The sequence below is a fragment of the Micromonospora sp. CPCC 205539 genome, from assembly GCF_036906815.1.
Classification (GTDB): domain Bacteria; phylum Actinomycetota; class Actinomycetes; order Mycobacteriales; family Micromonosporaceae; genus Micromonospora.
Window position 1 is genome coordinate 1 of the sequence record NZ_JBAKHW010000040.1, and the last position, 55946, is coordinate 55946.

At 72.3% G+C, this 55946-nt stretch carries 57 protein-coding genes and 2 pseudogenes (1 of these 59 running past the window's edge); 33 read left to right on the forward strand and 26 right to left on the reverse strand.

Annotation, left to right across the window (positions count from 1 at the left end; genetic code table 11):
• Positions 1-777: 777 nt before the first annotated feature.
• A complete protein-coding gene (locus tag V6V47_RS26865; RefSeq protein WP_334631157.1) occupies positions 778-1089 on the reverse strand; it encodes a MazG-like family protein in 312 nt (103 codons plus the stop codon).
• Positions 1090-1302: 213 nt separating this feature from the next.
• Here V6V47_RS26865 and V6V47_RS26870 point away from each other — a divergent pair, with 213 nt between their 5' ends.
• Together V6V47_RS26870 and V6V47_RS26875 are read left to right on the forward strand one after the other, a co-directional pair.
• Positions 1303-2673, forward strand: coding sequence for an alpha/beta hydrolase family protein (locus tag V6V47_RS26870; RefSeq protein WP_334631158.1), 1371 nt, complete (start codon positions 1303-1305; stop codon positions 2671-2673).
• A gap of 86 nt (positions 2674-2759) precedes the next feature.
• Positions 2760-4388 carry an alkaline phosphatase D family protein gene (locus V6V47_RS26875; RefSeq protein WP_334631159.1) on the forward strand — a complete coding sequence of 543 codons (1629 nt, stop codon included), beginning with the start codon at positions 2760-2762 and terminating at the stop codon, positions 4386-4388.
• 66 nt (positions 4389-4454) lie between these two features.
• Here V6V47_RS26875 and V6V47_RS26880 read toward each other — a convergent pair whose 3' ends face one another.
• The 5 genes from V6V47_RS26880 to V6V47_RS26900 form a co-directional block, all read right to left on the reverse strand.
• Positions 4455-5168: a hypothetical protein gene (locus V6V47_RS26880; RefSeq protein ID WP_334631160.1), complete on the reverse strand. Its 714-nt coding sequence runs from the start codon at positions 5166-5168 to the stop codon at positions 4455-4457.
• A 500-nt stretch (positions 5169-5668) separates the two neighbouring features.
• The gene (locus V6V47_RS26885; protein ID WP_334631161.1) at positions 5669-6763 is read right to left on the reverse strand and encodes a DUF3626 domain-containing protein; all 1095 of its coding nucleotides are present in this window, start codon (positions 6761-6763) and stop codon (positions 5669-5671) included.
• Positions 6760-7194 (reverse strand): VOC family protein, encoded by a 435-nt coding sequence (locus V6V47_RS26890; protein ID WP_334631162.1) that lies wholly within the window; start codon positions 7192-7194, stop codon positions 6760-6762. Before V6V47_RS26890 ends, V6V47_RS26885 begins: the two co-directional genes overlap by 4 nt.
• A 45-nt stretch (positions 7195-7239) precedes the next feature.
• On the reverse strand, positions 7240-7869 hold the full coding sequence (locus V6V47_RS26895; protein ID WP_334631163.1) for an MBL fold metallo-hydrolase: 630 nt from the start codon (positions 7867-7869) through the stop codon (positions 7240-7242).
• Positions 7866-8954 (reverse strand): S-(hydroxymethyl)mycothiol dehydrogenase, encoded by a 1089-nt coding sequence (locus V6V47_RS26900; RefSeq protein ID WP_334631164.1) that lies wholly within the window; start codon positions 8952-8954, stop codon positions 7866-7868. The genes V6V47_RS26895 and V6V47_RS26900 overlap by 4 nt, the downstream gene beginning before the upstream one ends.
• Before the next feature lie 141 nt (positions 8955-9095).
• On the opposite strand from V6V47_RS26900, the gene V6V47_RS26905 reads away from it, so the two are divergent.
• Positions 9096-9515: a hypothetical protein gene (locus V6V47_RS26905; RefSeq protein ID WP_334631165.1), complete on the forward strand. Its 420-nt coding sequence runs from the start codon at positions 9096-9098 to the stop codon at positions 9513-9515.
• Between the two features lie 56 nt (positions 9516-9571).
• Complete coding sequence (locus tag V6V47_RS26910; protein ID WP_334631166.1) at positions 9572-10759, forward strand: low temperature requirement protein A; 1188 nt, start codon at positions 9572-9574, stop codon at positions 10757-10759.
• A 36-nt stretch (positions 10760-10795) separates the two neighbouring features.
• Here V6V47_RS26910 and V6V47_RS26915 read toward each other — a convergent pair whose 3' ends face one another.
• Positions 10796-11728, reverse strand: coding sequence for an SDR family NAD(P)-dependent oxidoreductase (locus V6V47_RS26915; RefSeq protein ID WP_334631167.1), 933 nt, complete (start codon positions 11726-11728; stop codon positions 10796-10798).
• 63 nt (positions 11729-11791) lie between these two features.
• Positions 11792-13291, reverse strand: coding sequence for a flavin-containing monooxygenase (locus tag V6V47_RS26920; RefSeq protein WP_334631168.1), 1500 nt, complete (start codon positions 13289-13291; stop codon positions 11792-11794).
• Positions 13292-13402: 111 nt separating this feature from the next.
• On the opposite strand from V6V47_RS26920, the gene V6V47_RS26925 reads away from it, so the two are divergent.
• Positions 13403-14068: a TetR/AcrR family transcriptional regulator gene (locus tag V6V47_RS26925; RefSeq protein WP_334631169.1), complete on the forward strand. Its 666-nt coding sequence runs from the start codon at positions 13403-13405 to the stop codon at positions 14066-14068.
• A 1-nt stretch (position 14069) separates the two neighbouring features.
• Here the strand turns inward: V6V47_RS26925 and V6V47_RS26930 are convergent, their stop codons facing one another.
• Positions 14070-14528 (reverse strand): hypothetical protein, encoded by a 459-nt coding sequence (locus tag V6V47_RS26930; protein WP_334631170.1) that lies wholly within the window; start codon positions 14526-14528, stop codon positions 14070-14072.
• Positions 14528-15007: a hypothetical protein gene (locus V6V47_RS26935; RefSeq protein ID WP_334631171.1), complete on the reverse strand. Its 480-nt coding sequence runs from the start codon at positions 15005-15007 to the stop codon at positions 14528-14530. Before V6V47_RS26935 ends, V6V47_RS26930 begins: the two co-directional genes overlap by 1 nt.
• 44 nt (positions 15008-15051) lie before the next feature.
• Between V6V47_RS26935 and V6V47_RS26940 the strand changes: the two genes are divergently transcribed.
• Genes V6V47_RS26940 through V6V47_RS26950 form a run of 3 tightly spaced genes read left to right on the forward strand, consistent with a single transcriptional unit; the run spans position 15052 to position 18116 of the window.
• On the forward strand, positions 15052-16029 hold the full coding sequence (locus tag V6V47_RS26940) for a helix-turn-helix transcriptional regulator (RefSeq protein WP_334631172.1): 978 nt from the start codon (positions 15052-15054) through the stop codon (positions 16027-16029).
• A gap of 45 nt (positions 16030-16074) precedes the next feature.
• Positions 16075-16698 (forward strand): ABC transporter ATP-binding protein, encoded by a 624-nt coding sequence (locus V6V47_RS26945; RefSeq protein ID WP_334631173.1) that lies wholly within the window; start codon positions 16075-16077, stop codon positions 16696-16698.
• Complete coding sequence (locus V6V47_RS26950; protein WP_334631174.1) at positions 16695-18116, forward strand: DUF6297 family protein; 1422 nt, start codon at positions 16695-16697, stop codon at positions 18114-18116. Before V6V47_RS26945 ends, V6V47_RS26950 begins: the two co-directional genes overlap by 4 nt.
• A 12-nt stretch (positions 18117-18128) precedes the next feature.
• Here V6V47_RS26950 and pdxR read toward each other — a convergent pair whose 3' ends face one another.
• Positions 18129-19613 (reverse strand): MocR-like pyridoxine biosynthesis transcription factor PdxR, encoded by a 1485-nt coding sequence (pdxR, locus tag V6V47_RS26955; RefSeq protein WP_334631175.1) that lies wholly within the window; start codon positions 19611-19613, stop codon positions 18129-18131.
• A 60-nt stretch (positions 19614-19673) separates the two neighbouring features.
• On the opposite strand from pdxR, the gene V6V47_RS26960 reads away from it, so the two are divergent.
• A complete protein-coding gene (locus V6V47_RS26960) occupies positions 19674-20288 on the forward strand; it encodes a LysE family translocator (RefSeq protein WP_334631176.1) in 615 nt (204 codons plus the stop codon).
• 5 nt (positions 20289-20293) lie between these two features.
• Here the strand turns inward: V6V47_RS26960 and V6V47_RS26965 are convergent, their stop codons facing one another.
• Entirely contained in the window at positions 20294-20896 is a 603-nt protein-coding gene (locus tag V6V47_RS26965) for an MBL fold metallo-hydrolase (protein ID WP_334631177.1), read from the reverse strand.
• 71 nt (positions 20897-20967) lie between these two features.
• Positions 20968-21576, reverse strand: a complete 609-nt coding sequence (locus V6V47_RS26970) for a hypothetical protein (protein ID WP_334631178.1) — start codon at positions 21574-21576, stop codon at positions 20968-20970.
• A gap of 179 nt (positions 21577-21755) precedes the next feature.
• On the opposite strand from V6V47_RS26970, the gene V6V47_RS26975 reads away from it, so the two are divergent.
• From V6V47_RS26975 to V6V47_RS26985, 3 genes are all read left to right on the forward strand, one after another.
• Positions 21756-22817 (forward strand): hypothetical protein, encoded by a 1062-nt coding sequence (locus V6V47_RS26975; RefSeq protein WP_334631179.1) that lies wholly within the window; start codon positions 21756-21758, stop codon positions 22815-22817.
• Positions 22818-22903: 86 nt separating this feature from the next.
• The gene (locus tag V6V47_RS26980; RefSeq protein WP_334631180.1) at positions 22904-23806 is read left to right on the forward strand and encodes a pentapeptide repeat-containing protein; all 903 of its coding nucleotides are present in this window, start codon (positions 22904-22906) and stop codon (positions 23804-23806) included.
• Between the two features lie 71 nt (positions 23807-23877).
• Entirely contained in the window at positions 23878-24114 is a 237-nt protein-coding gene (locus tag V6V47_RS26985; RefSeq protein ID WP_334631181.1) for a preprotein translocase YidC, read from the forward strand.
• 41 nt (positions 24115-24155) lie between these two features.
• Here V6V47_RS26985 and rnhA read toward each other — a convergent pair whose 3' ends face one another.
• Positions 24156-24632 (reverse strand): ribonuclease HI, encoded by a 477-nt coding sequence (gene rnhA / locus V6V47_RS26990; protein ID WP_334631182.1) that lies wholly within the window; start codon positions 24630-24632, stop codon positions 24156-24158.
• Positions 24633-24714: 82 nt separating this feature from the next.
• On the opposite strand from rnhA, the gene V6V47_RS26995 reads away from it, so the two are divergent.
• A complete protein-coding gene (locus V6V47_RS26995) occupies positions 24715-25443 on the forward strand; it encodes a tyrosine-protein phosphatase (RefSeq protein WP_334631183.1) in 729 nt (242 codons plus the stop codon).
• Between the two features lie 180 nt (positions 25444-25623).
• Here the strand turns inward: V6V47_RS26995 and V6V47_RS27000 are convergent, their stop codons facing one another.
• Positions 25624-26904, reverse strand: a complete 1281-nt coding sequence (locus V6V47_RS27000; protein ID WP_334631184.1) for a lycopene cyclase family protein — start codon at positions 26902-26904, stop codon at positions 25624-25626.
• Positions 26905-26929: 25 nt separating this feature from the next.
• On the reverse strand, positions 26930-28279 hold the full coding sequence (locus tag V6V47_RS27005; protein ID WP_334631185.1) for an MFS transporter: 1350 nt from the start codon (positions 28277-28279) through the stop codon (positions 26930-26932).
• A gap of 134 nt (positions 28280-28413) precedes the next feature.
• Here V6V47_RS27005 and V6V47_RS27010 point away from each other — a divergent pair, with 134 nt between their 5' ends.
• From V6V47_RS27010 to V6V47_RS27040, 7 genes are all read left to right on the forward strand, one after another.
• Complete coding sequence (locus tag V6V47_RS27010) at positions 28414-29235, forward strand: ArsR/SmtB family transcription factor (protein WP_334631186.1); 822 nt, start codon at positions 28414-28416, stop codon at positions 29233-29235.
• A 299-nt stretch (positions 29236-29534) separates the two neighbouring features.
• The gene (locus V6V47_RS27015; RefSeq protein ID WP_334631187.1) at positions 29535-30020 is read left to right on the forward strand and encodes a hypothetical protein; all 486 of its coding nucleotides are present in this window, start codon (positions 29535-29537) and stop codon (positions 30018-30020) included.
• A 90-nt stretch (positions 30021-30110) separates the two neighbouring features.
• Positions 30111-30722 (forward strand): class F sortase, encoded by a 612-nt coding sequence (locus tag V6V47_RS27020; RefSeq protein ID WP_334631188.1) that lies wholly within the window; start codon positions 30111-30113, stop codon positions 30720-30722.
• A 112-nt stretch (positions 30723-30834) separates the two neighbouring features.
• Positions 30835-31941 (forward strand): magnesium and cobalt transport protein CorA, encoded by a 1107-nt coding sequence (locus V6V47_RS27025; protein WP_334631189.1) that lies wholly within the window; start codon positions 30835-30837, stop codon positions 31939-31941.
• A gap of 146 nt (positions 31942-32087) precedes the next feature.
• Complete coding sequence (locus tag V6V47_RS27030; RefSeq protein WP_334631214.1) at positions 32088-32855, forward strand: SGNH/GDSL hydrolase family protein; 768 nt, start codon at positions 32088-32090, stop codon at positions 32853-32855.
• Between the two features lie 52 nt (positions 32856-32907).
• The gene (locus tag V6V47_RS27035) at positions 32908-33327 is read left to right on the forward strand and encodes a YchJ family protein (protein ID WP_334631190.1); all 420 of its coding nucleotides are present in this window, start codon (positions 32908-32910) and stop codon (positions 33325-33327) included.
• Positions 33328-33379: 52 nt separating this feature from the next.
• Positions 33380-33766, forward strand: a complete 387-nt coding sequence (locus tag V6V47_RS27040; protein WP_334631191.1) for a VOC family protein — start codon at positions 33380-33382, stop codon at positions 33764-33766.
• Positions 33767-33790: 24 nt separating this feature from the next.
• On the opposite strand, the pseudogene V6V47_RS27045 reads toward V6V47_RS27040, so the two are convergent.
• The 3 genes and pseudogenes from V6V47_RS27045 to V6V47_RS27055 form a co-directional block, all read right to left on the reverse strand.
• A pseudogene (locus V6V47_RS27045) lies at positions 33791-34998 on the reverse strand (MFS transporter).
• 69 nt (positions 34999-35067) lie between these two features.
• On the reverse strand, positions 35068-35871 hold the full coding sequence (locus V6V47_RS27050) for a metallophosphoesterase (protein WP_334631192.1): 804 nt from the start codon (positions 35869-35871) through the stop codon (positions 35068-35070).
• Positions 35872-36508: 637 nt separating this feature from the next.
• A pseudogene (locus V6V47_RS27055) lies at positions 36509-37154 on the reverse strand (mechanosensitive ion channel family protein); the annotation flags it as partial.
• 206 nt (positions 37155-37360) lie between these two features.
• Here V6V47_RS27055 and V6V47_RS27060 point away from each other — a divergent pair.
• The 5 genes from V6V47_RS27060 (at position 37361) to V6V47_RS27080 (ending at position 41983) form a co-directional block, all read left to right on the forward strand.
• On the forward strand, positions 37361-37783 hold the full coding sequence (locus tag V6V47_RS27060) for a YbaB/EbfC family nucleoid-associated protein (RefSeq protein WP_334631193.1): 423 nt from the start codon (positions 37361-37363) through the stop codon (positions 37781-37783).
• Positions 37784-37930: 147 nt separating this feature from the next.
• Positions 37931-39061, forward strand: a complete 1131-nt coding sequence (locus tag V6V47_RS27065; RefSeq protein WP_334631194.1) for a peptidoglycan recognition protein family protein — start codon at positions 37931-37933, stop codon at positions 39059-39061.
• 134 nt (positions 39062-39195) lie between these two features.
• Positions 39196-39609, forward strand: coding sequence for a VOC family protein (locus V6V47_RS27070; protein WP_334631195.1), 414 nt, complete (start codon positions 39196-39198; stop codon positions 39607-39609).
• Between the two features lie 60 nt (positions 39610-39669).
• Positions 39670-41244 carry an FMN-binding glutamate synthase family protein gene (locus V6V47_RS27075; RefSeq protein ID WP_334631196.1) on the forward strand — a complete coding sequence of 525 codons (1575 nt, stop codon included), beginning with the start codon at positions 39670-39672 and terminating at the stop codon, positions 41242-41244.
• A 157-nt stretch (positions 41245-41401) separates the two neighbouring features.
• Positions 41402-41983, forward strand: coding sequence for a GNAT family N-acetyltransferase (locus V6V47_RS27080; protein WP_334631197.1), 582 nt, complete (start codon positions 41402-41404; stop codon positions 41981-41983).
• On the opposite strand, the gene V6V47_RS27085 is transcribed toward V6V47_RS27080, so the two are convergent.
• A complete protein-coding gene (locus tag V6V47_RS27085; protein ID WP_334631198.1) occupies positions 41878-42852 on the reverse strand; it encodes a helix-turn-helix transcriptional regulator in 975 nt (324 codons plus the stop codon). The genes V6V47_RS27080 and V6V47_RS27085 overlap by 106 nt on opposite strands.
• Positions 42853-42946: 94 nt before the next feature.
• On the opposite strand from V6V47_RS27085, the gene V6V47_RS27090 reads away from it, so the two are divergent.
• From V6V47_RS27090 to V6V47_RS27100, 3 genes are all read left to right on the forward strand, one after another.
• A complete protein-coding gene (locus tag V6V47_RS27090; protein WP_334631215.1) occupies positions 42947-43384 on the forward strand; it encodes a VOC family protein in 438 nt (145 codons plus the stop codon).
• A gap of 57 nt (positions 43385-43441) precedes the next feature.
• The gene (dinB, locus tag V6V47_RS27095) at positions 43442-44629 is read left to right on the forward strand and encodes a DNA polymerase IV (RefSeq protein ID WP_334631199.1); all 1188 of its coding nucleotides are present in this window, start codon (positions 43442-43444) and stop codon (positions 44627-44629) included.
• A gap of 137 nt (positions 44630-44766) precedes the next feature.
• The gene (locus tag V6V47_RS27100; RefSeq protein WP_334631200.1) at positions 44767-45111 is read left to right on the forward strand and encodes a hypothetical protein; all 345 of its coding nucleotides are present in this window, start codon (positions 44767-44769) and stop codon (positions 45109-45111) included.
• Between the two features lie 43 nt (positions 45112-45154).
• Here V6V47_RS27100 and V6V47_RS27105 read toward each other — a convergent pair whose 3' ends face one another.
• Entirely contained in the window at positions 45155-45808 is a 654-nt protein-coding gene (locus tag V6V47_RS27105) for a ThuA domain-containing protein (protein ID WP_334631201.1), read from the reverse strand.
• A gap of 64 nt (positions 45809-45872) precedes the next feature.
• Between V6V47_RS27105 and V6V47_RS27110 the strand changes: the two genes are divergently transcribed.
• Both V6V47_RS27110 and V6V47_RS27115 read left to right on the forward strand, forming a co-directional pair.
• Positions 45873-46208 carry an ArsR/SmtB family transcription factor gene (locus tag V6V47_RS27110; protein WP_334631202.1) on the forward strand — a complete coding sequence of 112 codons (336 nt, stop codon included), beginning with the start codon at positions 45873-45875 and terminating at the stop codon, positions 46206-46208.
• Positions 46205-46897 (forward strand): nitroreductase family protein, encoded by a 693-nt coding sequence (locus V6V47_RS27115; RefSeq protein ID WP_334631203.1) that lies wholly within the window; start codon positions 46205-46207, stop codon positions 46895-46897. Before V6V47_RS27110 ends, V6V47_RS27115 begins: the two co-directional genes overlap by 4 nt.
• A 157-nt stretch (positions 46898-47054) precedes the next feature.
• Here V6V47_RS27115 and V6V47_RS27120 read toward each other — a convergent pair whose 3' ends face one another.
• Positions 47055-48485: a nitrilase-related carbon-nitrogen hydrolase gene (locus V6V47_RS27120; protein WP_334631204.1), complete on the reverse strand. Its 1431-nt coding sequence runs from the start codon at positions 48483-48485 to the stop codon at positions 47055-47057.
• A 109-nt stretch (positions 48486-48594) separates the two neighbouring features.
• Between V6V47_RS27120 and V6V47_RS27125 the strand changes: the two genes are divergently transcribed.
• Positions 48595-49719, forward strand: coding sequence for a sensor histidine kinase (locus tag V6V47_RS27125; RefSeq protein WP_334631205.1), 1125 nt, complete (start codon positions 48595-48597; stop codon positions 49717-49719).
• Positions 49719-50372 carry a response regulator transcription factor gene (locus V6V47_RS27130; RefSeq protein ID WP_334631206.1) on the forward strand — a complete coding sequence of 218 codons (654 nt, stop codon included), beginning with the start codon at positions 49719-49721 and terminating at the stop codon, positions 50370-50372. Before V6V47_RS27125 ends, V6V47_RS27130 begins: the two co-directional genes overlap by 1 nt.
• Before the next feature lie 79 nt (positions 50373-50451).
• Here V6V47_RS27130 and htpG read toward each other — a convergent pair whose 3' ends face one another.
• Positions 50452-52368 (reverse strand): molecular chaperone HtpG, encoded by a 1917-nt coding sequence (gene htpG / locus V6V47_RS27135; protein WP_334631207.1) that lies wholly within the window; start codon positions 52366-52368, stop codon positions 50452-50454.
• A gap of 162 nt (positions 52369-52530) precedes the next feature.
• Here htpG and V6V47_RS27140 point away from each other — a divergent pair, with 162 nt between their 5' ends.
• The gene (locus V6V47_RS27140) at positions 52531-53229 is read left to right on the forward strand and encodes an SDR family oxidoreductase (RefSeq protein ID WP_334631208.1); all 699 of its coding nucleotides are present in this window, start codon (positions 52531-52533) and stop codon (positions 53227-53229) included.
• Between the two features lie 61 nt (positions 53230-53290).
• Here the strand turns inward: V6V47_RS27140 and V6V47_RS27145 are convergent, their stop codons facing one another.
• From V6V47_RS27145 to V6V47_RS27155, 3 genes are all read right to left on the reverse strand, one after another.
• Positions 53291-53797 carry a hypothetical protein gene (locus tag V6V47_RS27145; protein WP_334631209.1) on the reverse strand — a complete coding sequence of 169 codons (507 nt, stop codon included), beginning with the start codon at positions 53795-53797 and terminating at the stop codon, positions 53291-53293.
• A gap of 139 nt (positions 53798-53936) precedes the next feature.
• Positions 53937-55694, reverse strand: coding sequence for a M28 family peptidase (locus V6V47_RS27150; RefSeq protein ID WP_334631210.1), 1758 nt, complete (start codon positions 55692-55694; stop codon positions 53937-53939).
• Between the two features lie 87 nt (positions 55695-55781).
• A protein-coding gene (locus V6V47_RS27155) for a hypothetical protein (RefSeq protein WP_334631211.1) crosses the window boundary here: on the reverse strand, positions 55782-55946 show its 3' end. The gene runs 603 nt beyond the window's last position; only the last 165 of its 768 coding nucleotides appear in the window; its start codon lies off the right edge, out of view — the gene reads right to left on this strand; it ends in the stop codon at positions 55782-55784.

Genomic DNA, 55946 nt, shown 5'->3' on the forward strand with positions numbered 1-55946 from the left:
TGATCGTGTTCATGGGGGAAGCTCCTTCGGGGGTAAGGACACCCGGGTGTGCGGGTGTGAGCACCTCGTCCGGCGCTGCAACAAGCGGGGGGAAAGTCTTCACGGCGGCCGACGGGCGGGGCCTCGTGGCGCCGGGTCCAGGTGTAACGACCGCCAGCCGGCCAACATTCCGGCCCCGGGCTCCGCGATCGGGGCCCCTCAGGCCAAGGCCAGTGTGCGGGGGCGGGCCGGCCCTGCGGGCTCTGCCATCCGGCCCTTCGCGGGGCGGTCCTGCGATCGTCAGGGTATGTAACGACCCCGGCCCGGCCACGATTCCGCCCCACGAGTGCACCCGGTCACATGACGAACCCACCCATACCGGATACTCGGCACACGATCGCCCGACCGGCATGGGTCAAACCCGCCACCATGGGCATGATCGACTCGGGATCGGTGATGTCGGGGTATCGGGGACGGGCGGATACCGCGACATCACCGATACCGAGTCGATCACGGGGGGACACCGGCCCGATGCGCCGCTCACGCGAGGGACACCGGTCCGAGGCGTCGCTCACGCGAGGGACACCGACCCGAGGCGCCGCTCACGGCGTAGGCGGTCACGCAAGGTCGTGCTCGATCCAGGTTCCAGTGGCATCGCCACGGCAGTGAGGCCACTACATCCAGGATCGAGCGCGATCGTGGACGCGACCCGGCCAAGATCTGCACAACTTCAGGGATAGTGCTGCCTCGGGAGCGTCGGAGGCAGCAACATCCCCGAAGTTGCGCGGATCTCCGCGCTCACCCAGCGAGGCGGGAGCGGACCTTCGCGGCGCAGTCGTCCAGCACCGACTGCGCGTCCAGTCCCAGGCTCTCGATTGCCACCAGCGCCGTGAAGGCGACGTCGGCCAACTCCGCCGCCACGTCCGCACGGGTGTGGGTGACGCCCTTGCGCGGGTTCTGCCCGAGCAGACCGATCCAGGCGGCCGACGCCTCCCCCGCCTCCTCGGTCAGCTTGAGGATGCGACAGGTCAACTCCGTCTGCCCGCTGCCGTTCGCCGCGTCCAGCCAGCCGCGCGACGCGCGGGCCGCTTCCCAGATCGACTCGTCCACGGCGACCAGTCAACCTGAGCGGCCCGGTCGATCGTCCGCCGGGTGGCAGCGGCACGGGTGGTCTGACCGGCCGGACAGTCGAAGCTGACCAGCAGGTCAGCTCGGCCATTGACACTGGTCGACGGCGGTCCTAGGTTCAGGACGCTACCGGCCGGTAGACAACCGTCCCGCCTGGTCGCCCCCCGGGCGACATCCGTCCGATGGGGAGCATCGATGTTGTCCGCACCCTTCCGTACACTGCGCCGTCTGCTCGCGTCCACCGCGACCCTCACCCTTGCGATCGGGCTGGCCGGCGCGGCCCCGACCAGCGCCGCCGACCGCGACCCCGGGGGCGGTCTGCCGCTGCCCGGGTACACCATCGAAAATCCGCCGCTGGCGCCGTTGGTCGTGGCCGGCAAACCGACGACCGTACGCCAGGGGGTGCACCGCCACGCCGGGTACATCATCGAGGTCCCCGCCCGGTGGAACGGCGAGCTGGTGATGTGGGCGCACGGCTACCGGGGCCAGGGCATGGTGCTCTCGCCCGAGCAGCCCGGCTTCGGCCTGCGCCAGCGGCTGCTCGAGCAGGGGTACGCCTGGGCGTCGTCCTCCTACGACCGCAACGGCTTCAACATCCGCTCCGGAGTCCTGGGCACCCGTGACCTGGCCGACCATTTCGGACGGACGGTGCGCCATCCGCACCGCACCTACCTGGCGGGCGTGTCGATGGGTGGGTACATCATCGGCCGTTCGCTGGAGCAGTATCCGGGCTTCTACGACGGCGCGCTGCCCATGTGCGGAGTGCTCGGCGACCAGACGCTGATGGACTTCTACCTCGACTACAACCTGGCCGCGCAGGCCCTCGCCGGGATACGGGCCTACCCCGTGCCAGCCGACTACCTGAGCGACGCGGCGCCCCGGATCCAGGTGGCGCTCGGCCTGGCCGGGCTCACTCCCACCGGCCCGGACACCACCAACGACCGGGGCAAGCAACTGCGGGCGATCACGGTGAACCGTTCGGGCGGGCCTCGCCCGGGCGCGGATGCCGCGTTCGCGGTCTGGAAGGACTTCCTCTTCTCGATCAGCGTGCCCACCGGGAGCGGCGACTCCCCCGCCCAACGGCCCGGGCAGCTCTCCACCAACCTGCTCACCCGCTACACCCCGAACAGCCCGGTCAACGTGAACACCACGGTGCAGCGGGTCGCACCGGAGAACATCTGGCAACGGCTCCTGCCCACGCTGACCGAGGTGCCGCAGATCGCCGGCCGTCCCACCGCGCCGGTGCTCAGCCTGCACGACCTCGGGGACATGTTCGTGCCGTTCAGCATGGAGCAGACGTACGCCACCGACGTGGCCCGCAACGGTCGCAGCCGGCTGGTGGTGCAGCGGGCCATCCGGGCCGCGCAGCACTGCGAGTTCAGCCCGGCCGAAGCCGGCGCGGGCTGGGACGATCTGGTGTCCTGGGTACGCGGCGGCGCTCGCCCGGCCGGTGACACGGTGACCGACCCGGCGGTGGTGGCCCGACCCGACTACGGCTGCCGGTTCAGCGACCGGGCCGCGCATGCCGCCGGCGTCGGCACCCGCCGCCTCTACGCTGCCTGCTGATCAAACGGAACCCCCGTCGACGGCTCGGCGAACAGTCGTCGACGGGGGCAGCGCACGGGCCACAATCGACGGTAGACACATTGACCATGACGAACACCCTCGACCGTCGTACCCTCCTGCGGCTGGCCGGCGCCTCGGCCGGCACCGCCGTGCTGGCCGGCGCCGCCCTCGCCGGCGGCAGCCCGGCCCACGCGGCCGAAGGCCCCTTCCTGCACGGGGTGGCCTCCGGTGACCCGTTGACGGACGGCGTCCTGCTCTGGACCCGGTTGACCCCCACCCCCGAGGCACTGCCCGGCACCGGCGTTGGCCCCGAGGTGGACGTGACCTGGCAGGTCGCCGTCGACCCCGATTTCACCACGGTGGTGGCCACGGGGACACAGCACACCGGTCCGGCCCGGGACCACACGGTGAAGGTGGCGGTGAGTGGGTTGGCGCCGGCAACCACCTACTGGTACCGGTTCGGCCACGCCGGCGGCTGGTCGTCGGCCGGCCGCACGATGACCGCGCCGCCGCTCGACGCGGAGATCGACCGGCTGCGCCTCGGCGTGGTGTCGTGCGCGAACTGGGAGGCCGGGTTCTTCGCGGCGTACCGGCATCTGGCCGAGCGCGGCGACCTCAACCTGGTGGTGCACCTGGGCGACTATCTTTACGAGTACGGCAGCGGCGAGTTCGACGCGGGTGGCACGGTGGTCCGCGCGGTGCAGCCGACGCACGAGGTCCTCACCCTCGCCGACTACCGGATCCGGCACGCGCACTACAAGACCGACCCGGACCTGCAGGCGCTGCACGCGGCGCTGCCCTGGGTGATCACCTGGGACGACCACGAGGTGGCCAACGACCAGTGGTCCGGCGGCGCGGAGAACCACACTCCGGGGACCGAGGGTGCGTTCGCTGACCGGCTCGCGGCGGCCCGGCAGGCGTACCTGGAATGGATGCCGGTCCGCGCCGGCACGGATGGCGCCATCTACCGGCGGCTCCGTTTCGGGCGGCTCGCCGAGCTTTCCATGCTGGACCTTCGGACGTACCGCTCGCAGCAGGCGTCCGGTACGGCGGTGGACGACCCGGGACGCACCATCACCGGGGACACGCAGATGTCCTGGCTCAAGGCCGGCCTGGCGACGTCCGACGCGCGGTGGAAGCTGGTCGGCAATCCCGTGATGATCGCCCGGGTGGACGTGGGCGCGCTACCCGCCTGGCTGCTCGGTCCGCTCGGCACGCTGCTCGGCATCCCGCAGAACGGGGCGGTGCTCAACGCCGACCAGTGGGACGGCTACAACGCCGACCGCAACGAGTTGGTCGACCACCTGCGGGCCACCGCCACCACCGATGTCGTGTTCCTCACCGGCGACATCCACACCTCATGGGCCAACGAGGTGACCACCCGGTCGACCGGCCAGAACAACCCGGCCGCCGCCGAGTTCGTGGTGCCCTCGGTGACCAGCGACAACGTCAACGACTTTCTCGGCCTTCCGGCCGGCAACCCGCTCAGCCTGTTGGGAGCCGGGCTGCTGCGCTCGACGAACCCGCACGTCCGCTGGACCGAACTGGACGGGCACGGGTACGGCGTGTTGGAGGTGACCCGGCAGCGTTGCCGGATGGACTGGTACCACCTGGCCGACCGGACCCGCGCGGCCAGCACCAGCCGCTGGGTCGCCGGCTGGTCGGTGGGTGCCGGCTCGGCGAAGCTGCGCAAGGAGTCCACGCCACTGGCATGATCTCGGGTACGACAACGCCGGCCGGCCCCCGATGTGGGAGCCGGCCGGCGCGCGGTCGTACGTGTGTCACCAGAGCTGCTGGACGACGTCCGCCGCCTGCTCCTCCCACTGCGCGTACGCGTACGGGAAGGCGGAGACCTGGACGGTCTGCGCTGCGGCGGTCAGCGGCAGGTCCTGCCAGCCGCCCACGTTCTTCAACGCGCCGAAGAACGCCGAGGCCGCGTAGTCCGGGTCGGTGACCTGCTCGGGCGTGCCCCAACCGGACGACGGACGCTGCTGGAACAGGCCCTGCGAGTCGTGGTCGTTGTACGCGCCGAGGTGGCCGAGGTTGTACAACTTCGACTCCTGCAACGAGGTGGCGACGCCGATCACCGCGCCTCGGTCGCCGACGCCGGTCTTCTTGGCCGCGTTGACGATCGCCCGGGCGTTGGCGAGCTGCGCGTCGTCGAGCGGGATGCGCGACTGGGCGCCCTCGATGCCGTGCGGGATCAGCTCGGCGCGGCTCGGCTTGCCGGCCGGCGGCTTGCCGGTGGCGGAGCCGGTGGTCAACCCGGACTCGATGGGCTGCTCGTCCTGGTGGGCGGTGGTGGTGGCCTTGCCGGTGGCGCGCTCGATCGCGGCGACGGCGCCCTGGTGCGGCCCGGAGGTGACCGGGGCGGCGACCGCGGTCGGCCCGAACGCCAGGCCGCCGAGGGCGGCCACACCCAACACGCTCAGCGCGGTCTTACGGTACGAATCCTTAGCGATGGCGGGGAGCCGTCGAGTGAAGTCGACCTTCACGAAGGTGGCCCTCTCGATCGTGCGGAGCGCTCCGGGGTGAACACTCCTCGGGAGATGAACCGCGGAGAGAGTTTGGGCTCCAGCGGTACGGGGGACACAACGAGGTTGCCCTGTCGGACATTCCGGAATTGCCCACTGCCCGGACAGCGTGCGGTCCTGGTCACTCCGGGGAATCTCGCCGGCCGCTCGGCGGATGAGCCACGTCGGACAGCGGCGCCGGAGGGTGACATTCAGGCCAGCACCGACCTCCCGCCCACTCCCCTTGCTCTGCTTAACTCGACGCAACAGTCACGGTCGGTAAAGAGGGGACGGGGCCTCAACGCCGGCATGAATCGCGGACCCGCAGCTCAGCCGCTGTTGCGTCCGTTGAAGCAGAGCAAAGGACCCGACCCGGGGAGGTGGTCGGCCGGCCGGGCGGATCAGCGGGGCACGGTCGGTCACATTCTCCCTTCGGCCAAGGAACCCGGACACGACCCGGACACGCCGGGCGATTGGGGACGTCAGGGAACGCGCGGTACGCCGTACCGAACCAGGACATGCCAGAGCTGCTTGAGGTGTTGCAAGGTGTCCGTGATCGGCCCTCGGTCGGCCCAGCGGGCCGGCTCCGTGACCACCGAGGCCGCGGCCCGGCCGATCAGCGCGGCGTCGACCGGCGCACCGGGCCGGGAGAACTCCCGGTGCAACCGAGCTGCCAGCACCGGAATGGCCGGGCCCCGGAAGACCGGATCGACCCGCTCGACCGGTAGCACGAAACCGGGATGCCGCTCCAGCGGGAAGCCGTGGCGTCGGGCGATCAGCTCGAGGGTCGCGCCGACCGGTGTTCCGTCGAAGGACGGGTCCACCACCAGCGCCTCGACGTCCCGAGCAAGGTCGAGGGTGCCGTGGATCTGGGCCTCCACATAGTCGTCCAGCGCTCGACCCATGGCCGGTGGCGTGGCCGGGGCAACCGGCGCGCACAGCGTCCGTGCCACGGTGCCGACGTCCATACCGGCACGGCCCAGGCACTCCCCGGTGTCGACGGTGCTGGTCATGAGCGCGGCGAGCACCGGCTCGAACGCGTCGGCAGTGCCGTTGGCCCGGGGCCCGAGGTGGCTGTCACCGTGGCAGAACGTCGCGCGGGCCAGCACCGCCGGGCGCAGCCGCAGGTGACAGGAGCCGAAGCGGGGACAGGCGCCGTCCGGGTGGTCGAGCAGGTTCAGACCGCCGTACGTGGGCCGGTCCGCCGGCAGCACGCCCGCGCGCTGGTACGCGCCGTCGAACAGGAGTCGCTCCCAGCGGTCCCGATCACCCCCGGGGTACGCGGTGAGGCCACCGTTGGAGATGCCGGTGACGAACTGGCTGCGGTACACCCCGTCGGCGGCCAGAGCGTCGGCGACCGTCCGCCCGTCGACGCTCGGCCGGTCGGGGTGGAAGTTGACCGTCAGCCGCCCGGACGCGACGACCCCGGCGAGCAGGTGCTCCGGCCGATCGTCGACGTCGGCGTCGGCAAGCTCGCGGGCGATGGCCGCCAGCGCGGTGGGACGCTCGGTGAGTGCCACCGACCGCACGTACGCCAACGCCGCCGTCTGCGCCGGAGTGAGCGGATCGGCCGTCATCCCGCCTGGTCCTCCGGCGTACGCAGCTCCTCGAAGATGGTGATCTGGAGGTCGGCCGGCGCGTCCAGGCGGGAGTTGAGCGACTGCCAGGGCGTACGGGTGGGCGGCGCGATCTCGTGCGCCCCGGCGGCGACCAGCCGGGCCGTCGTCTCCCGGGCGTCGTCCACCTCGAAGGCCACCCGGATCCGGGGTGCGACCTGCCGGCCCACCTCGACCTCGTCGATCATGCGCTTCTGCGCCGGATTCGCGATTTCCAGGGTGGCCCGGCCGGCGTCCAGGATCACCACCCGAGCGTCCCCGTCGCCGGTGAACGCCGCCTGCTCAGGCAGGCCGAGCGCGTCGCGGAAGAACGCGACCGCGGCCTCGTGGTCGGCCGCCTCCACCACGAGGCGCAGTTGACGGACGACGGGTGCGGGGTGCTCGGCGGACATGCGCCGGATCCTAGTGCCGACCGGGCCAGTGGGCGGACCGAGTTTTCAGTGCCCTCGGGCCAGCCATTCCTCCAGGTGCGGGGCCTCGGCGCCGATCGTCGTGTCGTCGCCGTGCCCGGTGTGGACGACCGTCTGCGCCGGCAGGGTGAGCAGGCGGTGACGGATCGAGTGGATGATCGTGTCGAAGTCGCTGTACGAGCGACCGGTCGCCCCCGGGCCACCGGCGAAGAGGGTGTCACCGGTGAACACCACGCCCAGATCCGGAGCGTGGAAGCTGCACGCGCCGGGGCTGTGCCCCGGAGTGTGCAGCACCAGCAGCGTCGTGCCGGCCACGTCGATGCCCTGCCCGTCGTACAGCTCGCCGTGCGGCGGCAGCTGGGGGTGCACCAGATCCCAGAGCACCCGGTCGGCGGCGTGCACCAGCACCGGCGCCCCGGTGGCCTCGGCCAGCTCGGGCGCCACCCGCACGTGGTCGTCGTGGGCGTGGGTGGCCAGGATCGCCCGAACCTGCCGGTCACCCACCAGCGCGAGGATCGCGGCCACGTCGTGCGGCGCGTCGACGATGACGCACTCGCTGTCGTCGCCGAGCACCCAGACGTTGTTGTCCACGTCGAACGTCTGCCCGTCGAGCGAGAACGTGCCCGAGGTGACCACGTGGTCGATCCGCGCGGTCACGGGAACACCACCACCGAGCGGAGCACGTCGCCGCGGTGCATCCGGTTGAACGCCTCCTCGACCTGGTCGAGCGCGATCTCCTCGGTGACGAACGCGTCCAGGTCGAGCCGGCCCTGCAGGTACAGCTCGGTGAGCATCGGGAAGTCCCGGCTGGGCAGGCAGTCGCCGTACCAGCTGGACTTGAGGGCACCACCGCGGCCGAAGACGTCCAGCAGCGGCAGCTCGACGGTCATCTGCGGAGTCGGCACACCCACCAGCACCACCGTGCCGGCCAGGTCCCGGGCGTAGAACGCCTGCTTCCACGTCTCCGGCCGGCCCACCGCGTCGATCACCACGTCGGCGCCGAAGCCGCCGGTGGCGGCGCGGATAGCCTCCACCGGGTCGGTCTCGGAGGCGTTGACGGTGTGGGTGGCACCGAACTGTCGGGCCCAGTCCAGCTTGCGGGAGTCGGTGTCCACGGCGACGATCGTCGTGGCGCCGGCCAGCACCGCCCCGGCGACCGCGGCGTCCCCGACACCGCCGCAGCCGATCACCGCGACCGAGTCGCCGCGGGTCACGTTGCCGGTGTTCATCGCCGCGCCCAGCCCGGCCATCACACCGCAGCCGAGCAGCCCCACCGCGGCGGGTCGGGCGGCCGGGTCCACCTTGGTGCACTGTCCGGCGTGGACCAGGGTCTTCTCCGCGAACGCGCCGATGCCCAGTGCCGGGGCCAACTCGGTGCCGTCGGTGAGGGTCATCCGCTGGCTGGCGTTGTGGGTGGCGAAGCAGTACCAGGGGCGGCCCCGACGGCAGGCCCGGCAGACACCACAGACCGCCCGCCAGTTGAGCACCACGAAGTCGCCCGGGGCGACGTCGGTGACGCCCTCCCCCACCTGCTCGACGATGCCCGCAGCCTCGTGACCGAGCAGGAACGGGTAGTCGTCGTTGATGCCACCCTCGCGGTAGTGCAGGTCGGTGTGGCAGACGCCGCACGACTGGATCCGGACGATCGCCTCACCGGGCCCCGGATCGGGCACCACGATGGTGGTGATCTCGACCGGTGCGCCCTTACTACGGGAGATGACTCCCCGGACTTCCTGGCTCACTTCGCCTCCTGCTGATGGTGTGCGCGACCCAGGCGAACCTACCGCGATCAACCCGGCCGGCCCAGTCGGCCGCCTGGCGGGTTATCGCTGGCCGCGCCGGGTACGCGGGCCACATTCGGACCACGACCACCGGGAGTGACCATGAAGCTCGCACACCTGCCGCTGCGGGTCAGCATCGGCGCGTTCATCCTCAACTCGGGTCTGGGCAAACGAAACTTGGAGGGCGGTGCCGCGGAGGGTCTGCACGGCATGGCCGTCGGGGCCGTACCGCAGCTCAGTCGGTTGGAGCCGGCCCGCTTCGCCAAGCTGCTGTCGTACACCGAGGTCGCACTGGGGGCCGCGCTGCTCGCGCCGTTCGTCCCGGCCCCGCTGGTCGGTCTCGGCCTGACGGCGCTCGGCGCGGGCCTGGTGCAGCTCTACCTCAAGACGCCGGGGATGCGCGAGGCGGGCAGTCTGCGCCCGACCCAGCAGGGCATCGGGCTGGCCAAGGACTCCTGGCTGCTCGGCGCCGGGCTGACTCTGGTGCTGGAAGGGTTCACCCACGGCCGCCGAAGCCTCTGACCTGCCACGGGGTCGCTATCGTGTGAGCGACCCGGCGGCCGGCCTGAGGAGCAGCGTTGACCCACCCCCCTTCCGTGCGGCCGTTCTACCGGCCGATGAGGCCTCGTCGCCGGGACGAGCCGCACCGCACGGCCACGCCGCTGGAACTCTTCTTCGACCTCTGCTTCGTGGTGGCCGTGGCGCAGGCCGCCGGCAGCCTGCACCACGACGTCTCCGAGGGCCACCTCGGCCACGCCGTGTCCAGCTACCTGATGGTGTTCTTCGCGATCTGGTGGTCGTGGATGAACTTCACCTGGTTCGCCTCGGCCTACGACACCGACGACGACGTCTACCGGATCACCACCCTGGTGCAGATCGCCGGTGCGCTGATCATCGCCGCAGGCGTGCCCCGCGCGTTCACCGACGGCGACTTCACCGTGATCACCTACGGGTACGTGGTGATGCGGCTGGCCGCCGTCGTGCACTGGATTCGGGCGGCCGCCGGCGACCCGGCGCACCGGGCGGCGGCCCGCCGGTACGCGATCGGCGTGACCGTCCTGCAGGTCGGCTGGCTGCTGCGACTGACCCTGCCCGACGGCTGGGGCGAGGTGGCGTTCCTCGCGTTGGCGCTGGCCGACGTGCTGCTGCCCGCGGTGGCGGAACGCCCCGGCATGACGCCGTGGCACCCGCGGCACATCACCGAGCGTTATTCGCTGTTCACCCTCATCGTGCTCGGCGAGGCGGTGCTGTCCATCTCGGTGGCGATCCAGACCGGGCTGGACGCCGGGGACCACGGTCTCTGGTCGCTCGCGGCGGCCGGGGCGGTCATCGTGTTCGCGCTCTGGTGGCTCTACTTCGACCGCCCGGTGCAGGCACCCGACCACATGCCCTACTCGCTGATCTGGGGCTACGGCCACTACTTCATCTTCACGGCGGTCGCCGCGGTCGGTGCTGGACTGGTCGTGGTGGCCGACCACGAGCGGCACATCGGGCACATCTCCGGGGTCGCCGCAGGCTACGCGGTGGCCGTCCCGATCGCCGTCTACCTGCTCGCCGTCTGGTTGCTGCACGTCCGCCCGCTGCAGCGCGGCGCGGTGGTCGTGGCCTTCCCGGTGGTCGCGCTGCTGGCGTTGCTCGCGCCGCTGGGCCCGGTGCCGGTGCACGTGCTCGCGCTGCTGCTGTTCGCCCTGGTGACGCTGACCGTGTTGCTGCGCCAGCGCGACGTCCGGCCGAGCTCGCAGCGGGCCAGCGCCGAGCCGCTCTGACCTCACCCCGCGCCATCGCGGACCCGGCCGGTTGGTTCAGGCTGAGTCCCGGGCCACCTCGACGGCCGGCGCCGAAGCGTCCGACACCGGGGCCGGCGACGCCGGGCTGACCGACGCCGGCGCGGCCGGTGCCGGTCGGACGACGCCCCGGTTCAGACCGGTGACCAGCAGCCGGTTGTACGAGGCGGGCAGCAACCGGGCCAGCAGGTCGGGCAGCTTCGCCGACCAGCCGATCAGGACCCGGCCCCGGCGCCGCTCGACGCCCCGCAGGATCACCTCGGCGGCGCGCTCCGGCGCGATGGTCAGCAGCTTCTCGAACTGCGCCCGGCCGGCCGCGTACTCCTCGTGCGAGACGCCGCTGCCGATCCGGGCGTTCTCGGTGATCCGGGTACGGATCCCGCCGGGGTGCACCGACGTCACCCCGATGCCGTCGTCGACCAGCTCGTGGCGTAGGGCCTCGGTGAAGCCGCGTACCGCGAACTTGCTGGCCGAGTACGCGGTCTGCCCGGCGGGCGCGATCAGCCCGAACAGACTGGAGACGTTGACCAGGTGCGCGCCCGGCTCCGCCTTGAGGGTGGGCAGCAGCGCGTGGGTCAACTGCACGACGGCCCGGAAGTTGATGTCGATCACCCAGCTGAACTCGTCGAACGTCACCTGGTCGAAGCGGCCACCGAGGCCCACACCGGCGTTGTTCACGAGCAGTCGGACCCGTGGGTGCCGCTGACCGATCTCGGCGGCCACCCGGGCGGTGGCCGCCGCGTCGGCGAGGTCCACCAGGTAGGTGTGCAGCTGACGGTCGGGGTGTGCGGCACGGATCGCGGCGCGGACCGCGTCCAGCCGATCGGCGTCGCGGTCCAGCAGGACCAGGTCGCTGCCGCGGTCGGCCAGTGCGTGCGCCAGCGCCGCACCGATACCGCTGGCCGCGCCGGTGACCACGGCCGTCGCACCGGCGAACTCGAACCTCTGCACGATCGGTGCTCCTCTCTCGGCGGATCCCGGCGACCTGGCCGGGAGGGTACGGGGACGGGCCGCTCAGTTGGCCGGCGGCGCGGCCGGCGCGGTGGCCGCGGGCACGCCGCGAGCGTGGCCGAACCGCACACCCTCGTCGGTGAGTCGGCCGTGCCGCATCAGCAGCACGTCACGGGCGTAGTTCTGATGGAGTCGCCACGGCGCGGTCGCACCCTGCTTGGGCAGCGCGTCGACGCTGCGCAGCACGTACCCCGAGCGCAGGTCGATGAGCGGCACCAGCTCGCCGCCGGGCGGTGGGAGCGGGGTGACGACCTGCTGGCCGGTGCGGTCCAGGTGGCGCAGCAGCCGGCAGACGTACCCGGCGACCAGGTCGGCCTTGAGCGTCCACGAGGCGTTGGTGTAGCCGATGGTCATCGCGAAGTTCGGCACGCCGGAGAGCATCATGCCCTTGTAGGCGACGGTGCTCGCCAGGTCGACGTCGGCGCCGTCCACGGTGAGCGTCATGCCGCCGAGGGCGAGCAGGTTGAGGCCGGTGGCGGTGACCACGATGTCGGCCGCCAGCTCGTCGCCGGAGGCCAGCCGGACGCCGTGCGCGGTGAACGTGTCGATGGTGTCGGTGACCACCGACGCGGAGCCCTGCTGCACGACGGTGAACAGGTCGCCGTCGGGCACCACACAGAGCCGCTGGTCCCATGGGTTGTAGCGGGGCGAGAAGTGCCGGTCGATGTCGTAGCCGACCGGCAGTCGGCCCTTCGCGGCCCGACGCAGCAGCCGTTTCACCAGGCTGGGCGCGCGCCGGCTGAGCTGGAAGTTGACGGTGGACAGCAGCACGTTCTTCCAGCGCACCACCGGATACGCGGCCTTCGCCGGCAGCCAGCGCCGCAACGCGTCGGCCAGCACGTCACGGGAGGGCAGGGCGATGACGTACGTGGGTGAGCGCTGGAGCATGGTCACGTGGGCGGCCCGCTCGGCCATCGCCGGCACCAGGGTGACCGCCGTGGCGCCGCTGCCGATCACCACCACCTGCTTGCCGGTGTGGTCGAGGTCGTCCGGCCAGTGCTGCGGGTGCACGAGCCGACCGGTGTACGCCTCGACGCCCGGCAGGGGCGGCGTGTAGCCCTCGTCGTAGCGGTAGTAGCCCGAGCAGGCGAAGAGGAACGAGCAGGTCAGCACCACGGTCTCGGCGGTGTCGGTGCGCTGCGCGTGCACCGTCCAGCGGGCGGTGCCGCTGTCCCATTCGGCGCGGAGCACCCGGTGTCGGAAGCGGATGTGCCGCTGCACGTCGTGCTCCCGGGCGGTCTCCCGGACGTACTCCCGGATGGCCTCGCCGTCGGCGATGGCCTTCGGGTTGGTCCACGGCTTGAACGAGTAGCCCAGGGTGAACATGTCCGAGTCGGACCGGATGCCCGGGTAGCGGAACAGGTCCCAGGTGCCGCCGATCGCGTCGCGCGCCTCGAGCACCGCGTACGTCTTGTCGGGACACTCACGACGGAGGTGGCAGGCGGCGCCGATGCCGGAGAGGCCGGCTCCGATGATGAGCACGTCGACGTGGTCGGAGGTCATGGCCTTCCTCCATCCGGGGCAGTGGACGGACACTATCCAGCCCCGCCGATGCCCGTCAACACCCTGTCGAGTCCATCGACACCCTGTCGAGTTCGGGTAACATCAGCGGCCATGACGACCGCCCGTACCGGTGCCGCGAGAGCGACCCCGCGCGGACGCCGCGCGGCCCGATCCACCGGCGACGACCGGGAGACGGCGATCCTGGCCACCGCCGAGCGGCTGCTGGAGCAGCGGGCGTTCGCCGACATCTCGATCGACGACCTGGCGCGCGGTGCCGGCATCTCCCGGCCGACGTTCTACTTCTACTTCCCATCCAAGGACGCGGTGCTGCTGACCCTGCTCGACCGGGTCACCGAGGAGGCCGACGCGGCCGCCGGGGACGTGCTGGTCCGGCTCGCCGAGGACCCCCGGGCCCGGTGGCGGGAGCTGATCCACCGGTTCCACGAGACGTTCGGCGCGCACCGCGCGCTGGTGCTTGCCTGCGCGCAGGTGCGCGGCACGAACGCGGAGGTACGCCGGCTCTGGGCGGCCGTGCTGGAGCGCTGGGTGCAGGCCATAGAGGCGGCCATCGAGGCGGAACGGCGACGCGGCGCGGCCCCGGACGGTCTGCCCGCCCGGGACCTCGCCATCGCGCTCAACTCGATGAACGAGCGGGTCTGGTACGCCACCTTCGCCGGCGACGGCCCGGCCGTCGCCGAGCGGGACGTGGTGGACGTGCTGCTCGACCTCTGGATGGCCGGCATCTACCGCGACACCGCTCCCCCGCCGTCGCCCTGACCTACTCCGCGGCCTTGGTAGACGTCATGATCCAGTTGGTCTCCCAAGTCTGCTCGCCGTCGACGGAGAACGCCTGCTCCCAGCGGGCCGTCGTCGCGGTGATGTCCGACCAGATGAACCGGCACCGGACCGGTCGCCCCTCGTGCTGGTCGTCGGCGTAGAAGCGGCCGACGCCGTCGACGAAGCGGCCCACCATCGGCGGCTGCTCCAACTCGCCGCGCTCGCTGTTCATCCAGTAGATCGACCACTCCTCGCGCTTCGGATCGAAGATCCTGATCGTGGCGCCCGCCGAACCCTTGGTCGGGAAGGTGACCTCGTCGAAGTTGCCGCCGCCGCCGAAGAAGCAGTGCGCGACGGAGATGCCCGGGAACTCCTCCCACTCGTCGGAGCCGACCAGCCGCTCGCGCAGCCGCCGGTTGACCACGTTCCAGGTGCCCACGTAGAAGTCGAAGTCGCCCATCAGCGGCCCACCGGCCCTTCCGCTCGAGTGTCGTTCAGATATCCAGCCAGGTCGGGATGCTCCGGCGCAAGCAGGTGCCGGACCCAGGCGGCCCGCTCGTGCTCGAGCACCGCCAGCTCCCACACGCAGCCGACGGCGGGTAGGCGTACCTCGACGAAGTGGGTCGGGTCCGCGTCCGGGCAGTCCAGCGCCGGTTGCCCGGCCGCGGCGACGCGGACCTCGAGGGCGTTGTCCCACACCCAGGTGTACGCCAGCAGATAGGCGCCGGTGTCCGCGCCGCGGTGCAGCACCACCCACCCGGCCGCCGGGGTGCCGTCGTCCGCGACCCCGGCCAGCAGGGCGGGCAGGAAGTCGTACGCGGCCTTCTCCACCTCGGCCTCGATCGGCCGCTCCGGCTGGTCTATGTGGTAGCGCTTGAGCTGGCGACCATCCACCAGAAGCGTTCCGGGCGTTCGTAGTTCCTTGTCGCGAAATGCCATGCGGGGACGGTAGAACGGGTCCCCTGACAACTAGTGTCAGTGAAGTGCGGGCTTCTCGACTTCTCTCTCTCCTGCTGCTGCTCCAGTCGCACGGCCGGCTGACCGCCACACAGCTCGCCGAGCGGCTGACCGTCTCTCCCCGGACGATCTACCGGGACGTGGAGTCGCTGCACGCCGCCGGCATCCCGCTCTACGGCGAGGCCGGGCACGCCGGCGGCTACCAACTCGTCGACGGGTGGCGCACCCGCCTGACCGGGCTGACCGCCGAGGAGGCCGACCGGCTCTTCCTGGCCGGGCTGCCCGGGCCGGCCGACGACCTGGGCTACGGCGACGTGGTGGCCGCCCTGCAACTCAAGCTGCACGCCGCGCTCCCGGCGCCGCTGCGCGACCGGGCCACCCAGCTCCAACAGCGCTTCCACCTGGACGCGCCCGGCTGGTACTCCGACGGCGACACCTCCCCCGAGCTGGCCCGCACGGCCGAGGCGGTCTGGCGGCAGCACCGCGTCGAGGTGCGCTACCGCAGCTGGGAGGGCGAGGTGACCCGGGTCCTGGAGCCGTACGGCCTGGTGCTCAAGGGCGGCCGGTGGTATCTGGTGGCCGACCGGCCCGGCCGGGGCGCACCGGCCACCTACCGGATCAACCAGATCCTCGCGCTGACCCCCCTCGATCAGGCGTTCGACCGGCCGGCCGACTTCGACCTGCCGGCCTGGTGGCGGGCGCACGTGGTGCAGTTCCGCGCCCGGCTGCACCGCGACGAGGCCACCGTGCGGCTGTCCCCGGGCGGCCGGGCGCGGCTACGGGAGGTCGGCAGCGACCCGGTGGTGGCCGCGGTGGACGCCAGCGCCGGCCCACCCGACGAGCAGGGCTGGGTGACCGCGGTGCTGCCCATCGAGTCGCTCACCCACGCCCACGGGGACCTGCTGCGCCTCGGCGCGGACGTGGAGGTGCTCACCCCGGTCGCGCTGCGCGAGCGGTTGGCCGCCACGGCTGCCGGGCTGGCCGCGCTCTACGCCCCGGCGTGATGTGGGTCGCTCACGTTGGTCGGTGGCGGGGTTCTGGGAGAGTGTGTGACCGTGGACGCTCTCTCGGTGCGGGGACTCAGCCGCAACTTCGGCAACCTGGTCGTGTTGGACGACGTGAGCTTCACGCTCCAGGCGGGCCGGATCGCGGTGGTGCTGGGCCCCAACGGCAGCGGCAAGACCACCCTGCTGCGCTGCGTGGTCGGTGCCGACCGGCCGGACGCGGGCGAGGTGCTGGTCCAGGGTCGCCGAGCCGACGAGACCGATCCTCAGGTGCGCGCGCTGGTGGCCGCCGCCCTGGACGACATCGACTTCTTCCCCGACCTGTCCGTGGTCGAGCACCTGGAGCTGGTCGCGTACGCCCACGGGGGTGACGCCGAGCCGGTCGACGAGGTCCTCGCCGAGCTGGGCCTGGAGCCGGCCCGCGACCAACTGCCGGTGACCCTGTCCAGCGGGCAGCGCCGCCGGCTGGCGCTGGCCTCCTGCTTCGTACGGCCCCGTCGGGTGCTGATCCTGGACGAGCCGGAGCAGCGCCTGGACGTCCGCGGGCGGGAGTGGCTGGCCGACCGGCTGCGCCGCGAGCGGGTCGCCGGCACCGCCGTGCTGATGGCCTCGCACGACCCGGAGCTGATCGACGCGGTGGTCGACGAGCGGATCGAGATCGGCCGGTGACCGCTGCACCCGCCACGATCGCCGAGGTGCCGGCCGGGGTGCCCTCCGCGCGGCAGGTCCGTACGCACCTGCGCCAGGCCCGCCGCCGGCATCACGATCATTCCCTCGGCGATGTGCTGGGCGACGCGTACGTCGTGGTCCTGTTCGTGGGCATGTACGGCTGGTTCGCGGTCAGCGCCAGCCGCGACCTGCTGCGCTCGCCCAGCATGGGACAGGCCGACCCGGGGGTGCGGTGGTGGCTGGCGGTCGCGGCGCTGCTGGCCGGCGCCGGTCTCGCCTGGCGCGGCCTGCGGGCGCTCGGCCCGCTGCTGGTCACCCCGGCGACGCAGAGCTGGGTGACCAGCGCGCCGGTCGACCGGCGGGCCTGGCTGGCGCCGCGCCTCGGCGTCCTGCTGACCGGCGCGGCGGCCGCCACGGCGGCGCTCGGTGCCGCCGTGGCGGCGCTGGCCGGCGTCAGCGACCTGAGCGTCCTGGGCTGGGCGGCGGCGGCCGGTGCCGGCTGGGGAGTGGCCGCGCTCGCGCTGAGCGTGGTCGCGCAGAGCAGCCCGCCCGGCCGGCGGTGGCCCGTCCTGCTGGGGGCGGTGCCGATGCTCGCCGCCGCCGTCGTCACGGGCGTCGTGGTGCTCGTCGGTCACCTCGGCGAGGGGCTGCCCCGGCCGGTGACCGCGCCGACCGTCGCGCTGGTCGCCGTCGGAGCGCCCCTCGCGGTCGCCGCCATCATCCTCGCGGTACGCGCGCTGCCCCGGGTGGACCGGGCCACCCTGACCACCGGCGCGCAGTTCGCCAACGCCGCCGCCACGGCCACCATCCTGCTCGACCCGACGATGCTGGTCAGCCTGGTGGAGAGCCGGCGCTGGCGCCGGATCGGCCGGGTCCGCAGCCGGCGCTTCCTGCCCGGCCCCGGCTGGTGGGTGCTGCTCCAGGCCGACGTCCGCCGGCTCGGCCGCCACCCCAGCGCCCTGCTGTTCTGGGCGGCGCTGATCCTCGTCCAGTACGCTGCCGCGCTCGCCCTGCCCGGGCTCGCCGGAGCCGCGCAGGTGGTGTTCGGCTACGTCGCCGCCGACCGACTGACCGGCGGGCTGCGCTCGATCAGTCGGTCGACCGGGCTGCGTCGGGCGCTCGGCGGCAGCGACAACGCGCTGCGCGCGATCCATTTGATCGTGCCGGCGGTGGGCGCGGGCCTGTGGTGGCTGCTGACCACGCCGACCGTGCACGGTGGGCCGCCCTGGCTCGCGCCCATGCTCGCGCTCGGGGTGGTGGCCGCCGCCTGGCGAGCGGCCACCCGACCACCGATCGACTACGGCGGAGCCACCGTCAACACGCCGTTCGGGATGATCCCGGTCGACCTGCTGCGCCAGGGCGCACGCGGGCCGGCGCTGCTCGCCGTGCTGGTCCTGTTCCAGATCATGCTGGGCTGACCGCCCCGCACGTCAACGGAGGTCACCGAGCGCGGCGGCGATCGTGGCGATGCCCTCTTCGAGGGTCGACGCGGTGTTCGCCGCGTAACCGAGCACCAGACCCGGGCGGTACGGCCGCTGGCAGTGCCAGGACAACGGCTGCACCTTCACACCACGCGCCAGCGCCGCCGCCGCCAGATCGGTGTCCACCAGCGCGTCGTCGAGCGTGATCACCAGGTGCAGACCGGCCGCCGCCCCGTGCACGGTCGCACCGGGCAGGTGCCGGCGGACCGCCTCGATCATCGTGTCGCGCCGACGGATGTGCCGGCGGCGCAGCAACCGCAGGTGCCGCTCGAGCGCGCCGGAGGTCATCAGCTCCGCCAGCACCAGTTGCGGCAGCGCCGCGTTGCCCAGGTCGGCGTTGCGCTTGGCGGCCACCACCGCCGCCCGGTGCCGGCTCGGCACGAGCAGCCAGCCGACCCGCAGCGCCGGGGCGAGCAGCTTGGACACGCTGCCGGTGTAGCAGACCTGCTCGGGCAGCAGCCCACGCAGCGCCGGCACCGGGGGGCGGTCGTAGCGGTGCTCGGCGTCGTAGTCGTCCTCGATGATCAGACCGCCGGCCCGAGCCCAGTCGACGAGCTGACGGCGGCGGTCGCCGTTGAGCACCACGCCGGTCGGGAACTGATGCGCGGGGGTGAGCATCACCGCGGGGAACCCGCTGGCGGCAAGCTCGTCGACCCGCAGCCCGGCCTCGTCCACCGCGATCGGTGGGGTCTCCACCCGCCAGTTGTTCAGGTGCTGCCGCACGCCGAGCGAGCCCGGGTCCTCGACCGCCACCCGGTCGATGCCGGCGAGGCCGAGCGCCTGGGCGAGCAGCCCGAGCGCCTGGGACACGCCCGCCACGATGATCACCTCGGCGGGGTCGACGACGATGCCCCGGCTGCGGGCCAGCCAGGCGGCGACGGCCCGCCGCAACGCCGGTGTGCCACACGGGTCGCCGTAGCCGAAGTCGGCCGCGACGAGGTGGCGGAGCACGGTCCGTTCGGCGCGCAGCCACTCCGCCCGGGGGAAGGCGGCGAGATCGGGTACGCCGGGAGTCAGGTCGATCTTCGCGGGCGCCGTGCGTACCGCGTCGAAGATGTCGCTGCCCGGTGCCGGCGGGAAGAGCGCGGCCGGCACCGGCGCGGCGGCCGGGGTGGGTGCCGACGTGACCACGGCGGCCGGCGCGGCGACGACCACCGTCCCGGCCCGGCCCCGGCCGGCGACGTGCCCCTCCTCGGTCAGCCGCTGGTACGCCTCGGTGACCACGCCCCGGGAGACGCCGAGGTCGGCGGCGAGCACCCGCGTGGCGGGCAGCCGGCCACCGACCGGCACCCGCCCGTCGGCGATGGCCTGGCGCAACCGGCCCGCCAGCCAGTCGGCGCGACCCCCGGGCGGCGCGTCGGCGATGGCGAGGTGCAGAAAATCCGACCCGGCGGTTATGGACCTCTCAACTGCCCTCGCTTTGGCCCTGCTCACCGGACCATCCTGCCACCAGAGTGAGCACGAGAGCGCCCCGCCAACCATCGGAGGACGACCGTGACGATCCCGTTCCTGATCACCGTGCTGATCGTGGTGATCACCCCGGGCACCGGGGTGTTCTTCACCCTCGCCGCTGGCCTGTCCCGGGGTGCCCGGGCTGGCGTGGTGGCCGCGTTCGCCTGCACGCTGGGGGTGGTGCCGCACCTGCTGGCGGCGCTGACCGGGCTGGCCGCCGTCCTGCAGGCGAGCGCGGCGGCGTTCGAGGTGGTCAAGTACCTCGGCGTCGCGTACCTGCTCTACCTGGGCTGGTCGACGGCGCGGGACCGCAGCGCCTTCGCGCCGGACACGGCGGTCGGGCCGCCCCGCTCGGCGGCCCGCGTGATCGTCTCGGGAGTGCTGGTCAACCTGCTCAACCCGAAGCCGACCCTGTTCTTCGTCGCGTTCCTGCCGCAGTTCGTCGACACCACCGCGCCGGGCTCGACCCGGTCGATGCTCGCCTGCGGCGCGGTGTTCATGCTGTTCACCTTCGTGGTGTTCAGCGGCTACGGCATCTTCGCGGCCCGGGTACGCGATCGAGTGCTGGCCCGGCCGCGCGTCACCGACTGGCTGCGCCGGTCCGTCGCCGGCACGTTCATCGCGCTCGGCGTGACGCTCGCCCTCACCGAGCGGTGACGGTCTCAGGCGGTGTCACCGGGGACGAGGTGGCGGTAGCCGGGGATCGTCTCCCCGAACCAGCCGGCGACGCTGGCCAGGCCCCGCTCGTTGAGCTGGGCGTCGTGGATCGGGTACGCCCGGTCGGCGCCCACCGCGGCGGCGAACCGGATCGCCTCGCCGAGGCGCATCCAGGACCCCTGCGCCGGCACCAGCAGGGTGTGCACCGGCGCGTCCGGCACGTGCAGCGAGTCGCCGGGGTGGTAGACCCCGTCGCCGATCACGTAGCCGAGGTTGGGACAATCGGGCTGGCCCTCGTGGATGGGGGCGTGCCGCCCACCGTGGGCGGTGACCGCGATGCCCGCCGCGGTGAAGCTCTGCCCAGCGCTCACCCGGGTCACCGGCAGCGGGGCGAGGTCGGGCAGGCGGGCGCCCTCGGGGGCGTACACCGGGACGCCCAGGCCAGCCAGGCGCAGCACGTCCACGTGGTCGGTGTGCTCGTGGGTGACCATGACGGCGTCCGCGCCGACCAGGGCACGCGGCTCGCTCCACGTGCCCGGATCGACCACCAGCACCCCGCCCTCGTGCTCGACCCGGACGCAGGCGTGGGTGAATCGGGTGATCCGCATCCGGCGACGGTACGCCCGCAATTGGGCCGGGTCGGGTCGGCGGGGCGTCCTGACGGTCGGTCTGAGCGCGCTCAGCTCAGCCGCGTGCTCGACGTCCGGACGATGTACGCGAACTGCACGCCGAATGCGACCAGCGCGACCAGCACACCCGCTGGGAGCGCCAGCCAGTGCCCAGCCCCGGCCGTCTCGGAAAGCAGGGTGACGCCGAGCCCGGCCAGCAACGCGTTGACCGTGCCGACCAGCGAGGCCGTGGTGAGCAGGAACTCCCAGCGCCCCGGTCCGGTGCCGACCAGGGTCCAGGCCGTCCGCATGCTGCCCTCGGCCGTCACCGCGTCGGAGAAGAAGTCGTGCTCGCCAGCGAACCGATGTTGGTAGTAGGCACGGATGCGCTGAATCCGGCGCAGGTCCAGCGAGTTCTCCACGGTGGTCTCGACCAACCGGAGGAAGGTCAGCACCCCGATAATCACCAGCGTCGGTAGCACCGCGCCGACGTAGGGCCGGACCACCCTGTCGTTACTGGCGACGAACCCCAGCCCGATCAGGGCGGCCGACAGCAGGGACAGGAAGATGGTGGCCCGGCCGGTGGCCTCGGCGATGGTCCCGGCGCGGGACGTCTGCAACGCGTAGTGCTCGGTGGTCAGGGCGGTGAGCAGCGCCTTCTCGCGTTCGCCGTCATCCATCCCGCCGACCCTCCGCAGCCGCCCGACCCCTCACCGTCACCCTACGAGCGGTGGAGGCGGTCCAGCCGACGAACCGGACGGTCACGAACGGGACAGCGGGCGGCACAGCACGCACGTATCCTCCGCATCTCGGTGATCGACGCTCGGCGGCGCCGCCGTCCGACGACAGAGGGGGCCGAATGCCCGGGTGGGCTGAGCGCAGCGGCCGGCAACGACGCTCCTTCGTCGTCGGTGGCGCCCTGCTCGGCATCGCCACGGCGATGCTGCTCGCCGCGTGGCTCAGCACCGGCTTCCGAAGCGACCTGCTGCTCAACCTCGGCTCCAGCGTCGTGCTCGCGGCCATCTCCTACGTCATCTTCGACCCGCTGTTCGAGGAGGCCCGCAAGGCACGGGTGCAGGAGCACCTGAGCTTCGACCGGCAGGCGTTCGTGGCGCAGCTGCACCGCGCCGGTCGCCGGGTCCGGATCCTCGACACCTGGACGATCATGTTGGAGCGGGTGCACCGCGAGGAGACGCTGCGCGCCGTCCGGGCGGCGCTCACCAACGGCGCCGAGGTGCAGTTGCTCCTGCTCGATCCGGACTGCTCCGCCGCCCAGCAGCGCTCCGAGGAACTGGAACGGGAGCGGGTGGACGTCCCCCGCTACATCCGGAGCAACCTGCGCCACCTGGCTGCCTTCGCGCACACCCTCGACCCCGCGCTGCGGCACCGGTTGCAGGTCCGGCTCTACGACGCGTCCCCGTCGATCCAGCTCTACCAGTGGGACGGCCGGGCGCTGATCTCGTTCTTCCCGATCGGGAAGCTGTCGTTCAACGTGCCGCAGCTCGAGGTGGACATGGACAGCCCGTGGGGCGGGTTCGTGCACGCCCGGTTCGAGGAGCTGTGGGAGCACGAGCAGGCCACCGTGAGCCTGGAGCGGTACGCGTCGGTCACGGTCACGCTGCGCCACGACGGCTCCGACATGATCGAGGTGCAGGTGCCGTACGTGACGGTGGACGGGCAGCACTACATCGACTGCCGCGCGTTCCGGGTCGCCCGACCGCTGACCGTACGGGCCGTCCTGCCACCCCGGCCGCCCGGCGCGACGCCGGGCGTGTTCACGCTGGCCGAGCCCGCCGAGGGCGATCATCTGCCGCCCGCCACCGTGTCCCGGCACTTCGACCAGAAGTACGGCCCCGGTGACGGGGACCGGGTGTTGCGCCGGCTCGTACCGCAGACGCCGGACGACCCGCACGGACGGTGACCCCCGGCCCGCCCGGTCGGGGTGGCGCGCGCGATGATGGCAGTGCCAGCGCGTCACCGCGCCCGATCGCCCGGAGGTCCTTCCGCGTGTCGCCCCGCCCCGTTCCGCCGCCCGGCCCCGCGCAGCTGCGCGCCGACTGCGGGCGCTGCTTCGGGTTGTGCTGCGTGGTGCCCGCCTTCGCCGCGTCGGCGGACTTCGCCATCGACAAGCCGGCCGGGCGACCCTGCCCCAACCTGCGCCCGGACCACCGCTGCGGCATCCACACCGAGCTGCGGGAGCGGGGGTTCCCGGGCTGCACGGTGTTCGACTGCTTCGGTGCCGGCCAGCAGGTCGCCCAGGTGACCTTCGGCGGGCGGGACTGGCGGGACGCGCCGGAGACGCTGCCGGCGATGGCTGCCGCGTTCACCGTGCTGCGACCGCTGCACGAGCTGCTCTGGTACCTCACCGAGGCGCTGACACTGCGCCCGCCGGTCGATCTGCGCGCCGAGCTGGCCCGCGCCCAGGCCGAGACGGCGGCACTGATCGCCGGCGACCCCGCCGAGCTGGCGACGGTGGATGTGGCCGCCCAGCGGGCCCGGGTCAACCCGCTGCTGTCCCGGGCCGGTGACGCGGCCCGCTCCCGAGGCGGCGCCGCCGGTGCCGACCACCGGGGCGCCCAGCTCTTCGGGGCGGACCTGCGCCGGGTGGACCTACACCGGGCCAACCTGCGCGGGGCGCTGCTGATCGGCGCTGACCTGCGCGGGGTCGACCTGAGTCTGGCTGACGTCACGGGCGCCGACCTGCGCGGGGCCGACCTGCGCGGCGCGGACCTGCGGACCACCCTCTTCCTGCACCAGTCCCAGCTCGACGCCGCCCGTGGTGACGCACGCACCGGGCTACCGGCGACGCTCGCCCGACCGGCGCACTGGACGGCGCTGCCCCTCACCCCGGTCCGTCAGCCGTCGCGGGCCGCCGCCACCGCGCCGGCGCGGCGCGGCCGACGCCGCTGACGCGAGGTTTCGTCCCCGACGACGCCGGGTAGCCACCGCCGACGCGAAACGGCACCGACGGGGGGCGCGGCGTGGGCTACCGAAAGCGGGACGGTGAGCTGCCGGCGGACCCGGAGCACGCCGAGGACGAGGCCGGCCAGGCCCGGCTGGTGCAGGTCGAGGCGGACACCGAGGTCCCGGCACCGGCCGACACCGACGTGCCGCCGGACATCGTGACCGAGGACGACAACTCGGGTGTCGCCGGTGGCTCCTCCGGCAGCAGCGGCGGCGGGTCGAGCATGCCCGGCCATCCGGACGCGACGCGCTGAGCCGCAGCCATCAGCAGGCGGTCAGCGGCCGCCGCACGGCGTCAACGGCTGGTCAACGCCGCCGCTCGCGCCTCGGTCATGCCCTTGTTGGCCAGCCCGTCGGCCCGTTCGTTCTCGGGGTGCCCGTTGTGGCCCTTGACCCACAGCCAGGTGACCTCGTGACGCTCGCAGGCCGCCTCCAGCCGCTGCCACAGGTCGGCGTTCTTCACCGGCTGCTTCGCGGCGGTCTTCCAGCCGTTGCGCTTCCAGGAAGCCAGCCAACTGGTGATGCCGTTGCGCACGTACGTGCTGTCGGTGTGCAGCTCCACGGTGACCGGCCGGGTCAGGCTCTCCAGCGCCTGGATGGCCGCCATCAGCTCCATCCGGTTGTTGGTGGTCGGGGTGGCCTCGCCGCCGCACAGCTCCCGCTCGTGGCCGCCGTAGCGCAGCAGAGCTCCCCAGCCGCCCGGCCCGGGGTTGCCGCTGCACGCCCCGTCGGTCCAGATCTGTACGCCCTTGCCGGCCGCCGCGTCCACCATGCCCGGCAACCTACCGGGCGGCGTCGCCGTACCCCGCCTGCGGGGGCCACCACGCCGGGGCGGAACCGCTAGGGTCGGCCCGGTGGAACGGCACATCACCTTCGACCGACTGCACAACTTCCGCGACCTTGGCGGCTATCGCACCGAGGACGGGCGATCGGTGCGCTGGCGCCTGCTCTACCGGTCGGATTCCCTCGCCAAGTTGGCGGGCGCCGACCTGGCCCGCTTCGAGGCCCTCGGCGTCCGCACGGTGCTCGACCTGCGCTACCCGTGGGAGATCGCGGCTCGCGGCCGAGCACCGGAGATCGACGGGCTGAGCTGGCACAACCTGAGCATCGAGCACCGCCCCTACGAGCAGGCCACCATCGACCCGACGCTGGACCCGTGGCGTTACCTCGCCGACCGGTACGCCGAGGTCGCCGAGGACGGGGTGGCCGAGCTGCGTCGGGCGCTGGAGGTGATCGCGGCCGCCGACGGTCCGCTGGTCTTCCACTGCGCCTCCGGCAAGGACCGGACGGGGCTGCTGGCCGCCCTGCTGTTGACCCTGCTCGGGGTCGACGAGGACCAGATCGCCGCCGACTTCGCCCGTACCGAGCTGGCCACCGAGGGACTGATCGCCGACTGGCGGGCCCTGCACCCGGACCGGGAGCTGGCCTGGCCGGGGTACGGCCGCGCGCCCGAGGTGATCATCCGTCTCGTCCTGGCCGACCTGGCCGCCGCGCACGGCTCGGTCCTCGGCTACGCCACCGACCGGCTCGGCGTGGACGAGGCGCTCACCGCCCGGCTCCGCGAACGACTGCTGACCGACTGACAGCCGGCGGACTGGCCGGCGCGCTCGCGCCAGCGGGCCGGCCGGGCTGATCGACACGAGATCGCTGAAGTCGCGGCATCAGCGGCAGCGGAATACCGCGACAACAGCGAAGTCGAGTCGATCACGCGGAGCGCAGGACGCGCGCACGCGGAGCGCAGGGCGCGCGCAGCGCGCGCCGCGCTACTTGCCGCCGGTCGGTGGGCTGGGCTCCGGGCCGCCCGCGGCGCCGACCACCGCCGCCGGGACAGCCGGCGCGGGACGGGTCGGGCGCAGCCGGTCGCGGACGCGGTGCGCGGCGTCGCCGGCGGTGGCGGAGATCATCGGCAGCAGTCGGGTGGAGTTCATCACCGCGACCTCCTCGGCGGGGCTGGTGACGCCGTCGAGGAAGCGCAGCACCCGCTCCGGCGGGTTGCGGTCGAAGAGCCGGTCGAAGAACTCGACGCCACCGACCCCGCCCCGGTCCAGGGCGCGCAGCGCGACGGCGTCCATCCAGCGGTGCCGACGCGGATACGCGGGCGCGGGCACCGGCGGCCGGCCGGCGGCGAGGGCGCGGGCCACCTGGTCGGCTTGGCGGTACATGGCGGAGAAGGTGAAGCCGGTGGAGGGACGGGTGGCGCCGCCGGCCGTGCCGAGACGGACCACCCGGGGCGAGGGCCGGGCCGGGAACGGCGCATCGGTCATCGGGATCACCCCGTTCTCCACCTCGCGCACCCGCAGCCCGGCCGGGTCCAGCCCGAGCAGATCCCGGTAGTTGGCGAGCGCCGCGTCATACCCGGCGTCGGTGAGCAGTGCCGGCGAGAACTCGGTGTACTCGACCAAGGCGTAACGGTCGCTCACCGGCAGCACGTACCCGAAGGAGACCCCTCGGGGCGGCTGCGGGGTGCGGAAGTCCATGAGCACCGCCCGGCCCGGGTCGAAGACCGGCCGGTCGGCCTCCAGCCACCAGCCCCGGAAGTGCTGCAACCAGGTGGTCCGCCCGGAGCGGGCCGGCGGGCGGGGGCGGGAGTCGAGCACCCAGCCGGCCCGTACGGTCGGCCCGCCGCCGGTGCGCACCACCACCCTTGCGCCGTCGTCGGCCACCGTCTGGGCGGGCGCGCCGATGCGGGTGGCGTCGAGCCGTCGCTCGGCCTCGGCAGCCCGGTCGTAGACCGGGCCGGAGCGGAGCATGGCGTACCGCAGCGGGGCCAGGTCGAGCACGCGACGCCGCGCCGCCGTGGCCACCTCGACCCGCTGCCAGCTCGCGCTGAGCAGCGGATCCAGGTCACTGCCCGGGGAGCCCCAGAACGCCCAGGTGCGGTCCTGCCCGCGCCGGCGCACCGGGTCGACGATCGCGATCCGCAGGTCGCGTACGCCGTGCCGGTCCAATGCGGCGAGCACCAGCGACGCGGCGCCACCGCCACCGAGCAGCGCGAGGTCGACATCCAGCGGCGCGGTTTCGGTCACCGCACCACGCTGCCACACCGGGCCGCCCGCCGCGGCGCGACGGTCAGTCGACCCGCGCGGCCCGCTGCTCACCCGAGGCCGCACCCGAGGCCGCACCCGGACCCGACCCCGAGGCCGCACCCAGACCCGGAGCCGGAGCCGACGCCGGAGCCGGCTCGGCGTAGGCGCTGGCCACGGCGGCCCGGTTGAACACCCGCCAGGTGGCGGCGGAGACGCCGATGGCTACCGCCAGCCCGACCCAGTACGGCGCGGTGATGCCGAACCGGGCGGCCAGCACGCCGCCGAGCAGCGCACCGGCACAGTTACCGCCGGCCGCCACGAAGAACGTGGTGCTGGCCACCCGGCCCTGCAGCGCTGGTGGTGTGAGCCGTTGACGCAGCGAGTTCGCCACGATGTTCCACAGCGCGCCGTGCACCCCGAACGCGAAGAGCGCGAACCCGACCACGGCCGCGCTGCGGGACGCGGCCAGGGCGAGGTGCAGGCCCGCCTCGATCAGCAGACCGACCCGTACCGTCCAGGTGGCGGTGAGCCGGGCGATGAGCCGGTCGCCGACGAGCGCGCCGAGCACGCCGCCGGCAGCCAGGCAGGTGAACAGCAGCCCGTAGCCGACCGAGCCGAGCCCCAGCCGCTCGTGGGCCAGCAGCACCAGCACCGCGAGCGCGGCGGTCAGGGTGACGTTGAGCAGGCCGATCAGCACGGACATCGTCCGCAGCAGCCGCTGGCCGAGCAGCCAGCGGAACCCCTCGACGATCTCCGCCCAGACCGAGCGGCTCTGGCGCGCATCGCCGTCCGCCGTCGTGGTGCTGGCGCGGAAGTCGCCTCCGATCAGCGCCACGAGCACCGCGCTGAGGGCGTACGTTACGGCGTTGACCAGGAACGGGCTGCCCGCCGCGAGCACGAACAGGAAGCCGCCCAGCGGGCCGGCGAGCATGCCCTGCATCAGGGTGGTGCCGCCGCCGAGCCAGCCGTTGGCCCGTTCCAGCCGCTCCCGGGGCACCACGGCCGGCAGCACCGCCTGGCTGGCCGACCGGAACACGATCTCGCCGGTGTTGACCACGAAGAGCACCGCGTAGAGCAGCGCCACCCCGGCCCGATCCGTGATGATCGCCAGAGCCAGCACGGCGAGCGCGGCCACCCGCACCAGGTCGATGATGATCATGAGGCGACGTCGGTCCACCCGGTCCACCAGCACCCCACCCGGCAGGGCGAAGAGCAGCCAGGGCAGCCAGGCCACGGCGGACGCCGCGGCCACCACGAGCGGATCATCGCTACGCGACGCGACGAAGAGAGGCGCGGCGACCGTGGCCAGACCGCTGCCGAGGGCGGAGAGCGTGCTCGCCGCCCACAATCGGGCAAACCGCGTACCCAGTCCCGCACTTCCGTCCCGTGTCACGGGCAGCGAACCTACCAGCGCCCGCCCGGACCCACCTCGATTTATACCGCCGGCAGCGGCTGGCCGGCTTGACAGGCAACCATTCGGTTACCTATGGTGACAGGCAGCCAAATGGTTGCGTATCGGGAGGGTCCATGGACGAGGCTTTCCGGGCGCTGGCCGATCCCACCCGGCGACGGCTGCTCGACCGGCTGAACGAACGCAACGGCCAGACCCTGCGTGAGCTCTGTGCTGGGCTGGCGACGAGCCGACAGGCGGTCAGTAAGCATCTCTCCGCGCTGGAGGCAGCCAACCTCGTCACGACCGCGCGGCGCGGCCGGGAGAAGCTGCACTACCTCAACGCCGCCCCGATCATCGCCATCGCCGACCGGTGGCTTAGCAGTTACGACCGTCAGCGGGCGGCGGCGCTCGCCGATCTGAGCACAGCATTGGAGCACCAGCCCATGGAGAACCCGACCTTCGTGTACACCACATACATCACCACCACCCCGCGACGGCTGTGGGCGGCGCTCATCGAACCGGCCTTCACCCGCCGCTACTGGGGCGGGGTCGCGTTGATGTCGGACTGGCAGGTCGGCTCACCGGTGCTGTGGCAGGACGCGCCCGACGGCGAGCCCCGCGATCTCGGCCAGCGGGTGTTGGCCGCCGAGCCGTACCGGCGCCTCTCCTACAGTTGGCACGGCTTTCAGCCAGAGCATGCCGAGCACTTCGGCTGGTCCGCCGAGGATCTGGCCGCCCGCCTCGGCGAGCGCCGGTCGACGGTGACTTTCGAGATCGAGCCGCACGGCGACTCGGCCGTCCGGCTGACCGTCGTCCACGACGACTTCTCCCCGGACAGCGAGATGCACCGGGCGATCAGCGGCCAACTCGACGGCAGCGGCGGTTGGCCGGTGTTGCTGGCCAGCCTCAAGACGCTGCTCGAGACCGGCGAGCCGATGCGCGAGCCGGTCGGCTGACCTCGCACCAGCGCCCCAGGGCATTCCCGCCGGCACCGGCAATACCTCGCCTACGGCCCAGCCGCGACAGCCGGACCGGACGGACATCGATCGGACCACCGACGCCGGTCGGCCCGTCGGGGCCTTTCCGCAGCTCTTCCCGCCTTCGGGTGGACACGTGACGGCAACGAGGATTTCTCATTTTCACCTGATCGAGGACCCAACGCACCTAGTGTTGGGCACACCGGTGTTAGTCACGGAGTTGGCCACCCGAACGACGTCCCACGCAGTCAGCGGACGAAAAGTGAGGGAAGACGCGTATGAAGGTCACAACAGCACTCTGCTCGGCGGCGCTCGGCGTGGGCCTCGGCACGCTCCTGCTGCCGGGCGCCGCACTGGCCGACACCACCGTGTCACCGGCCACCACTCCGGTCGGTGGGACCGTCGTGCTCACCGCGACGACCTGCAACCCCAAGTCGGGTGACGCCCTCTTCCGCGTCACCGGGCCCAACCGTAACGAGAACGTCCGATCCACCACGGCCGCCGCCGGTGGCGGGCTGAGCGCCGAGCTCTTCACCGCCGGGTTCACCCTGGGCACGTACACGGTGGCGGCCACCTGCGGCGACGGCAGCTCGGACGGCAGCGCCACGTTCACCGTCACCCCGATCGGCGGCGCCCCGGCCGGCTCCGGTGGAGGCAGCCGCGACAACGGCGCCCTCGCCGCCGGTGGCACGCTGCTCGGCACCGCCGCCGCCGGCGCGGTGATCCTGTTCCGCCGGCGCCGACCGGCCTCCACTGTCGCCTGACCGGCGACCCGCTCCATCCCTGAGGACGGGTGCCCGCACCGGTGACACCGGCGCGGGCACCCCGACGATCCTGGACGAAGGTGGGCACACATGTGGGGGCGACGGATCGGACCAGCCGTGGTCGCGCTGCTCGGCGTCACCGGGCTGGGGCTCATCGCCGCTGGCCTCACCGCCGGTCCGGCACGACCACCGCGGCCGCCGACCGAGACGCCGACACACACCCGCCCCGCGCCGGACCTGGCGCCGCTGCCCCGGGCCGCGCCGGTCCGGGTGCAGATTCCGGCGATCGGGGTACGCGCCGAGGTCGTCCCGGTCGGCGCGGACGCGGCCGGGGTGCTGGAGGTGCCACCCCTGGACCGACCCACCCTCGCCGGCTGGTACCGGCACGGCGTCAGCCCGGGCGAGACCGGCAACGCCGTCCTGGTCGGACACGTCGACTCCTCGGCCGGACCGGCGGTCTTCTTCGACCTCGGTCGGCTCCGCACCGGCCAGGAGATCCAGATCACTCGCGCCGACGCACGGGTCACCGTCTTCACAGTGGACGGTGTGCGGTCGTACCCCAAGGACCGCTTCCCCTCGGCGCTGGTCTACGGACCGGCGGACGCCGCCGGACTGCGCCTCATCACGTGTGGCGGCCGGTTCGACGCGGGAACCGGCAACTACGTGGACAACGTCGTCGTTTTCGCCACCCGCACGGCCTGACCCGGCCGGCCCACCTGTCGGGCCCCCGACCCCGCTCGGCAGAATGCGGTGACACCATCCCCTGCGGGCACCGCCGTCGAGGACGGTGCGCCGGGCGACAGGGGGGCACGCCGTGGTTCAACGACCGGTACGGGACCGGGCTGGCGGCGGCGTACGCGCTCTGGCCCGTCGACTGCTCGGCCGGGTCGAGGGCGACTCCCCCACACCCCGCCGGGCCAACCCGGACGCCGTGGTCGACTGCGCGGTCTACGTCAACGGGCGGCGGGAGCCCGGCCGGCCGCACTACGCCGACGCGTACGCCCGCAGTCAGCGCGGCCGCGACGCCTTCGTCTGGCTGGGGCTGCACGAGCCCGGCCCGGCCGTGCTCGCCGCCGTGGGCCGCACCTTCGGCCTCGACGAGCTGACCGTCGAGCAGGCACTCGCCGACGGGCACCGGCCCACCGTGCAGCGACACGGGCCGGTCACCCTGCTGGTGCTGCGCACCGCCGGTTACGTGGAGCACGCCGAGCTGACCGACACCTCCGAGGTGATCGACACCGGCGACGTGATGGTGCTGCTCGGTGACCGGTTCGCCATCACCGTGCGGCACGGCGCCGCCGGAGCGCTGCGCAGCGTCCGCGCCGACCTCGAACTGCGCCCGACGCTGCTGGCCGCGGGACCGTGGGCGGTGGCCTACGCGGTCTGCACCCGGATGGTCGACACCTACCTGGAGGTGGCCGGGCACGTGGAGCGGGACCTCGAACGGGTCGAGGAGTCGGTCTTCGCCCGCGACCACTCCGCCGACATCCAGCACATCTACCAGCTCAAGCGGGAGGTGGTGGAGTTCAAGCGAGCGGTGCTGCCGTTGCAGGCACCGATGCGCACGTTGCTCACCCCGGGCACCGACGGGCCACCGCGCGCGCTGCACCGCTGGTTCGTCGACGTGGACGGCCGGCTCGGCCGGGCCGTCGACCGGGTGGCCGCGTACGACGATCTGCTCACCTCGATCGTCCAGTCCCGGCTGGCGCAGCTCGCCGTCGAGCAGAACAACGACATGCGCAAGATCGCGGCGTGGGCGGCCATCGCGGCCACCCAGACCGGCATCGCCGGCATCTACGGCATGAACTTCGCATACATGCCGGAGCTGACCTGGCGTTACGGCTACGCGGGAGCAGTCGCGCTGATGGCGGCGGCCGCCCTGTTCCTGTACCGCCTGTTCCGCCGCTCCGGCTGGCTCTGACCCGCCCGCGCTCCCGCGATCTTGCACTTTGGGTCGCCGTTGCGCCCCATAAGCCCGTAATACGGGGGCAGAAAGTGCAAGATCGCGCCGGGTGAGGGCGGGGGCAGGGGATGGGGCGGCGCAGGGCGGCTAACCTCGCCCGGGTGATGTGGCAGCGGTACGTGGCGATCGGCGACAGCACCACCGAAGGACTCGACGATCCGGACGGGGCTGGCGGCTATCGGGGCTGGGCCGACCGGTTCGCGCTGGCGGTGGCCCAGGCCCAGGGCAGCCTGGAGTACGCCAACCTGGCCATCCGGGGCCGGACCGCCGCCCAGATCCGGGCCGAGCAGCTCCAGCCCGCCCTCGAGCTGGCCCCCGACCTGGCCACCGTGGTCGCCGGCATGAACGACGTGCTGCGCCCGTCCTTCGACGCAAACCGGGTCGCCGAGAACGTCGGGGAGATGCAGCGGGCGCTGGTCGGGCAGGGTGCGACCGTGCTGACCTTTACGATGCCGGACCCGGCGCCGGTGATGCCGCTGGCCCGGCCGCTGCGGGGGCGGATGCTGGCGCTCAACTCGGCGCTGCGCGCGGTCACCGCGCAGACCGGGGCCACCCTGCTCGACCTCGGCGCGCACCCAGTCTCCTCCGATCCCCGGCTGTGGAGCGACGACCGACTGCACGCCAACAGCGCCGGGCACGAACGGATAGCCGCCGCCCTGGCGTACACCGCGGGTCTGCCCGGCACCGACGACTCCTGGACGACGCCGCTGCCACCCGCACCCCGGCGGCGCCGCGGCGAGGTGTTCGGCGCCGAACTGGCCTGGGCCCGCCGGCACCTGCTGCCCTGGCTGGCCCGCCACCTGCGCGGCCGATCGTCGGGCGACGACCGGACCGCGAAGCGACCGGTGCCGCTGCCGGTACCGCTGGACTAGGGCTGTGACCGCCGCCGGTCGGCCCCGACGACGGGTGCGGCAGGATGGCCGGGTGGGTAAGGGTGCGGGGCGACGACGGGCGGACGCGACGACGGGACGGGCCTGCCCGTGCGGCTCCGGCGGGGCGTACGCGGACTGCTGCGCCCCGGTGCACGCCGGCACCGCGCAGGCGCCGACCGCCGAGGCGTTGATGCGCTCGCGGTTCAGCGCCTTCGCCCTCGGCGACACCGACCATCTGCTGCGCAGTTGGGCCTCCTCGACCCGGCCGCCGAGTTTGGACCTGGACGCCGGGCAGCGGTGGACCCGGCTGGAGATCGTCGAGACCGAGCGGGGCGGCCTGCTCGACAACGCCGGCACCGTGACGTTCCACGCCCACTACCGGAACGCGGGTCGGCCGGGCACGCTGACCGAACGCAGCCGGTTCGTCCGCGAGGACGGCCACTGGGTCTACCTCGACGGTCAACACCCCTGACGGGCCGCTCCGGCATAGGATGACGTGCTGCGACGGCGGATGGAGACCACCGATGACCATGACGTTCATCAACCTACCGGTGCGTGATCTGACCACCGCCGCCGAGTTCTTCCGGGCCCTCGGCTTCACCAGTGAGCATACCGAGCCGAACGCGGACACCCTGTTGCTCACCGTCTCGGACAGCGCCCGGCTGATCCTGCACCTCCGCTCGGCCTTCGAGGCTTACGCGGGAGTCGCCGCGACGGACACGGCGACCAGCCGGGAGGTCATCGTGGGGCTGGCGGTGGAGAGCCGCGAGCGGGTCGACGAGTTGGTCGGGCGGGCGGCCGTCGCCGGCGGCGAGGCGCTCGGGCCGGGGATGACCAACGGTCCGCTCTACATGCGCGGTTTCCGCGACCTCGACGGCCACCAGTGGTCGTTCCTGCACCTGAGCGACTGAGTTGCGAACGTCCCGACGAGTTGGTCATCCTGAGACCTTCGCGGCGTGCGACCGGCGGTGGCGGGCCGCCAGCACGAGCGCCACGATGAGGTACGGCCCGGCCAGCACCGCGAACGCCACCGCGTTGCCGGCCACCGTGGCGACCAGGGCGTAGCCGACGTAGGTCCCGATGACCAGCAGGTCGGTGGCCATTCCGGCCAGCGAGGTGACGGTCGCGCGGCTGCGCCCGGTGATGCGGGCCTGGAGTCGGGCGTCGGCCAGCACGGTGGCCAGTGCGCGGCTCCGAACGCCACCGCGAGCAGCACGAAGCCGGCGGGGTAGGCGGTGAGGGCACCGCCGGCCAGCGCGACGGCGACCACCGCCAGCAGGGCCGCGTACCCCGGGCCGGTCAACCGCTCCCCCGCCGGGGCGAGCAACCCACCGACGGTCACGCCGGCCCAGAGCAGCAGGAGCAGCAGCGGCACGGCCTGGGCGTCGACGCCGGTGTCCCGGGCCAGCAGCGGCGTGTACTCGTCCAGGGCACCGGCGTCGGCGGCCACCACCGCGACCAGCAGCACGGCGGACCGTACCGGCGGGTGGACGCGGACCTGCGTCACCCCCGCCCGCAGCGTCTCCCACCAGTCGTTCACGACGGACGCCGCGACCGGGTCCGGCGTCTCGGCCGGCGGACGGTGCTCCGGGAGGCGGGTGGCGACGGCGGCGGCGAGCAGTCCGGCGAGCACGCTGGCGGCTCCGACCGCGGGATAGCCGCCGGCGGCGAGCACCGGGCCGGCGAGCACGCCGGAGACCACCACACCCAACACGCCCGCCGTACGGGACCGGCCCAGTATCCGGGCGTACCGGTCGGCGGCACCGAGCCGATCCAACTCGGTCCAGACCAGCGCCTCCAGGGCACCGGAGACCAACGCCCCGCCAGCGCCCCAGAGCAGAAAACCGACCGCGAAGGCCGGGTACGACGGGAACAGCACCCAGAGCGCGAAGCCGGCCGCGGTCACCAGCGGGGCAAGACACAGCAGCAGCCGGCGGGACATCGTGTCGGCCCACGCGCCGGAGGGCACCTCGAACAGGATGCCGGCCGCCGACCAGAGGACGAAGAGCGACGAGATCTGCCCCACCGACAACCCGGTGGCGTCGAAGAGCAACGCGTACACCGGGTAGAGCAGAACGAGGTCGCTCAGGAACGCGTACCCGTAGAGAGTGGCGCTGAGCCGGCGGACCGCCGGGTCGGGCACGCGTGCGGCGTTGGATCAATGTCGCCAGGTCATGGCGCTGATGCTAGCCCGCTGGCGGCGGGGTGCAAGCTAATTGAGCCGGGTGAGCAGGATCCGACCGCCCTCATAGACGCCGCCGTCGATGGCGAGGACCCGGCCGTCGGCATACCGCACCGCCGCCGAGACGTCCTGCGGCGCGACACCGAAATGCTTCGTGAGCGTGCTGTGCCCGTGCACGATCAGGTCGGCGCCGAGTGTCCGCAGCATCGTCGCCACGGGGTCGTCCGAGCGAGCCGGCTCGGCGTCGCGGAACCCACCCCGATCACTCATCCGCTCGCAGAAATCCAGCCACAAGGCGCTGTCCGTACTGGCCAGGGCCACGGACACGGCTGCGTTGATCGCCGCGACGCTCGAGCCGAACTCCAGGTACCGTGCGGTGTCGGAGTGCACGAGCAGGTGCCGGTCGACCACCAGGACCGCCGGCAGGCCCATGATCCAGGCGACATGCTGCGGCGTCAGCCGGCGGAGATCGGCCTCCCGCCCGCCGAAGCGTGCCCAACCACCCCGGAATCCACCGGGCTCGTCCCATCCGGCAACAGGCTCCGTGCCGAACCGGTGCGCGGCGAGCAGTTGCGTCTCGTGGTTACCCAGCAGGGCTCCCACGTGACCACCCGTGGCGGCAGCGCCCACCGCGAGCCGGCGGATGTCGTCGAGGACGCCGATGCCATCCGGACCACGGTCGACATAGTCGCCGAGGAGCCACAGCCGGGCCTCGCCACCGGACCATTCCCCGGCGTGATCGACGAGTCCGGCCGTACGCAGCACCTCCCGCAGCTCGGAGCGGTGACCGTGCACATCCGCGGCCACGTACAAGGGGCGACCTGCTGGGGGCATCGATCAAGCCTACCGGCATGCCGGGCGTACGGATCGGGGCGGGAACCGGTTGCCCGGATTCCCGCCCCGCTGATCCGTCGCGGTCAGCGCCGGTTCGGGTCGACCGGCGGGATGACCGTGGTGGCCTCGCTGTCGTCGCCGGTCCGCTGCTCGGGGGCCACGCGGTCGGTGCCGCCGCGCACCACCTGCGTCGCGTCGGCGTCGGCGCCACGACCGACCACCTCCGTCGTGTCCGGGTCGGACGGCCGGGCGACCACCTGCGTCGTGTCGTCCACCGCCGGCCGGGTGGCCTGCGTCGGCTCGTCGTCGACGGGCCGGGTCACCACCTGCGTCGGCTCGTCGTCGACCGGCCGGGTCACCACCTGCGTCGCGTCCGGGTCGGCTGGTCGAGGGGCCTGCGTCGGCTCATCGTCGGCAGCCGGGGCGAACACCGGTGATGCGGTCTCGGCGGGCGGCTGCGCCACCATGGACGGACCGGCGACCCGCGTCGCGTCCGGGTCGACCGGCCGGGTCACCACCTGGGTGGCCTCCGGGTCGGGGCCAGCGGCCGACGGTCGGGCCTGCTCGGCTGCCGCGGCGTCCCGGCGACCGTCCCGATAGGCACGCGCGTGCGTGGCGATCAGCGACGACTCCTGCTCGGCGCGGGTCAGCCACGACTCCCATCGGCTCTGCATCGGCCGGATCAGGCCGCCGCCGACCCCGACGACGAGAATGCCGCCGATGGTGGCCAGCACGGCGATCAGTACGGGCGTGGTGACCGCGGTGGCCACACCGATCTGGTTCAGCGCGGCGATGACACCGAGGCCGAGGATGAACACCGAGGCGATCCCGGCCAGCGCCCGACCGTACGACAACCCGCCCAACGCGCCGCTGATGATGTCCTTGACCGCGTTGGCGATCGCGGCGGCGACCACGACGATGACGATCGCCACGAAGGCGCGGGGCAGCCACGCGATGACCGCGGCGATCAGGTCGGAGATCGGGTTGGGCCCCCAGATGCCGAAGGCGAGCTGGAGGGTGACGAGCAGCACCCCGTAGTAGGCGAGCTTCGCGACGATGTCGCTGGCGTCGTACCGGGACCGACTCAGCGCCCGCCGGACGCCGCCGCGCTCGACGGCACGGTCGAAGCCGATCCGCTCCAGCACCTTCTCCACGATCTTCAGCACAGCCTTGGCGATCAGCCATCCCGCCACCAGGATCGCCAGGAAGGCGACGGCCTTGGGCAGGAAGAGCATCACCGAGCGGAGGGCGTCACCCACCGCATCGCTGACGTTGTCACTCATCGGGGTTTTCCTCCAAGGGGGCAGCCAGGACGGTCAGCACCCGAACCTACCCGCGCCGTCGTACGCGAAAACGCCGGTGGCGCAAGGCTTCGCGGGCCTCGGATGCCGCATCGACACCGCCGTCACGGGGCGGTGCGACTCCATCGCTGTTGGTAACGTGACGGCGGCTCGGGGTGGCGCCGCGGTGGCGGCGGGAGGGGGCCGACATGTGGACCGATGACGACGCGCTCGACGCGACACGGCGACGGGTCGACGAGTGGGAGTCGACGATCGCGGCCCGTTCGGCACGCACCACGGCTTTGACCCGGGAGTTGGCGGTCCTCACCGGCACCGCGCGCACCGCCGACGGCACCGTCGAGGTGACCGTCGACGCCCATGGCCGCCTGGTCGGTCTGCGGCTCGACGATCGGGTCCGGGCCCGGTCGGGTGCGCGGACCGCCGAGGCCGTGTTGGAGACGGTCCGGGCGGCGTACGCCGATCTGGTCGAGCGGGTCCGCGCGGCGGCCGACGCCACGCTGGGTGCCGACGATCCGACGGCGCGAGCGCTGGTCGAGTCGTACGCCAGCCGGCTCGAGCGGCCGGGTGCGCCAGGCCGTGGCACCGCCGGTCACCCCTCGACCACTCAATGAAAACTCGGCTGTCGAACCGTTGAGCACCCAGTGATCACGGTGCCGGCGGGGTCTAGCGCACGAGCGAGACTTGGCAATATCCTCCGGGGCACGTGCGGCAATTGGAGCTACTTTTCACCCCCGCCGCCGGTCGCAGGAGGAGAAGCCATGCAGGTCGACCATTCCGAACTGGACCGCCGGACGCTGCTGCGGGCCGGCCTCGGCGCCGCCGCGGTCGCCGTGGTCGGGAGCGAGCTCGCCTTCCCGGGCGCGGCGCAGGCCGACCCCGGCACCGACCTGGACTGGATCATCAGCTGCGACGAGTGGGACGCCCGCCCGCCAAAGGACCCGCTGTCGGTCAGCGCCATCGCCACCAACAAGATCATCGTGCACCACATGGCGTTCCCGAACGTCACCGACTACTCCCACGATCAGGCGGTCAAGCTGGCCCACGACTGCCAGGACCTGCACATGGACGGCAACGGATGGTCCGACACCGGCCAGCACTTCACGGTGAGCCGGGGCGGTTACGTGCTGGAGGGTCGCCGGGGCAGCCTGGAGCGTCTGGAGGCCGGCGACCGGCAGATGATCTCGGCGCACTGTCCCGGCGAGAACGGCCGGGCCATCGGGATCGAGAACGAGGGCACCTACGTCACCGAGACGCCGCCGCACGCGCTGACCGACTCGCTGGTCAAGCTCTGCGTCGCCATCTGCCGGCAGTACGGCCTGCACGCGCACGACATCTTCGGCCACTGGGACTTCCGTACGACCGAGTGCCCCGGCGCGGCCTTCTACCGTCAGTTCCCGACGCTGCGCCGCCGGGTGTTCGCCGAGCTCGGCACCCACCTGGCCGACGTGCCGGCCCGCCGCTGGCCGGACCTGTGGCGCTTCGTCAACTCCCCCTCCGTGCGGGTCGTGCAGTACCTGCTCGCGTACCGCGGCTACCCGGTGACGGTCAGCGGCACGTTCGACGCCGCGACCGTGACCGCCGTGCAGGACTGGCAGGCCCGCAACGGCATCCCGGTGGACGTGGACGCCACCCTCACCGCGCCTACCTGGGAGACCCTGGCACCCGAGCTGGACCAGCACGCCAGCGGCCTGCCGGTCACGGCCGTGCAGGAGATCCTGGCCACCAAGGGGTACGCCGTCACCGTCACCGGGGCGTACGACCACGCCACCCGCGCGGCGGTGCAGGACGTCCAAGCCCTGCACGGGCTGCCCCGCAACGGCAAGCTCAGCACGAGCACGTGGTGCACGATCGTCGGTGGGATGGTCCGCCAGTCGTTCCGGCACGGCTGATCCGCGCCGATGCTCCGGCGGCGGTACGGGCCTGCCCGTGCCGCCGCGGGGGCCGGCTCGACGCGGGCGCGCCTCGTTGTCCACCCCCCGCTCGTCTGCGACGATGACCGCTGACCAGGACCAAGGAGGGTGCTGTGCAGTCGCGACTCAACCCGTACCTGAACTTTCCCGGCACGGCCCGCGGGGCGTTGGAGTTCTACCACCGCGTGTTCGGTGGCGAGCTGACCATGAACACCTTCGGCGACTTCGGCAACCCGGACCCGGACCTCGCGGCCCAGATCATGCACGGGCAGCTCGAGACGCCCAGCGGCTTCACCCTGATGGCCTCCGACCTCCCGCCCGGAATGACCCACGTGCCCGGCACCAACATCACGATCAGCCTGAGCGGCGACGACCACGACGAGCTGTTCGGCTACTGGGAGCAGCTCTCCACGAACGGCTCGGTGACCGTTCCGTTGGAGAAGCAGATGTGGGGCGCCGAGTTCGGCCAGTGCGTCGACCCGTACGGCATCGGCTGGTTGGTCAACATCGCTCTGCCCGAGGGCTGACCAGCGCGGGGTCGTCGGCCGCCCGGTTTGGCGAACGGCGCGGGCGGAAAGAGTGCGGGCATGAGATGGGCCCGCAGAGCCGTACCCGCCGTCACCGCCGCCGTCGCGGCGCTCGCCGCACGGGATCTGATCCAGCGCGACCACGCGTTGCTGCGCAACTTCCCGGTACTCGGACGCGCCCGGTACCTGCTCGAGGCGATCGGGCCGGAGCTTCGGCAGTACATCGTGGCCGGCAACAACGAGGAGCGGCCGTTCACCCGGGACCAGCGTCGCTGGGTGTACGCGTCGGCGAAGCAGCAGAACAACTACTTCGGCTTCGGCACGGACAACGACATCGAGTACACGCCCGGCTACCCGGTGATCAAACACCGCACGTTCGGCCGGGCCGTGCCACCGTCGACGCCGACCGCCGGCCACGACGTACGGCTGCCGAGCGCCAAGGTGCTCGGCGCTGCCCGGGGCCGGGCCCGCGCCTTCCGACCGGAGTCGGTCGTCAACATCTCCGGGATGAGCTTCGGCTCGCTCTCCGGCAACGCCATCACGGCCCTGAACCGGGGGGCCGCGCTCGCCGGATGCCTGCAGAACACCGGCGAGGGCGGGCTGTCGCCGTACCACCGCAACGGCGGTGACCTGGTCTTCCAGTTGGGTACGGCGTACTTCGGCTGCCGGGACGAGCACGGCCGGTTCAGCCTGGACCGGCTGAAGGACCTGGTCGCGGGCGCGCCGGTGAAGGCGTTGGAGATCAAGCTGAGCCAGGGTGCCAAGCCCAGCCTCGGCGGGTTGCTACCCGGGGCGAAGGTGTCCGCCGAGATCGCCGCCACCCGGGGCATCCCGGCCGGCCAGGACTGCGTCAGCCCGTCCCGGCACGCCGAGTTCTCCGACTGCGACAGCCTGCTCGACTGGGTGGAGCTGCTGGCCGCCGAGACCGGCCTGCCGGTCGGCATCAAGTCGGCGGTCGGTGACCTGGGCTTCTGGCAGGACCTGGCCACCCTGATGCGCGACACCGGCCGGGGCGTCGACTTCGTGACGATCGACGGTGGCGAGGGCGGCACCGGTGCCGCGCCGCTGATCTTCACCGACTCGGTGTCATTCCCGTTTCAGCAGGGCTTCTCCCGCGTCTACAAGGTCTTCGCCGAGCACGACCTGCACGAACAGGTGGTGTTCGTCGGCGCTGGCAAGTTGGGCCTGCCGGACAACGCGATCGTGGCCTTCGCGCTCGGCTGCGACCTGGTCAACGTCGGTCGGGAGGCGATGCTGTCGATCGGCTGCATCCAGGCGCAGAAATGCCACACCGACACCTGCCCCACCGGTGTGGCGACGCAGAACAATTGGCTGGCCCGAGGGCTGGACCCGGCGCTGAAGTCGGTCCGCGCGGCCAACTACCTGCGGACGCTGCGCCGGGACCTGGTCAAGGTGGCCGAGGCGTGCGGCGTGGAGCATCCCGGCCTGATCGACAGCGGCGCCGTGGAGATCCTGGACGGCCGCACCCGCGCCACCCCCCTGCACGAGGTGTACGGCTACCGGCCGGAGTGGGGACTGCCCTCACCGGCCGACCAGGCGGAGATCATTCGACTGATGGCCCCGGAGGCGCCGCAGGGCGGCACCGCCCCGCCCTCGCCGACCGCCGTCGGCTGACCGGGCCGCACGGATAACGCGTGGAGCCGGCGCCGGAGCCGCCGTATCGTGGCGCGGTGCTGATCAGACGCGAGACGCCCGCCGACATCGATGCCATCCGCGCCTGGCGGGAGTCGGTCCGGGGCGAGTTCCGCTACGCCCGCCCCTTCGACGAGCTGTGAGCCAGCCCCGCATCCGTCGGCGACGCCGCACCGACCTCGACGGCTGCGTCGCAGGGCTCGCGACAGTTCACCAGGTCGACCGGTACCCCCTGAACTGGCCGGCTGACCCGCACCGGTGGCTGCGCGAGCCGCACCCGGCACGCGCGTGGGTCGCCGTCGACGCTGACGGGGCAATCGTCGGACACGTCGCGGTGCACCGGCTGCCCGGTCCAGGGAACGGGCCGCCCGCCCGGCCGACCGCCGAGGTGGCGCGGCTCTTCGTGGTGCCGAGCGCCCGGGGGTTGGCGCTGGGCAGCGCGTTGCTGGACCGGGCCCGGCAGTGGGCGAGTGCGCGTGGGACGGATCTGGTGCTCGACGTGACCTCCGGCAGCGCCGGGGCCGTCGCTCTCTACGAGCGCGCCGGCTGGCGGTGCACCGGCACCAGCACGGCACCCTGGACCGCCCCCGACGGCAGCCCGGTGTCGCTACGCCACTACTCGCTGCGCTCCGACACCGCACCGGCCATCGCCGTGAGGCGGCGGCCGAGCAGGGCGGCGGCCTCACGCAGCTCCGGAGGCTCCAGCACCTCCACCTCGTAACTCAGGCGGGCGACGTGCGCGGCGAGCCAGTCCAGGCGCTCCCCGCCGACCACCAGCACAGACCACCCGTCGCGATCGTCCTCGACACGCCCCACCTGGGGCGGCACCAGTTCCCGCACCCGGTCGGCCGAGGCGTGCACGCGCACCCGGGCGAGATACCGGTACGGGGTCTCGGTCACGGACCGCTGCACGAAGGCGACCGGATCCGGGTGCTCGCGCATCCGGAAGCGCCAGGTCGTCGCCTCCGCCGCGCGCATCCGGTCCAGGCGGAACGTGCGCCAGTCGTCGCGGCCGACGTCCCAGGCCATCAGGTACCAGCGGCGGCCGGTCGTGACCATCCGAATGGGTTCGACCTGTCGCTCGCGCTCCCCGCCGTCGCGGCCGGAGTACCAGAAGCGAACCCGCACAGCGTCTCGACAGGCCCGTGCGAGTGTCATCAGCAGGTCCGCGTCGATCTCGACCACCGGACCGAGGAGCGTCTCCGTGGAGCCGTGCACGGCCCGTACCTCGGCGCGCAGCCGCGACGGCATCACCTGATCGAGCTTCGCGAGTGCCCGCAGCGCCGCCTCGCCCGCCCCGGCGACCGTGCCTCCCGAGGCGAGCCGTAGGGACACCGCCGTGGCGATCGCCTCCTCGTCGTCGAGGAGCAGTGGCGGCAGCCGGGTGCCCGCGCCGAGTTGATAGCCGCCGCCGACGCCCGCCGTCGCGTTCACGGGGTAGCCGAGCGTGCGCAGTCGCTGCACGTCGCGACGCACGCAGCGGCCGGTGACACCCAACTCGGCGGCGAGGTCGGCTGCCGTCCAGGACGGTCGCCGCTGCAACAGCGCCAGCAACCGCAGCACCCGTTCGGTCGTTGCCTCGACGGTCACGCGCCGATCGTTGCACACAATGCGGAACGACCCTGTCCGCTATCGGCGTCAGGCTGAGATCATGACCGACCAGATCAACGAACAGGGAGCTGACATGGCCCGCGATGTGCAGATCACGTTCGACTGCTCCGACCCGGCGGCGTTGGCGGTGTTCTGGGCCGACGCGCTCGGCTACCAGGTGCAGCCTCCGCCCGGCGACTTCGAGTCATGGGAGCAGGCACTGGACGCGATGGGTGTGCCGCCGGAGAACCGCAACGACGCGTCGGCGGTGGTCGACCCCGAGGGCTCCGGGCCGCGCCTGTTCTTTCAGCGGGTGCCGGAGCACAAGCAGACGAAGAATCGCGTCCACGTCGACGTGCGGGCCGCGCCCGGGCTCACGGGCGACGAGCGGATGGCGGCCCTGGAGGCGGAGGCCGAACGGCTCGGCTCGCGCGGCGCCACCCGGCTCAGCCGTCACGAACCCGCTCCCCCGCTGGGCGCCGGTCACCTCGTCATGGCCGACCCGGAGGGCAACGAGTTCTGCCTCGACTGATCGAGCGTTCGCCCAGCTCACTGCCGCGACGGTCGGGCGCCGTGCGAACATGTGTACGTGTCGCCCGGCGCCAGCATCCTGCACGCCGACCTGGACGCCTTCTACGCGTCGGTCGAGCAGCGCGACGACCCGCGCCTGCGGGGCCGGCCGGTGATCGTCGGCGGTGGCGTGGTGCTCGCGGCCAGCTACGAGGCGAAGGCGCGGGGCGTACGCAGCGCGATGGCTGGCCAGCAGGCCCGCCGGCTGTGTCCGGACGCGATCGTGGTGCCGCCGAGGATGTCGGCGTACACGGCGGCCAGCCGGGCGGTGTTCGAGATCTTCCGGCAGACCACGCCACTGGTCGAGGGGCTCTCCATCGACGAGGCGTTCCTGGACGTGGGCGGCCTGCGCCGGCTGGTCGGGCCACCGGTCGAGATCGCTGAGCGGCTGCGCCGGGAGGTCCGGGACCAGGTCGGCCTGCCGATCACGGTGGGGGTGGCCCGGACGAAGTTCCTGGCCAAGGTCGCCAGTGGGGTGGCCAAGCCGGATGGTCTGCTGGTCGTCGCGCCGGACGCCGAACTGGCCTTCCTGCACCCGCTTCCGGTGGAGCGACTGTGGGGCGTCGGCCCGATCACGGCCGCGAAGCTGCGGGAGCGGCGGATCCGTACCGTCGGTGATGTCGCTCGGCTCGGTGAGGCGGCCCTGGTGTCGCTGCTCGGCGCGGGCGCCGGCCGGCACCTGCACGGCCTGGCGCACAACCGCGACCCCCGGTCGGTGCAGGTGGGCCGGCGGCGCGGGTCGATGGGCGCGCAGCACGCGTTGGGCCGCGCCGCGCATCCGCCGGACGAGTTGGACGCCATCCTGGCCGGCCTGGTCGACCGGGTCACCCGCAGGATGCGAGCTGCCGGCCGGTCCGGGCGGACGGTGGTGCTGCGATTGCGCTTCGGCGACTACACCCGCGCCACCCGCTCGCACACCATCACCAAGGCGACCGCGGACACGACGCCGCTGCTCGCCGCCGCGCGGGCCCTGCTGCGGGCGGCGCTGCCCGAGATCGACCGCCGGGGCATCACCCTGATCGGCGTCTCGGTCGGCAACCTGGACGACCACCAGGTCCAGCCGGAGTTGCCGTTCCACCCCGACCCGGGCGCCGAGTTGGACGCCGCGGTGGACGCGGTCCGCGACCGGTTCGGGTCGGCGGCGCTCACCCGTGCGGTGCTGCTCGGCCGGGACCCGGGCGTCGAAATGCCGCTCTTGCCGGATTAGCGCCTCTGTGGAGCCTCCGGTCCGAGGACTTCAATCGCGGCTCTGACCTGCGACCGGAGACACATCACAGCGGGGTGGCGGTTTAGCGTCCGGCTGTGGGGTGACCCTTGAGGGGTACACCGACAGGGGGGACCACCATGTCCGACGACACCAGCAACCGATTGAGTCGCCATGCCGAGCGCCCGGACGACGTGACCGATCCGCTGCTCTGGCAGCTCGCGGTCGACGTGCTGGGCGCCCACGAGCCGGACGACGAGGGTCGGTGCCGCAATCTCCAGTGCGCCGACGAGCCGTGGCCGTGCGCGGCCCGCACCAGCGCCGAGCAGTCACTCCGGCTGGCCCGTGGGACGACCGACACCGCACCCACCTGGGTCGCCGTCGACAGTGACGGCTGGGCCAGTCAGGCGGCGGCAGCCCGTCGGAGCCGCAACGCGGGCCCGACGGCGTCACACCGCGGGTCGGCTTCCGCCTCGGCGGCGTGAGACACCTGAACGCTCGGCTGGGGATCCAGCCGAGCGTTCGTGTTCACGCGTCGTGTCGAAGCCAGGCCACGATGCGCCGGAGCAGGTCGACATGCTCCGCTGACTCGTACGACCGGAGGTCGTGACCGAGCGCGTTGTAGACGATCCGGCTGTCGCCGACGGTGCGCGCCCAGACGACCGGGTGCGTGGCGCCGCCCTCGTCATGCACGTAGAGGGGCTCGATGTCCGCGACCGCCAGGTCGGTGTAGCGCTCGTCGTAGACCTCGAAGTCACCGCGCCCGCTGGTCAGCGGGTGCTCGACGTCGGCGCGCCGGATGCGGCTCGGACCGATCGGCGGGTGGAAGCTCCGGCCGTGCTCCCATGTGGCGCCGATCGTGGACCGCCAGATCGGCAGGTCGGGAAAGGCGATCGTGGCGCTGTGGGTGGCGAGCAGGTTGCCGCCCCGGGCCAGGAACGCGTCGAGGGTGCGCGCGAAGTCCTCGTCTTCGGGGGTCGGGCCGGGACGGTTGGCGCTGGCGTTCACCACCAGCAGGCGGGCACCGTCGAGTGCTGCCGCGAGCTGGTCGACGGACGTCACGATCGCCACCGTGCCCTCATCGCCGATCAGCTCGGCCAGCTTCGCGCTGGTCTCGGCCAAGGGATGCCAGGGGTCGGCGTGTGGGCCTTCCCCGCTGAAGATCACCGTGTCGAACGGCATGGCGGTACTCCGTCCTCGATTTGGATGATTTTCGAAATCACGAAATGAAGGCTAGCATGGCGGCATGAGAGCCCTGCATCATCCCGATCTCGCCTCGGTCGACCTCGCCACGCTGCTCGGCGCCCTCGCCGACCCGGTGCGCCTGAGCGTCGTCCGCCAGCTGGCCCAGGCCGGTGGTGTCGTCTGCGGCAAGTTCGACGCGTTGTCCGAGGTGAGCATCTCGACGCTCTCGCATCACCTGAAGGTCCTGCGAGCGGCCGGCATCCTCCGTGTCACACCGAACGGCAGTTTCCGCCGGCACGAATTGCGCGCCGACGAGATCAATGACCGGTTTCCCGGGCTCCTGCCCTCGGTCATCGCCAACCTCGACATCCCCGCGCCGGTGGGAGCGCCCGCATGACCGACGCCGAATCGACCCGACGTGGCACGCCAGACACGCTGGGTCTCTCCGCCGACGAGGTCCTGAGCACGACCCGCGCCGTCCGCAAGCGGCTCGACCTGAGCCGTCCGGTCCCCCGCGACGTGGTCGAGGACTGCCTCCGCATCGCCCTTCAGGCACCCAGCGGCCGCAACCGACAGCGCTGGGATTTCGTCTTCGTCGAAGATCGGCAGACCCGGGAGGCCGTCGCTCGACTCTGGCGGCTCGGCCTGATGGCCCCACCGCCCGCGTCCGGGAACACCGGTCCCGCGTTCAGCCGGATGCCCTTCGCCTCGACGCAGTGGAGTCGCATCGCCGGCAGCCTGCAGCACCTCGCGGACCATCTGCACGAGGTTCCGCTGCTGCTCATTCCGTGCCTGCGCGTCGAGTCACGCGCCGAGCTCGACAGCGTGCGCGGGCAGGCGGGAGCGTGGGGCTCCGTCATCCCGGCGTTCTGGAGCTTCATGCTCGCCGCCCGGGAACGCGGACTGGGCACGGCGTGGACCACGAGTCACCTCAGCTACGAGCGGGAGATGGCCGACCTCCTCGGCATCCCGTACGACACCGTCGTGCAGGTGGCACTCACACCGGTGGCGTACACCCTGGGCACGGACTTCAAGCCCGGCCCCCGGGCCGAGGCGGGAGCGTTCGCCCACTGGGACCGCTGGTAGCGGGATTGACGGTCGGGCAGGAAACCGCCGCTGCCACGCTGCTGGCCATGTTCACCAGCGCCGGCCTGGGGCCGTGCTAGGCGTTGACCGACGCGGGCGACCCGGAGGAGGCGGCCCGGAGCTGGCGGACGGCGTTGGCCATCCTGGACGACCTCGGTCACCCGGACGCCGAGCGGGTCCGCCGCCGGCTCGCGGAGGCCGGCCGCACCGCCCCACTGAGGGAGACCACCAGCAAGACCAAGGACAGGAACGGAAACCAGTCTCCGGTACGCGAATAGACCGTGCCCCACCCCGTCGTCGGCGCTGCCGTGACCAGCAGCTCCGCGTCACCGGCGGTGGCCTCGGCCACCACCCTGCCGCTGGGATCGCTGACCATCAGCTGGCCGGACGCGGCGGCGCGGACCACGGTGAGTCCGTTCTCCACGCCGCGGACCAGGGCCATCCGGCCGTGCAGCCAGCCGTCGGAGGTGAAATCCAGAGCGGGGACGAGCAGCACCGAGGCGCTCTCCGCCCGATACCGCCGGACCAGGCCGGGATAGTCGAGGTCCTTGCAGATCGCGACGCCGAACCGCCCGTCCACGAGCACGTCGTCGTCACCCGCCCTTAGCCAGTCCTCCAGGCCCGGGACCAGGTGCTGTTTCTCGTACGTGGTGACCGGGCCGCCCGGGTCGAGCACCAGTGCGACGTTGCTCGCCGTGCCGGCCCGCCGCAGCACTGCGCCGACGACGACCTGGGCGTCGGTCTGCTGAAGCGCGTCCACGAGCAGGGGCAGCGTCGTATCCGTCACGGCGAACACCTTCTCCGGCAGCACGACGATCCGCGCCCCACGGGCGACCAGGCCCGCGACCCGCGACCTGTAACGGGTGAGCAGGTCACGACCGGTTGGTTCGTCGATCGGGAGCCCGTCCTCGGGCTGGTGCAGGGCGACCAGGCCGACGGTCAGCGGCTCGGCCGGGTCGGGTGAGCGGCTCAGTGACCAGGCGCACCATCCGCCGGCGCTGAGCAGGAGGGCGAGCAGGCAGGTGAGCGCGGGGCGTAGGCCCTCGAGCTGGATGGTGAGGGTGGGGCGCACGTTTGCGAGCAGGGCGGCCAGGGCGATCGGGACGGCGAGCAGCAGGTAGGTGACGCCCCAGACGCCGGTGAGCGCCGTTACCTGGATGACCGGGCGCACGTCGGCCTGCGTGTAGGCCAGGCTCCACCACGCACCGTTCGGGAACAGGCGGGACGCGGCGTACTCGCCCAGCACCCACAGTGACGGCACGGCGAGGACAGCGGTCACGGTGCGTCCGCGCAGCAGCAGTGCGCGGGCGAGCAGGACCGTGCCGCCCGCCAGGCCGAGGCCGAGCAGGACCACGCCGGCGACCACGGGGACCGGCAGTCGCAGGGTGCCGAGGTAGTACCCGACCATGCCGAGTTGACCGATCGACCAGGCGAGGAGCGACGCGCAGAGCGCGGCCCGGGGGCGTACCCGCACCGAGGCGAGGACCAGCGGGATCGGGGCGAGCCAGGTCAGCGCGGCAACCGGGTGCAACCCGGAGCCACCGAGCCAGAGCAGACCACTCAGGAGCGTGGCGACGATCGTCATCATGCGTCGATCGTGCGGCGGGGGTGACCGGGGCGGATCGCCGTACGAACTGGATCTGTTCTGGTCCCGTGGAGGGAGGCGCGGGAGCGCCGGGCCGGACGATACTGCCGACGTGAAGCGGTACGTCGATCTCGCCATCACCGTGGCCGCCGTCGCCACGACCGTGCTGCCCGCCCTGGCCGACGGGCCGCGTGCCTGGTGGGTGCTGCCGCTCGCGGTGGCGTCGTCGGTCCCGGTGCTGTGGCGTGAGCGCGCGCTGCTCCGGGTCGCCTTCGTCGTGGGCGTCGCCACGACGGTCTCCGCGTCGCTGGGCGCGCCCCCGCTGCTGCCGATCGGCCCCCTCGTCTGCCTCTACACGTTCGCAGCGCGTGCCTCCCTGCCAATCCGTCTGCTCGGCATTGTGCTCACCGCCGCCGGTCTGCTGTTCTCGCTGCTCTATCCACACCCGGACGTGGAGGTGCTGCGATACCTGTCGGTCGCCTACGTTCTCGCGTACACCCTGGGCACCAGCACCCGCGCCCGCCGTACCCAGGCCATCGCCCTCGCCGAACGCGATCGTCGCGTGGCCGGCGAACGCGAGGCGGCCGTGCTGCGCGAACGGACCCGCATCGCCCGCGACCTGCACGACATCCTCACTCACGCGGTCGGTGTCATGGTCGTCCAAGCGGAGTCGGGCCCGCTCCTGGTCCGCCCTCACCCGGACCGCGCCGACGCCACTTTCGCCACGATCGCCGCCACCGGCAGGGACGCGGTCGTCCAGCTCCGCCGCGCGGTCGGCAGCCTCCACGACCCCGCCGACCAGCCACTGGACCAGCCGGGCCTGGCCCACCTCCCCGTCCTCGTCGAACGCGTCCGTGCCACCGGCCTCGACGCCGTCCTCACCGTCTCGCCCGCATCGTCCGAATCCGTCCCCGGACCGCCGTTCGAACCGCCTGCGGACGTCGGGGCCGCCGTCTACCGGATCGTGCAGGAGTCCCTGACCAACGTGGTTCGGCATGCCGAGGCACGGTCGGTCCGCATCCTGCTGGGCTACTCAGCGGACTCCCTGACCGTGTCGATCATCGATGACGGCCGCGGCGACCGGGCGTCGGGCGTCGACTCGCCCGGTTACGGGATCGCCGGCATGCGCGAGCGCGCCCAGGCCTGCGGCGGCACTTTGCACGTCGGCCCGGCCTCCGACAGCCACGGCTTCTCCGTCACCGCCACCCTCCCGCTCGCCACTTCGGTGGTGGGGTGATGCTGCGTGTCGTGCTCGCCGACGATCAGGACCTGTTCCGGGCCGGGTTCGCCACGATCCTCGGTGCCGAGCCGGACATCGAGGTGGTCGCCGAGGCCTCCGACGGCGCCGGCGCCGTGCAGGCCGCCCTCGAACACCTCCCCGACGTCGTCCTGATGGACATGCGCATGCCCGTCCTCGACGGCGTCGCCGCGACCCGCCAGGTCTGCTCCCTCACCCCGAGCCGGGTCCTCGCCCTGACCATGTTCGACACCGACGACTACCTCTACGCGGCCCTGCGCGCCGGTGCCAGCGGTTTCCTGCTGAAGGACGCTCCACGAGCCGACCTGGTGAACGGGGTTCGCGTGGTCGCCGCCGGCGACGCGCTGCTCGCCCCCGGCGTCACCGCCCGTGTGATCGGCGAACTACACCGGCGCGGCCATCCGGACCCGGCCCTGGCCGCCGCGGTGACCGCGCTGACCACCCGCGAGACGGATGTCCTACGCCTGGTCGCGGCCGGCCTGTCCAACGCCGAGATCGCCGCCCACCACCACCTCAGCGAGCACACGGTCAAGACGCACGTCGGCAACCTGCTCGCCAAACTGCACCTGCGCGACCGCGCCCAGGCGGTCATGATCGCCTACGAATCCGGCCTGGTGATCCCCGGGCACTGACGTGCAGGCCGACCGGACCGGACCGGCCGGCGGGGCCCGCTGATCGGGCGGCCCGCCGGCCGGAGGGGTACGCGTCGAGCTACAGGGTGCGGGCCAGCCGGTCGGCGAGCGCCCGGGTGAAGCGAGCCGGATCGGCCAGCTCGCCGCCCTCGGCGAGCACCGCCAAGCCGTACAGCAGCTCGGCGGTCTCGGTCAGGGCAACGGTGTCGCCGCCCTGCTCGTGGGCCTTACGCAGCCCGGCGACCAGCGGGTGACCCGCGTTGATCTCCAGGATCCGCTTCGTCGGCGGGATCTCGTGCCCCATCGCCCGGTACATCTTCTCGAGGGTCGGGGTGAGGTCCTGCGCGTCGCCGACGACGCAGGCCGGCGAGGTGGTCAGCCGGGACGACAGGCGGACCTCCCGGACGCTGTCGGCCAGGGTGGTGCCCAGCCAGTCGAGCAGGGACGCGAACTCCTGCCGCTGCTGCTCGCGCTCGGCCTCGGCCTGCTGCTTCTCCTCGTCGGTGTCCAGGTCGACCTCGCCCTTGGCGATGGAGCGCAGCGTCTTGCCGTCGTACGCGCCGACCCGCTCGACCCACACCTCGTCGACCTGGTCGGTGAGCAGCAGCACCTCGTGGCCCTTGGCCCGGAACGCCTCCAGGTGCGGGGAGTTCTCGATGGTGGCCCGGGAGTCGCCGGTGGCGTACCAGATGTCGGTCTGGCCGTCCTTCATCCGCTCGACGTAGCCGGCCAGGTCGGTGGGCTCGGCGGCGTCGTGGGTGCTGGCCACCGAGAGGATCTCCAGCAGCGTGTCCCGGTTGTCGGTGTCGTCGATCAGCCCTTCCTTGACGACGGCGCCGAACTCGGTCCAGAAGGTGCGGTACTTCTCGGGGTGGTTGGCCTTGAGGTCCTTGACCGTGGCGAGGACCTTCTTCACCAGGCGGCGGCGGACGATCTGGATCTGGCGGTCCTGCTGGAGGATCTCCCGGGAGATGTTCAGCGACAGGTCGTGCGCGTCGACCACGCCCTTGACGAAGCGCAGGTAGGTGGGGACCAGCGCCTCGCAGTCGTCCATGATGAACACGCGCTTGACGTAGAGCTGGACGCCGCGACGACCCTGCGGCGCGAACAGATCCAACGGCGCGTGGCTAGGGAGGAACAGCAGCGCCTCGTACTCGAAGGTGCCCTCGCCCTTCATGTGCACGACCTCGAGCGGGTCGGCCCAGTCGTGGCTGACGTGCTTGTAGAACTCGTTGTACTCGGTGGCGTCGACCTCGTCGCGGGACCGCGCCCAGAGCGCCTTCATCGAGTTGAGCGTCTGCACCTCGCTCGTGGCGGGGGCGTCGTCGACGCCGGGACGCTCGACGGTCATCCGGATCGGCCAGGCGATGAAGTCGGAGTATCGCTTGACGATCTCCCGGATGGTCCACTCGGCGGTGTAGTCGTGCAGGTTGTCCTCGGTGTCGGCGGGCTTGAGGTGCAGGGTCACCGAGGTGCCCTGCGGGGCCTCGTCGACCGTCTCGATCGAGTACGTGCCCTCGCCGGTGGACTCCCACCGCGTACCGCCGGTCTCGCCGGCCTTGCGGGTCAGCAGGGTGACCGTGTCGGCGACCATGAACGCGGCGTAGAAGCCGACGCCGAACTGGCCGATCAGCTCCTGCGAGGCGCGGGCGTCGGAGGTCTCGCGCAGTTGGCGCAGCAGCTCGGCGGTGCCGGACTTGGCGATCGTGCCGATCAGCCGGACCACCTCGTCGCGGGTCATCCCGATGCCGTTGTCCCGCACGGTCAGGGTGCGGGCCTCCCGGTCGACCTCGAGGGCGATGTGCAGGTCGTCGGTGTCGGCGGTGAGGTCCTTGTCGACCTGGGTCGCCAGCCGCAGCTTGTCGAGCGCGTCGGACCCGTTCGAGATGAGTTCCCGCAGGAAGACGTCCTTGTTCGAGTAGATCGAGTGGACCACCAGTTGGAGGAGCTGCCGCGCCTCGGCCTGGAACTCCAACGTCTCGGCCTGGTTGCTCACACCGTCTCCCCTTGTCGACTCGTCCGGAGGTTCGCGGAAAGGATACGAGTCGTCACCCGGCGGGCCGTGCCCGCATCCGGGTCGTATTCCCGATCCGGGTCGGACCGGCGCGTGAGATAGCTGACTTGCCTAAAGGCAAGTCAGATCGCTAGCGTTGCGCCCATGAAGATCACTGGAAGCACCGCCCTCGTCACCGGTGCCAACCGGGGCTTCGGCCGGCACCTCGCCGCCGAACTCCTCGCCCGGGGTGCGACGGTCTACGCCGGCGCCCGCAACCCGGACAGCGTCGACCTGCCCGGAGTGACGCCGGTGCGGCTGGATATCACCGACCCCGCATCGGTGGCCGCCGCCGCCGCACTGGCGGGAGACGTGGACCTGCTGATCAACAACGCCGGCATCGAGACCGGGACAGATCTGCTGGAGGGCGACCTCGAACAGGTCCGACTGGAGCTGGAGACCCACTACTTCGGCAACCTGTCGATGATTCGGGCGTTCGCCCCGGTCATCGCCGGCAACGGCGGCGGAACGATCCTGAACGTGCTCTCCGTGCTCTCCTGGGTGACCTTCCCGACGGTCGGGGCCTACAGCGCGGCGAAGTCGGCCGAGTGGTCGATGACCAACGCCCTGCGTGTCCAGCTCGCCGAACGCAAGGTGCGGGTGGCGGGCCTGCACGTCGGCTACATGGACACCGACATGGCGGCCGGGGTCACCGCCCCGAAGTCCGATCCGGCCCAGATCGCCCGCATCGCCGTGGACGGCATCGAGGGCGACTCGTACGAGATCGTCGCCGACGAGACCAGCCGGCAGGTGCTCGCCGGGCTGTCCGGCGGTGTGGCCGCGCTCTACCCGCAACTCCCCTGATCCCCCACGTGACCGGGGCCGCCGCCGGCTCTTCGGCGGCGGCCCCGGCTCGGGTACGTGGTCAGCAGCCACCACAGGTGTAGAAGAGGATGTCCCAGTGGCTGCCCTCCTTGGTGTAGAGGTTGCCCGAGGCCGCCTGGTACTGGTAGCCGAAGCCGGCGATGTAGCCGATGTAGGTGTAGTGCGCCGAGATGTAGTTCTGGATGCAGGTGCTCAGCGCGATGTCCAGCTTGTAGCCGTTCCAGTGGCTGTAGGTGCCTCCGGCGTGCCCGACCTCGGTGCCGGCGGTGACGGTGATCGCGCAGCCGCTGGCCCGCTTGAAGGTGATGATGCCGCTGATGGTCGCCTGCCGGACGTCGGTGAACGAGGTGCAGGTGGCGACGTTGCGGTTGCTGCAGTTGCCGCTGGAGGTCCAGGAGATGCCGGCGGCGCTCAGCTGCGAGGTGGCGCTCGCGTGGGTGATGGCGAACGCCGGGCTGGCGAGACCGAGCACGGCGCCGACCGTGGCGAGCGTGGACACCAGCAGGGTGAGCACGCGGCGGCGCAGGGTGGATCGAGTGGCTGACATGGCACTCCCGTTTCGCATGAGGGGTGGAATTTTGCGAATCAGGGGCCGGCCTTGCAGGATTTCTACCAGAGATAGATGGTTGTGACTAGACGTCGGGCGGAGGGGACGTCCGTCGCCCGCCTCCGCCCGACGATCCGGGTCAGCTCGCCTGCAACGTCACGTCGTCGAGCACGAAGCTGGTCTGCAACGAGGAGTCCTCGGTTCCGGTGAACTTCAGGGTCACCGTCTGCCCCGCGTACGCGGCCACGTTGAACGTGCGCTGGACGTAACCGCCGGCGGCGTTCAGGTTCGAGTACGTCGCCAGGGTGGTCGACCCCACCTGCACGGTGAGCTTGTCGTACGCCGTGGAGGTGGTCGTCTCGGCGGTGTCGATGTGCAGCCAGAACGCCAGCGTGTAGCTGGCGCAGCCGGCCGGCACGGTCACCGACTGGGACAGGGTGTCGGTGTGGGTGCTGCCGTACCCGTCGAGCCACGCCTTGTAGCTCCCGGTCCGGGCCGGCTGCCCGCTGTCATTGGTGATCACGCCGGAGCTGGCGGTCCACGGCGTGCTGCCGCTCTCGAAGCCACCGTTGCCGATCACCTGGCCGCCGGCGCAGCCGCCGGTGCCGGTCACGGTGAGCGTGAGGGTGGCGCTGCGGGTGACCGAGCCGGTGCCCGTGATCGTGACCGCGAAGGTGCCGGTGGCCGCGCTGGCCGAGGCGGTCAGGGTCATCGTCGACGAGCCGCCGGAGGTCACCGAGGTCGGGCTGAACGAGACGCTCACCCCGCTGGGCGCGCCGGAGGCGGAGAGGCTGACCGTCTGCGCCGAGCCGGAGGTGGTGGCGGTGACGACCGTGGCGGTGGTGCTGGCGCCCCGCGCGACCGTGCGCGAGGTCGGGTTGACCGCGAGGGAGAAGTCGTTGGTCGGGGTGCCGCCGCCCACGGCGAGCTGCCAGAGCGCGTACGCGACGCCGTCCGCCGCCCGGTTCAGCACCGTCGCGCTGACGTTCGAGGTGGTGTCACAGGACCGGTGGTAGCAGGGGTCGTAGGCGGCGTTGGCGGTGCCGCCCCACTTGGCCGCCTGGGCGCTGGTCTTGCGGGCGCTGGCGCCCGCGGCGTAGCCCGAGGTGAGGATGCCGGCCTGCTGGAAGTAGTAGTCGTCGGAGCGGCCCTGGCCCTCGACGTTCTCCTCGGGTTGCAGCCCGAGCGAGTCCCAGTACGCCTTCAGCGGCGCCGCCGTGGTCGAGGTGACCCGGTTGATGAAGTAGCCACCGTTGGTCGAGCCGACCATGTCGAAGTTGTAGTAGCCCTTGATGTAGCCGCGCTGGGTGCTGCTCAGCGAGTTGACGTAGAACCGGGAGCCGTTGAGCCCCTGCTCCTCGTCGGTCCACCAGGCGAACCGGACCTTCTTCGTCATGGTCGGGTTCTGCGCGGCCAGGACCAGCGCGTTCTCCAGCAGGGTGGCCGAGCCGGTGGCGTTGTCGTTGATGCCCGGGCCGGCCGAGACGCTGTCCAGGTGGGCACCGAACATGACCACCTGGTCGGTCGGGCCGCCGGGCCACTCCGCGATCAGGTTGTTCGACGGGTACGTGCAGCTGGAGCAGTTCTGCTCGGTGACGGTGTAACCGGCGGCCTGCAACCTGCTCTTCACATAACTGACCGAGGCGGTGTAACCGGCCGAGCCGGCCCGCCGGTTGCCGCCGTTGCTGGTGGCGATGGAGTTGAACTGGGTCAGGTGCGCCTGGACGTTGGCGACGGAGATGTCCGGCGCCGCCAGAACGGCGGCGGGCGCGGCGATCGGCCGGGCCACTGCCGTACCGGCGATGGGTGACGCGGTCACCGGCTGGGCGGCCAGCGTCACCGTCATCCCGGTGAAAACGGCGAGCGCGATCGTCGCGCTCAGCGTTCTGCCTCTCATGGGGGCTCCTCGGGGGTTGGAGAGAGAAGCAAACAGTTGCATGTATCGATGTCTCGGGCATCGGTCGTTCGTCCGATACCGCCGGCGTTACAGGCCACGGTTCTTGTGGTCGTAGGCGACGATGCCGTCCAGCCGGTCCCCGGGAGTGAGATCGGCCGGGTCGAACCAGAAGATCACCACCTGCGGGTCCACGCTCCACGGGGCCAGCCGAGCGGCCACCTTCCGGCCGTCCACGGTGCCGACGATCCGGCT

What these genes read in the sequence shown, in the direction of transcription:
- V6V47_RS26870 (WP_334631158.1), top strand. Translation starts at nt 1,303, where the DNA reads ATGTTGTCCGCACCCTTCCGTACACTGCGCCGTCTGCTCGCGTCCACC.
- V6V47_RS26875 (WP_334631159.1), top strand. Translation starts at nt 2,760, where the DNA reads ATGACGAACACCCTCGACCGTCGTACCCTCCTGCGGCTGGCCGGCGCC.
- V6V47_RS26885 (WP_334631161.1), bottom strand. Translation starts at nt 6,763, where the DNA reads ATGACGGCCGATCCGCTCACTCCGGCGCAGACGGCGGCGTTGGCGTAC.
- V6V47_RS26890 (WP_334631162.1), bottom strand. Translation starts at nt 7,194, where the DNA reads ATGTCCGCCGAGCACCCCGCACCCGTCGTCCGTCAACTGCGCCTCGTG.
- V6V47_RS26905 (WP_334631165.1), top strand. Translation starts at nt 9,096, where the DNA reads ATGAAGCTCGCACACCTGCCGCTGCGGGTCAGCATCGGCGCGTTCATC.
- V6V47_RS26920 (WP_334631168.1), bottom strand. Translation starts at nt 13,291, where the DNA reads ATGACCTCCGACCACGTCGACGTGCTCATCATCGGAGCCGGCCTCTCC.
- V6V47_RS26925 (WP_334631169.1), top strand. Translation starts at nt 13,403, where the DNA reads ATGACGACCGCCCGTACCGGTGCCGCGAGAGCGACCCCGCGCGGACGC.
- V6V47_RS26930 (WP_334631170.1), bottom strand. Translation starts at nt 14,528, where the DNA reads ATGGGCGACTTCGACTTCTACGTGGGCACCTGGAACGTGGTCAACCGG.
- V6V47_RS26935 (WP_334631171.1), bottom strand. Translation starts at nt 15,007, where the DNA reads ATGGCATTTCGCGACAAGGAACTACGAACGCCCGGAACGCTTCTGGTG.
- V6V47_RS26965 (WP_334631177.1), bottom strand. Translation starts at nt 20,896, where the DNA reads ATGCGGATCACCCGATTCACCCACGCCTGCGTCCGGGTCGAGCACGAG.
- V6V47_RS26970 (WP_334631178.1), bottom strand. Translation starts at nt 21,576, where the DNA reads ATGGATGACGGCGAACGCGAGAAGGCGCTGCTCACCGCCCTGACCACC.
- V6V47_RS26975 (WP_334631179.1), top strand. Translation starts at nt 21,756, where the DNA reads ATGCCCGGGTGGGCTGAGCGCAGCGGCCGGCAACGACGCTCCTTCGTC.
- rnhA (WP_334631182.1), bottom strand. Translation starts at nt 24,632, where the DNA reads ATGGTGGACGCGGCGGCCGGCAAGGGCGTACAGATCTGGACCGACGGG.
- V6V47_RS27010 (WP_334631186.1), top strand. Translation starts at nt 28,414, where the DNA reads ATGGACGAGGCTTTCCGGGCGCTGGCCGATCCCACCCGGCGACGGCTG.
- V6V47_RS27015 (WP_334631187.1), top strand. Translation starts at nt 29,535, where the DNA reads ATGAAGGTCACAACAGCACTCTGCTCGGCGGCGCTCGGCGTGGGCCTC.
- V6V47_RS27020 (WP_334631188.1), top strand. Translation starts at nt 30,111, where the DNA reads ATGTGGGGGCGACGGATCGGACCAGCCGTGGTCGCGCTGCTCGGCGTC.
- V6V47_RS27030 (WP_334631214.1), top strand. Translation starts at nt 32,088, where the DNA reads ATGTGGCAGCGGTACGTGGCGATCGGCGACAGCACCACCGAAGGACTC.
- V6V47_RS27040 (WP_334631191.1), top strand. Translation starts at nt 33,380, where the DNA reads ATGACCATGACGTTCATCAACCTACCGGTGCGTGATCTGACCACCGCC.
- V6V47_RS27050 (WP_334631192.1), bottom strand. Translation starts at nt 35,871, where the DNA reads ATGCCCCCAGCAGGTCGCCCCTTGTACGTGGCCGCGGATGTGCACGGT.
- V6V47_RS27060 (WP_334631193.1), top strand. Translation starts at nt 37,361, where the DNA reads ATGTGGACCGATGACGACGCGCTCGACGCGACACGGCGACGGGTCGAC.
- V6V47_RS27065 (WP_334631194.1), top strand. Translation starts at nt 37,931, where the DNA reads ATGCAGGTCGACCATTCCGAACTGGACCGCCGGACGCTGCTGCGGGCC.
- V6V47_RS27075 (WP_334631196.1), top strand. Translation starts at nt 39,670, where the DNA reads ATGAGATGGGCCCGCAGAGCCGTACCCGCCGTCACCGCCGCCGTCGCG.
- V6V47_RS27090 (WP_334631215.1), top strand. Translation starts at nt 42,947, where the DNA reads ATGGCCCGCGATGTGCAGATCACGTTCGACTGCTCCGACCCGGCGGCG.
- V6V47_RS27100 (WP_334631200.1), top strand. Translation starts at nt 44,767, where the DNA reads ATGTCCGACGACACCAGCAACCGATTGAGTCGCCATGCCGAGCGCCCG.
- V6V47_RS27105 (WP_334631201.1), bottom strand. Translation starts at nt 45,808, where the DNA reads ATGCCGTTCGACACGGTGATCTTCAGCGGGGAAGGCCCACACGCCGAC.
- V6V47_RS27110 (WP_334631202.1), top strand. Translation starts at nt 45,873, where the DNA reads ATGAGAGCCCTGCATCATCCCGATCTCGCCTCGGTCGACCTCGCCACG.
- V6V47_RS27115 (WP_334631203.1), top strand. Translation starts at nt 46,205, where the DNA reads ATGACCGACGCCGAATCGACCCGACGTGGCACGCCAGACACGCTGGGT.
- V6V47_RS27120 (WP_334631204.1), bottom strand. Translation starts at nt 48,485, where the DNA reads ATGATGACGATCGTCGCCACGCTCCTGAGTGGTCTGCTCTGGCTCGGT.
- V6V47_RS27130 (WP_334631206.1), top strand. Translation starts at nt 49,719, where the DNA reads ATGCTGCGTGTCGTGCTCGCCGACGATCAGGACCTGTTCCGGGCCGGG.
- V6V47_RS27140 (WP_334631208.1), top strand. Translation starts at nt 52,531, where the DNA reads ATGAAGATCACTGGAAGCACCGCCCTCGTCACCGGTGCCAACCGGGGC.
- V6V47_RS27145 (WP_334631209.1), bottom strand. Translation starts at nt 53,797, where the DNA reads ATGTCAGCCACTCGATCCACCCTGCGCCGCCGCGTGCTCACCCTGCTG.
- V6V47_RS27150 (WP_334631210.1), bottom strand. Translation starts at nt 55,694, where the DNA reads ATGAGAGGCAGAACGCTGAGCGCGACGATCGCGCTCGCCGTTTTCACC.